The following is a 57,671-nucleotide window of genomic DNA, read 5'->3' on the forward strand; positions in this document are numbered from 1 at the left end:
GTTTTGTAGTCATAGGAACAAAGGATACTTTTCTATAAAACAAGAACCATTTTTCTTGTCGAGTAATGTAGGGTCTAAATCCGTTTCGATGAAACCCTTTTAAACTCGGAATGTTGTTTTCATCTACAAAAACTATGACTCTATTTATACCTTTATATTGATCTTGGATCAACGTCTTGTAAACAGCATTTGGCATTACACGTAACCCTCTGTAATCAGGATGTGTAAATACACCTTCAATAAGGGCTTCGTCTTCTTTTAGACTTGGAAATATATTACCAAAATAATTGGCAACTTGATTGTTTTGTTGGTGCTTAAATAACCATTGTCTGTATATGGTTGTATTGTCTTTTGTGACAGCCACATAACAGTCGGGAATATTTTCCTGTACAAGTCTGGCGTGGCGCATACCTTCATCAAGAGCATTAACATCTGAGTCTTCAAATAATCTAATAGATAAATCAACTTTTGAATCCACTGAGTTCAAATCTTTCAAATTGACCTCAAGGCCATAGGAATTTACTTTAGAATATAAGCGTGTTGAAATACCATCAAGAATGGGTTTGAAGTTTCCATCTTTAATGAGTATGAGGATTATTTTTAATCTGTCAACTAGGGCTTTCAGTATAACATTTATTATTATAGAGACAAACTCACATCTGCAACTATAAGTTTTTCAATAATAAGACACCATTTCTATCAGGAAGTCACAAATATTATTTGAACGAAATTACGTAGTTTTATAGGATAATTAAACATTATGAAACAAATCAACTTCTATGTTATGCTTTTTTGCTGCGTAACATTCTCATATTCACAGGTTTTAGACAAAAAGGACTTAAAAAAGCAAACTGGCTTTTTTGATTTTCATTATGATGAATCTAAAGATAAAATATATTTAGAAGTCAAAGATCTGAATAAAGATTTTCTATATGTAAATTCACTAGCTACAGGTATCGGTTCAAATGATATTGGTTTAGATAGAGGGCAATTAGGGCAAGAGCGTCTAGTGAAATTTGAAAAAGCGGGTAACAAGTTGTTATTGGTTCAACCCAATTTGAGCTATCGAGCAATTACCGATAATGAACTAGAGAAGAAAAGTATTGAACAAGCGTTTGCGAAGTCAGTGCTATACGGATTTAAAATTTTAGAACATAAGGAAGGCACTTATGTTATTGATTTAACACCTTTCTTGATGCTTGATGCACACGGTGTAGCCAACCGATTAAAATCTGAAGGTGCTTATAAAGTAGATCTTACAAAGAGCGCATTGTCATTAGATAGAACGAAAGCCTTTCCTAAAAATGTAGAATTTGAAGCCTTACTCACATTTAAAGGGCAGCCCAAAGGTCGAAATATTAGAAGTGTGACTCCAACGTCTTCCTTAGTGAGTGTGATCCAACACCATAGTTTTATCGAATTACCTGACGACGGTTATAAGATGAGAGCATTTGATGTACGCAGTGGTGCTATTTCTATGTCATATTTAGATTATGCAACACCAATCCAAGAGCCTATAAGAAAGCGCTATATTATTCGTCATCGTTTGGAGAAAAAGAATCCCAATGCAACAATGAGTGAAGCGAAAGACCCCATCATTTATTATCTAGATCCAGGAACACCAGAACCAGTACGTTCGGCATTGTTGGAAGGTGCACGTTGGTGGAATCAAGCTTATGAATCTATTGGGTTTAAAGATGCATTTCAAGTAAAAATGTTGCCTGCAGATGTCGATCCTATGGATTGCCGTTATAATGTCATTCAATGGGTACATCGCTCCACTCGTGGATGGAGTTATGGAGGCAGTGTTGTCGACCCGAGAACAGGAGAAATTATAAAAGGCCATGTAAGCTTAGGAAGTTTACGTATCAGGCAAGATTTTATGATAGCCCAAGCTTTGATGAATAAACCATTTGCTGAACGTGATGATAATTACCAACCTATGCTTGAAATGGCATTGGCAAGGATTCGTCAGTTAAGTGCGCACGAAGTTGGTCATACGATTGGTTTTGCACATAATTTTGCTGCGAGTACCAACGGAAGAGCCTCTGTGATGGATTATCCGCACCCAACGATTACCATAAAAAATGGAAGTATCGATTTTAGTGACGCTTATGCTGTTGGTATAGGTGAGTGGGATAAAGTTACTGTGGCTTATAGTTATTCTGAATTTGATACGAATACTGATGAAAAACAAGCATTGAATTCTGTTTTAGATGCTGCAAAAAATAAAGGTTTACGTTTTATAACCGACGCTGATGCCAGAGCGCAAGGGGGCGCTCATGCTTTAGCACATCTTTGGGATAATGGTAAAAGCGCTTCAGAAGAATTAGATAATGTATTGAAAGTAAGAGCCAAAGCAATATCAAATTTTTCAAAAGATAATATTCGTCAAGGAGAGCCTTATTCAGTATTAGAAGATGTATTTGTACCATTGTATTTTTTCCATCGTTATCAAACAGAAGCGGCGACAAAAGTGATTGGCGGTTTAGATTATAACTATGCAGTAAAAGGAGATGATCAGAATGTAGTAGAGCCAATTGATGCAAAGACGCAAGAAGACGCGCTGAAAACAATTTTAAACACAATTTCTGCGGAAGCTTTAGCGATTCCAAAGGAAAAATTAGAGCTTTTTCCACCTAGGGCATTTGCCTATGGTAGAGGTCGTGAGTCTTTTTCTGGAAAAGTAGGTGTTGCTTTTGATCCTATGAGTGCAGCAGTTACTGCTAGTGACATGACCTTGAAATTATTGTTGCATCCACAGCGTGTGAATAGAATGATTCAGCAGAAAAGCTTAGATGATAGTCAGCTAGGTTTTGATGAGCTATTGAAGCAGCTTTTAGATAATTCCTTCGGAAAGCAACATAAAGACAACTACATGAATGAGGTTCAACAATTAATAAATGAACGTGTTTTAGTGCATTTGATGAACCTAGCGGTAAATAATCAATCGTTTTTTCAAGTTAAGGCAAAAGTGAATGAGGCGATACTTAAATTACAACTTGAACTTACTATTAATAAAAAACTTCCAAAACATTGGGCTAAACATTCTAGCTATGTTGAGCAATATAAAATGATGATCAAAGAATTTAGAGAGCATCCAGAAAAATTTAAAATAGAGAATACTCCAAAAATACCAGATGGCTCTCCAATTGGAAGCGATTATTGTAATTACAACCAAAACTAACATATGATTATAGATTTAAGAAGCGATACGGTTACCAAGCCAACCAAGGGCATGTTAGACGCCATGATGACAGCTAATGTTGGTGATGATGTCTATAAAGAAGATCCTACAGTGAATGCTCTGGAGCGTCGTTTGGCCAATATGTTTGGAAAAGATCAAGCTTTGTTTTTTCCTACAGGAAGTATGGCCAACCAAACGGCTTTAAAATTGCACACCAATCCTGGCGAGCAAGTTATTTGCGATAAATACTCGCATATATACAATTATGAAGGTGGAGGCGCATCATTTAATAGTGGAATTTCTTGTAAACTGATAGATGGAAACAGAGGCATGTTTAATGCAGCACAGGTTGCAGAATCTATAAATCCGCCCGATTTTTATCACAGTCCGTTAACCACTCTGGTCGAAGTTGAAAACACGACTAATAAAGGAGGAGGAGCTTGTTGGGATTTTGAAGAATTAAAACGTATCAAAGCTGTTTGTGATCATCATAACTTAGGATATCACTTAGACGGTGCACGATTATGGAATGCATTAGCAAATACTAATGAAACGGCTCAAGATTATGGGCAATTATTCGATACAATTTCTGTTTGCTTAAGTAAAGGTCTGGGTTGTCCAATGGGATCTGTGCTTATTGGAAATAAAGATCTCATGCAAGGCGCTATACGAGTACGAAAAATATTAGGCGGAGGCATGCGTCAAGTAGGATACGTTGCTGCTGCTGGTTTGTATGCGCTTGATCACCATTTGGATCGGCTAGGAGAAGATCATAAAAAAGCCAAAGATATTGGAGAGGTTCTAGAAGACTTATCAATAATTAAAAAGGTTGAGACTATAGAAACGAATATTGTCATTTTTGAACTAGAATCTCATGTTGATGAAAGTGAGTTTTTAAAGCAATTGTCAGATCAAAATATTCACATTATTGGAATGGGAAGTAATAAATTGCGAATGGTCACACATTTGGATTATACCAATGCGATGCATGAGCGTCTTTTAGAAATTTTGAATAATTTTTAAAACCTACTTAAACATATCCATACCAGGAATATTTGGCATGCCTTCTTTTGCAACAGCAGCAACTTCAGTTTCATGAACTGTTGTAGCACGAGCAATTGCCTTATTAATTGTAAGAATGAGATAATCTTCTAGCATGTCCTTATCATGGAGTAATTCATCATCTATATCAATAGACTTAATTGTTCTATTTGCGGTAATAGTGACTTTCAACTTTTCGTCATGACTATTCATATCAATCAGAACAGTATGCAAGCGCTCTTTAGTCGCTTCAACTTTCTTTTGGGTTTCTTTAAGTTTACCCATCATTCCCATCATATCTCCAAACATATTGTTAAGTATTAAAATTATGAAAAGCAAAATTACTAAATTGCCACACTTTTAAAAAGAAAAAAGCAAAGCTTATTTCCGAAGAATACTATATGAAGACGACCATTGAAGCTCCTATTGCTAGAAAAATTCCTAAAGAATTAGAAAAACACAACGATATAAGAATTGATAACTACTTTTGGTTAAATCAACGTGACGACCAAAATGTATTGGATTATCTCAATGCTGAAAACGAATTTTATCAACAGGAAACGGCACATACTAAAGATTTTGAAAAATCGCTTTTTGAAGAAATGAAATCTAGAATTAAGGAAGATGATTCGTCTGTTCCTTATAAATACAATGGCTATTGGTATATTGTTCGTTATGAGAAAGGGAAGGATTATCCTATATATACTCGAAAAAAAGAAACCTTAGACGCCACAGAAGAATTGTTATTTGATGGTAATCTGATGGCTGAAGGTCATGGCTACTTTAGATTGGTTGGGTTGAGTGTGAGTCCAGATAATACAATGATGGCTTTTGGAGTTGATACTATTGGTAGACGACAGTATACATTGCAGATTAAAAACCTAATTACAAATGAGGTGTTTTCTGATACTATTGAAAATACAACTGGCTCCTCAACTTGGGCTAATGATAACTCGACCTTATTCTATACAAAGAAAGACGAACTAACGCTTAGGTCTAATAAAATTTACAAACACAAAATTGGAGACATTAAAGAGAAGGATACACTTATCTTTACCGAAGAGGATGATACCTTTGGCGCTGCTGTATTTAAGTCGAAATCAAGAAAATATATAATCATTGCATGTTACAGTACACTCACAAATGAGTTTCATATCTTAAATGCAAATACACCAGATGCTGACTTTACGTTATTTCAACCACGTATTCGCGGATTAGAGTACAGTATTTCGCACTTTGAAGATCATTTTTATATATTGACCAATCATAATAATGCGACCAATTTTAAACTCATGAAAACTCCTGAGCATCATACAAGATTAGAGCATTGGGTTGAGGTCATGGCGCATCGAGATAATGTACTATTGGAGGATATTGACATATTCAAGGGCTATTTAGTTATAAGTGAACGTACTAACGGGCTCAACCAAATTAGAATCAAACGCTGGGATGGTCAAGACGATTATTACTTACCATTTGATAACGAAACCTATACAGCCAATACGGGAAATAATGTAGATTTTGATACTGAAACTTTGCGCTACAGTTATAATTCTTTAACAAATCCGTCTTCTGTGATTGATTTCAATATGAAAACAAAACAAAAGGATATAAAAAAAGAGCAAGCCGTTTTAGATCCTAATTTCGATAAAATAAATTATACATCCGAACGTATTTGGGCTACTGCTCAGGATGGTACTAAGATTCCAATGTCTTTAGTAAGACGACGAGATACAAAATTAGACGGTAATGCTCCTGTTTTGCAATATGCTTACGGAAGTTATGGGTCTACCATTGATCCCTATTTTTCTACAATTAGATTAAGCCTGTTAGACCGTGGTTTTATCTATGTTATTACTCATGTAAGAGGAGGAGAGTACTTGGGAAGACAATGGTATGAAAATGGAAAATTACTGAATAAAAAACATAGTTTTACCGATTTTATTGATTGCTCGAAGCATTTAATTGCTGAAAATTATACATCGCCTAAGCATTTGTATGCTATGGGAGGAAGTGCAGGTGGTTTATTAATGGGTGTTATTGCCAATGAGGCACCAGAACTTTATAATGGCATCATCGCAGCAGTACCTTTTGTTGATGTCGTAACTACTATGTTAGATGATACTATTCCTTTAACAACAGGAGAATATGATGAATGGGGGAATCCTAACGATGAAACCTATTACAACTATATTAAAAGTTATTCGCCATATGATAATATTAAGGCACAATCGTATCCTAACCTAATGATAACAGCTGGTTTGCATGATTCTCAAGTACAATATTGGGAACCAGCAAAATGGGTTGCAAAACTCAGAACTTATAAACAAGATACCAACAAATTGTATTTAGTGACTAATATGGAAGCTGGTCATGGCGGAGCTTCTGGCCGATTTGAAGCTTTAAAAGAAGATGCTCAAGAATTTGCATTTTTACTAGACTTAGAGGGAATTACTTGCTAATTCTAAAAAAAATCTTAATTTTGCGAGGTTTTATGTTTCACATTGAATCAATAGGAAACTGATAAATAGCATTTATGAAAAAAGACATACAAGTGTTTGATAATGTTTTACAGTTAATAGGTAAAACCCCTCTTATCAGATTAAATAAAATGGCTCAGGACTTTGAAGGTGACTTCTTTGCTAAAGTTGAAGCGTTTAATCCTGGTCACTCGTCAAAAGATAGAATTGCACTTCACATCATAGAAGAGGCCGAGAGACAAGGCATCTTAAATCCAGGTGATACTATTATAGAAACAACATCAGGAAATACAGGTTTTAGTATTGCCATGGTGAGTATTATTAAAGGATATGAGTGTATTCTAGCAGTAAGTTCTAAATCTTCTGCGGATAAAATTGACATGTTAAAGTCGATGGGAGCTCATGTGTATGTGTGTCCTGCAAATGTTAGTGCAGACGATCCACGTTCATATTATCAAGTAGCAAAGCGACTGCACAACGAAATTAAAGGTTCTGTTTATATCAATCAGTACTTTAATGCGTTAAACCTTGATGCACATTACCATACTACTGGCCCTGAAATTTGGGAACAAACCGAAGGTCAAATCACGCATTTGGTTGCTTGCAGTGGAACGGGAGGAACTATTTCAGGAATTTCTAAATACTTAAAAGAGCAAAACCCAAATGTAAAGGTAATAGGTGTTGATGCTTATGGTTCTGTATTAAAAAAATATCACGAAACACGTGAGTTTGATGATAAAGAGATTTATCCTTACCGAATAGAAGGTTTAGGTAAAAACTTAATTCCAACAGCGACGGATTTTGATCTTATAGACAAGTTTGTTAAAGTTACCGATGAGGAAAGTGCTCACACCGCAAGAGAAATATCGAGAACTGAAGGTTTGTTTGTTGGCTACACTAGTGGTGCAGCGATGCAAGCCTTAAAACAACTTAATGAAGAAGGGGAGTTTAAAGTTGGAGATAAAGTTGTTGTTGTGTTTCCAGATCATGGATCACGCTATATGAGTAAAGTATATAGTGATAAATGGATGGGAGACCAAGGTTTCTTTGATAGTCAGAGAGAAGTTGCTGAGAAAATTCAGTATATAAAATAAAATAATAGTACAATGCATACAAAACTCCTATCACGTTTAATCGTGGTAGGTTTTTTATGTTTAGTGAGGATATAAACATTGGTTCATAAAAATATTATGCTGTGATAATATAATTACCTAATTTTGTCCCAACTAATAAGACTAAAAACTCGCTTTAATGAAGGATTTATTTGAGAAGATATACAAAGATAAAGGACCATTAGGAAAATGGGCTTCTCAGGCTGAAGGATATTTTGTATTTCCAAAGCTGGAAGGACAGATTTCTAATAGGATGAAGTTTCAAGGGAAAGAAGTGATTACCTGGAGTATCAATGACTATCTAGGTTTAGCTAATCACCCTGAAGTTCGAAAGGTAGATGCTGAGGCTGCTGCTCAATATGGTTCTGCTTACCCAATGGGAGCACGAATGATGTCTGGTCACACAGATCTTCATGAGAAATTACAGAATGAACTTGCTGAATTTGTAAGCAAAGAAGCTGCATATTTATTGAATTTTGGTTACCAAGGAATGGTGTCTACTGTAGATGCTTTGGTATCTAAAGATGATATTATTGTCTATGATGTTGATGCACACGCTTGTATTATTGATGGTGTACGTCTTCATATGGGAAAACGCTTTACCTATAAGCATAATGATGTTGAAAGTTTAGAAAAGAACTTAGAACGTGCCACTAAAATGGCAGAGCAAACAGGAGGAGGAATCTTAGTTATTTCTGAAGGTGTCTTTGGAATGCGAGGTGAACAGGGACGTTTAAAAGAAATAGTTGATTTAAAGAAAAAATTTAATTTTAGATTATTTGTTGATGATGCACATGGTTTTGGAACCTTAGGGAAAACAGGAGCAGGAGCAGGAGAAGAACAAGGTGTACAGGATGATATAGATGTATACTTTGCAACATTTGCCAAATCTATGGCTAGTACTGGTGCTTTTATTGCTGCAGACCAAGAAATCATTGATTATTTAAAATATAACTTACGTTCGCAAATGTTTGCAAAATCGTTGCAAATGCAGCTGGTAGTTGGTGCGTTAAAGCGTTTAGAAATGTTAAAGACCATGCCAGAACTTAAGCAGAATCTTTGGACTATCGTAGACGCCTTACAATCTGGATTGAAAGAGCGAGGCTTTGATATTGGTACTACACAAAGTTGTGTAACTCCAGTATATTTGAAAGGAAGCATTCCTGAAGCCATGGCTTTAGTGCGAGATTTACGTGAAAACTACGGTATTTTCTGCTCTATTGTTGTGTATCCAGTAATTCCTAAAGGCTTGATTTTATTAAGAATGATACCAACAGCAACCCATACTTTAAAAGATGTAGAAGAAACGTTAGACGCTTTTGATGCAATTAGAGATCGTTTGGAAAATGGAACATATAAGCGCTTATCTGCAGCTGTTATGGCAGCAATGGGTGAGTAGTAAATTGAGATATCAAATAAATAAAAATCCGATTCAATTTTGAATCGGATTTTTTCATACAATATCTTTCTTAAACGTACATCGGCGTTTATTAGTAACAGGCTTAAAATTCTTCCATAACTTATGGATTGCTTCATTATCATCCAACTCTGGGCCTCTTATGCACAACTTTATGTCCTTTTCAGAAAATGTCTTATGAAATTCGTGGAATAAGATAGCTGTTACGCCTTTATTTTGATATTCGGGTAAAACACCAATTAAATAGAAAGTAACAGTCTTAGCGTGCTTTTTTGCATGTAATAAATGACGAATTCCAAAAGGAAATAACTTGCCTTTCATTTTTTGAAGGGCTTTCGCATAGGATGGAGTTACAATTCCAAATCCAACGAGTTTATCATTTTTATCTAAAACGAACTTTACATATTCGGGATTCAGAAAGCCAATGAATTTTTTCTTGAAATATTCACGTTGCTCATCATTAATCTCAACAAAGGACGATAAAACAGCATGCGATTTGGTAAATACCTCAAACATTTCATCTGTATAAGGCATTATATCTTTATTCTTATTGAAATTTAAAGCACGAAGCTCATATCGTTTTTTTATTAACGTTTGAACTCTGGAGAAAAATTCAGGAAGAATATTTTTAAACTCCATCACATTTTCAGAATAGCGTTTAGCAACTTCATAGCCTAGTTCTTCAAAATGGGATGCATAATACGGAAGATTATGCCAAGTAATCATACTACCTATTTGATCAAAGCCTTCAGTAAGAATGCCAACTTTGTCTAAATTTGAAAACCCAACAGGACCTTCAACATACTTCAAGTTTTGAGCTTTACCTATCTCATGTACTTTTTCTAATAAGGCCTTAGTGACATTGATATCATCAATGACATCAAACCAGCCAAAGCGCATTTTCTTTTCATTTTTTCCTTTAATCTCGAGCCAATTAATAATAGCAGCAACACGACCAACAATTGTATCGTTTTTATAGGCCAAGAAAAAACGTGCTTCAGCATCATTAAATACTGGGTTTACATTTTTATCAAAGGTCCTAACTTCTTCTTTTATAATAGGAGGCACCCAAGATTTTGAGTCTTTGTTTAGTTTAAAAGGAAATTTGACAAATGCCTTTAAGTCTTTTTTAGAGTGAATTTCTTTTACAGTAATCATAGAGAGCAAGGCTTAAAGACTTCCGTCATCATCAAAATCATCATTTCTTTTCTTTTTCTTGTTCTTCTTTTTAGGTTTTCTATTATCAGCATCACTTCGAGAAGTTCCGTTGTCTATTTCTTTATCTTTATGGAAATCGAAACGGTAAGACATTCCAAAGTTCACACTAAAAACAGAAGGTGTATCTTTTGTGTTAAAGGTTAGTGCAGTATCTAATTGAAAATCTTTGCTCCATAAATAAGCACCTCCAAATCGAAATAGATTGTCGGCATAAAAATCACTCTGAATTCCTTGGGCTTCACCAAAAATAACCCATTGTGGACTGAATGAGTGCGTTAATGTGATGATGTACTGAAAATCTGAATAGTCTGTTCCAATACGATCTTTAATAAGGTTAAGTACTAAAACCCAGCCGCCAGAAAAATTATTTTGCGTTGCAACCATGATTTTAGGGCTAAAACCTTCAACTCCTGGTGCAGTGTAAGGATTGTTCTTAGAATCAAAATTTGCACCAGCATAGACAGCAACTGCAGGAATTAATGATTTCCATTTAAATGAGCGATTAGCATGATAACTGTACAAATTTGGTTTGTCTTCTTCTGCATTTTTATAAGGATCATATACCAAATATTTCGCACCAAAGGTAAAGTTCTTGAAATTTGAGCGTTTGTCTTCTGTAGCTATAGTAGAACGGTTATCTGTAAAGGTGTCGTTTTGATAAGTACCCTCTAAGTTTATTTCTAATTGTTCAAAAAGTAAACCGTAGCGTAATGAAAAATCAGCACCAAATCCAGATACTTCATATTGTAAAGGTGTATGTTCTTCCTTTAAAATGTAAGGGCCAACTTCAATTTGAGCTACATTTGTTCCTACAGAAAACGCACTACGAGAAACGCCTGGTCTGTTAGAATTAATTACTTCGGTGTATTGAGAAAATGTTAACTGGGTGATTAACAAAGTTGTAAATAAAAGCGCTTTTTTAGCAAGGTTCATAGGCTATCGATTTAAGTCAAATATAGAGATTTTATATTTTTTTTAAGTATTTATAACTGTTTTTCAATACAGATAATTGTATTTTTGAATAAATTTAATTTAATGTTACAAGAAGCATCATTATATGGTTTTGTAAGAACCATTCTTATTATACTTTTGGTGTACTACGGATTAAAAATCCTAACGCGCTTATTTGCACCTTATATGGTGCGATATATGTCGAAAAAAATGCAACAGAAATTTGAAGGTCAATTTCAGCAGCATCAACAAAAACAACAGCATAAAGAAGGCGAAACGGTTATTGATAAAATGCCAAACGATAAAGCATCTTCAAATAAAAAAGTAGGAGAGTACATAGATTACGAAGAAATTGACTAATTTTCGAGTCTATTGAAAGTCAATCATTCTATGCAATTTTCATTTAAAAATTTTTTGCCACACGTATTAGTTCTTATTGGTTTTGTGGTTATCTCATTAGCCTATTTTAGTCCTGTTTTACAAGGCAAACAAATCAAGCAAAGTGATATCATGCATTATATTGGTATGGCTCAGCAACAAAAAGATTTTAAAGCTGCTACAGGTGAAGAAACCTATTGGACTAATAGTGCATTTGGAGGAATGCCAACTTATCAATTGGGCGCCAGATATCCACATAATTATGTTAAAAAACTAGATTCAGTTTTGCGATTTCTGCCACGACCTGCAGATTACCTATTTATCTATTTTTTAGGATTTTACGCCTTATTATTGGTATTAAAAGTTGACTTCAAACTTGCTGCTTTGGGCGCATTAGCATTTGGGTTTTCCACTTACCTCATTATTATACTTGGTGTTGGACATAATAGTAAAGCCCACGCCATAGCTTATATGCCTTTAGTGCTAGCTGGAATTGTGCTCACGTTCAGGCAAAAATACATTTTTGGCTTTTTACTCACGGCTATAGCTTTAGCCTTAGAAATTGGTGCAAATCATTTTCAAATGACCTATTATTTAATGCTATTAGTATTCGTTTTAGGTGTTTGTTATCTCATTGACGCCTTTAAAAAGCAAATGTTGCCACATTTTTTTAAGTCTGTAGGAATGATGGTAGTAGCCCTTGTATTAGCCATAGGTCTTAATGCAACTAATATTCTAGCTACACAAGAATACGTTAAAGAAAGTACACGAGGAAAAAGTGAACTTACTATTAATCCTGATGGTTCACCTAAGGAGGCAAATTCTGGACTCAGCAGAGAATACATTACTCAATATAGCTATGGAAAAATGGAAACCTTCAATCTCTATGTTCCTAGGTTATATGGTGGTGGAAATAGAGAAGATGTAGGTAAGGACTCTGAAATTTATAAGTTTTTTAGAAACCTAGGAGCTTCGCCAGCTCAAGCTAGGCAAGAATCTGAAAATGCACCAACATATTGGGGAGATCAACCTATAGTAGAAGCACCTGCTTATGTTGGAGCAGTAGTGATTTTCTTGTTTATATTCGCGTTGTTTTTAGTGAGAGGTCGTCTTAAATGGTGGCTGGTTGGTGGTACAATCTTATCACTATTATTGTCTTATGGAAAGAATCTAGGATTTTTAACCGATTTCTTTATCGATTATGTGCCTTTATACAATAAATTTAGAGCTGTTAGTTCCATTCAAGTCATATTGGAGCTATGTATTCCTGTATTGGCAATTTTTGGTTTGGCACGCTTGTTTAATGATTTTGATAAGGACGAACGTAAACTTAAAGCGCTCAAGATTTCAGTAGCAATTGCTGGTGGATTGGCTTTGTTATTTTTAGTATTTAAAGGGTCTTTTGACTTTGTAGGTAGTAATGATGGTTACTATAGACAGCTTTATGGCGATTACGGTGAAGGTTATATCGATGCTTTGCGAGATGATCGAAGAGGCTTTTTTACCCAAGATATATTGAGAACACTCATTTTAGTGCTGTTATCTGCTGGAACGATCTTTATGTTCTTAAAAAAGAAACTATCAGAAACGCTAGTTGTTATCATTTTTGCAGGATTAATTTTATTTGATCTTGTTGGAGTTGATCGTCGTTATGTGAATACAGAGAACTTTATTTCTGCAGTTAAAGTGAATAAACCGTATCAAGCCAATGCTGCAGATAAGGAAATTATGCAGGATAAAGGGCATTTTAGAGTATTGGACGTGTCTAGTGAAGGCCAGAGTTTACCTGCACGAGCAGCTTATTTTCATAATTCCTTAAGCGGTTATCATGCAGCTAAACTTAAGCGATTTGATGAACTCTTCGATTTTCATATTGCCCGAAATAATATGAACGTGCTTAATATGCTTAACACGAAATATATTATTGCCGAAGAAGAAGGGCAAATATTCCCTTTTGTGAACGAAGATGCTAATGGTAATGCATGGTTTATCTCAGAATTAGAGAAAAAGCAAACTGCAAATGAAGAAATAAAAGCCCTTGATAGTTTGCAAACAGCTATAAAAGCTGTCACGACTGTGTCTAATTTGTCTTCACAGCGTTTTGTTGTAGATTCTCTAGCCAACATTACGTTAACCAAGCATCAACCAAATTATTTAGAATATAAATCGACTAATAACAATAATGGATTTGCAATCTTTTCTGAAATGTACTACGGTAGTGGCTGGCAAGCTACAATTGATGGAAACGAAGTTCCAATACAGTGCGTAAATTATGCTTTACGCGGACTTGAAGTACCAGCAGGAGAGCATGAGATTATTTTTAAATTTGAACCTCAAGTAGTGCAGACTGGAAGCATGATCTCTTTGGGAAGTTCTATTGTATTTGGCTTGTTATTGGTTGGCGGATTCTGGTTTGGATTGCGGCAGCGCAAAGATTAATTTTTAGTCATAAAATTTAATCGAATGAAAAAGCAAATTCTCATCATCACATATTATTGGCCACCGGCAGGAGGACCAGGTGTACAGCGATGGTTGAAATTTGTCAAGTATTTGCCAGAATTTGATATTGAACCTATTGTGTATTGCCCTGAAAACCCAAGTTATCCAATGATGGATGAAAGCTTATTACATGAGGTTTCGGCAGATCTAAAGATAATCAAACAGCCTATTAATGAACCCTACCGTTTTGCAAAAGTGCTTTCTAAAAAGGGTGTCAAGCAAATAAGTTCAGGAGTGATTCCAAAACAAAAAAAACAATCTTTCATTCAGAAATTGTTATTGTATGTACGTGGTAATTTCTTTATTCCTGATGCTCGTAAAAACTGGGTTAAACCTTCGGTTAGATTTCTTACAGAATATATTAAAACTCATCATATTGATACCATTGTAACTACTGGTCCGCCACATAGTCTACATTTGATAGGATTTCAGTTAAAAAAACAATTGAATGTAAAATGGTTGGCCGATTTTAGAGATCCGTGGACATCTATTGGATATCATAAAGAGTTAAAACTTACGAGACGTTCGCAAGAAAAGCACAAACAACTAGAAATCTCTGTCCTTAATTTTGCAGATGTAGTTATAGTCACCAGTGGTAACACAAAGCGAGAATTTGAGTCTGAAACAGATACACCTATATCAGTCATTACAAATGGTTATGATACGCATCATATTCAACGGCCACCAAAAGATGACAAGTTTACGTTAGCACATATAGGATCTTTACTATCAGAACGCAATCCAATACACTTATGGGAAGCCATTAGTGAGCTTATTCAAGAGCATGACGATTTTCAAAGCGCATTTCAGTTAAAACTTATTGGTGTTGTTAGCGAAGATGTATTACAAACGTTACATAATCACGGATTAGAAAGTTACATCAATAATTTAGGCTATGTAACTCATGAAGAAGCGTTGAGACAACAAATGGCGTCACGAGTATTATTATTGGTAGAAATTGATTCAGAAGATACTAAAGTGATCATTCCTGGAAAATTATTTGAATACATGGCATCTGGCACTCCTATTATTGCTGTTGGCCCAACAGACTCAGATGTTGAGACTATCTTAAAGACTTCAAATACAGGTCATTATTTCTATTACGATAAAAAGGAACACATGAAATCTCAAATTTTATCGTATTTTAATGCATACAAATCCGATTCATTAGTTGTAAGTGCTATAGGGTTGGAGCAGTATAGTAGAAAGTCGCTAACCAAACGTTTGTCTGAGATTATCTAATGGGAATTGTTATAAATCAATCCTTTAAAAACACTATAACGACGTATTTAGGTTTCGGTATTGGAGCCATAAATGCCCTTTTTCTGTACACCAACTTTATTACAGATGAGTATTATGGATTAGTTGCCTATATTCTTTCTGCAGCAAACATTATGATGCCACTTATGGCCTTTGGTGCTCATAACACCATCGTAAAGTTTTACTCCACATTTAAAACTAAAAATTCGCTTAATAGTTTTCTTACTCTCATGCTACTTTTGCCTTTGGTTTTATCTATTCCAGTAGCTATTGTAGGGTATTTGGCTTATGATGCAATCGCTGATATTCTGTCTCAAAAAAATGAGATTGTACGTAGTTATCTCTGGTATATTTTTATTACAGCGATATCGATGTCTTACTTTGAAGTGTTCTATGCCTGGATGAAAGTTCAAATGCAAACAGTATTTGGAAATTTTATGAAAGAGATATTTCATCGTGTTGGAGCCATGACGCTTTTGTTTTTGGTGTATTTTAATGTGATTACTATAGATCAATTTTTAATGGGAATTGTTGGTGTATATGTGTTAAGAGCATTTATCATGATGTTATATGCGTTTACAAAGCGCTTACCAGTATTTCGATTTAACAAAATCGACAAATTGAGTTCTATTTTAAAGTATTCGTCACTTATTATTATCGCTGGTTCAATAGCAACGCTTATTTTAGACTTGGATAAAGTGATGCTTAATAACTTTATAGAGCCAATTTCAGTAGTTGCTCATTATAGCGTTGCAGTTTTTATTGCTACAGTAATAGCTGTGCCGCAACGTGCTATGCATCAAATATTATTGCCTTTAACGGCGAAGTTCTTAAATGAAAACAATAAAACAGAGCTCAAAGATTTATATCAACGTAGTTCATTAACGCTTTATGTGATTAGCGGGTTTATTTTTTTGCTAATTGTTTTAAACATTAATGAACTCTATGACATAATTCCGCCCGAATTTAGCGGAGGTTTAATTGTCGTGTTTTTAATTAGTGTTGCTAAATTGTATGATAATCTTTTAGGGAATAATAATGCCATTTTGTTTAATAGCGACTATTATCGTATCGTATTATTATTTGGTGTTATTTTGGCTGTACTTGCCGTTGTATTGAACCTAATTCTAATACCACTTTATGGCATAAACGGTTCGGCTTTAGCTACGTTTATAGCTATTATCGTTTATAATACCATAAAGGTCTATTTTGTAAATCAAAAATTTGGAATGCTTCCTTTTACTTCGGAAACTTTAAAGATTTCGATAGTATTATTATGTATTGTACTAGGGTTTTACTTTTGGGATTTTCCTTTTAATCCTTTTGTAAATATTGCCCTAAAATCTATAATAATAGCAATTGTATATGGGATTTTAATTTTAAAGCTTAATGTTTCTGAAGATATCTCTTCAATGATGATGAAGTATTTAAGATTAAAAAAATAATATGCTCTATTTTTTGTTTTTTATGTACTCTAGAATTAGAGTGTTCTCATTTAACTTATTAATTTTATAATATCGCGTTCGAGTTGTATGTCTTGGGTATAGAATTAGAATACCGTCGTTTTTATTTAAAGCCCAGTCCGACTTTTTTTCTTTACTAGGAAGTTCATTTCCACACCATCTTTTGGGTTTTCTATGACGTTTAGGATATTCATAATTAAAGTCACCTACATTAGATATTTCTAACTTTGCAAAGTTTTTTTCTTCACCTTTAGATATATTTCTTGTATAGGTTATCGTGTTTGTATCTTGACTTACAACAAACCATGTTCCTATTAGTACATCAAAATCCTGTTGTTCTTTTTTGATGTTTTGTCCTAAAACGCTTGTGGTTGTGGCTACCATGAGAATGACAATACATAATTTATATTTCATAATTGAAGACTTTAATATTTTTTTAAACGAGAAAGTCCCATAAGGTGCTTTGAGGCATACGGCTTATGGGACATTCTACTAACCAACCAAAAAATTTATATTGTTACGATCGTGATCTTCCTCTTGATGTTCTTGAGTTTCTACTTTTAGAAGAACTTCTAGAACTTGATGTTCTTACCGAAGACTGTTTTCTACTTCTAGACTGCTTTACAGTTGAAGAAGATTTGTTGCTTCGTTTGTTACTAGATATACGAGTATTAGTTGTGTTTGGTTTTCTAACATTCGTATTTTTTCTAACGTTTCTAGTTGTCGTTTTATTATTAGACACAGACCTAGGTGATTTGGTCACATTTCTAGTTCCTGAATTTGATCTTGGAGAAGTTGTTCTTATCCTAGTATCTCTTTTCGTCTTTGTATTTGCTCTACTATTATCTCTAACAGTTCTCGTATCTCTTGTTCCAGAGTTCACTCTATTATCATCTCTTGTGATTCTAGTATTAGATCTCGTAGTTCCTCTATTTCCTCTTGTGCTAGAAGTACCTGATGATACATTTCTTGTTCCACGTCTCGTTGTGCTTGATACATTTCTATCACCTCCACGTCTCGTTGTAGTAGCTTCTTGTCTGTAGCGTTCATTTGCTCTACGTCCAGTAGTTGCAACAGTACCTCTTCGACTACCAACTCTTACGGTTTGTCTTACATTGTTTCTGTAAGGTCTGTAATATGTATGTCTTACAGGTGTGTAAAACTGTCTGTAAGGTCTTGCATATACAACACAGTAGTTTACAGGTGGAATTACATAATATGTATGCCATGGTCTAAACACATATGCTCTATTATAAACATTGATAAACCCAGTACAGTGTGTAAATGTTCTATATCTGTTATAATGAACGTATAATCCTCCTAAACGAGCAACACGACCATAACTATTATAGTTTATATTAATATTCCCTATTTGAGTAACACGTCCATAGTAATCGTAGTAGATAGGAGTGTTCTCAATTTGAATAATAGCACCATAATCGTCATATTGAACATAAGGATTATAGTCATAACCACTATTGAAACTAATCGAAACATTTCTAGTATTAATCCCTACATTAACGTTTGGTCCATAATTTTGCATATAGAAATCAAATTGACCATCAGGAAAAATAGAAAACTCTATTCCACCTTCAACAAATATGAAAGAATTACCATAACCTCTAACATAGTTGTACGACGTGTTTGACTCTACTGTGTTGGTGGTTGTTGCATTAGCTGTTGTTCCTACTAGGAGCAATACTGCAAAAAATGATAAAATGCGTTTACTCGTCATTTTCATTTTTCTTTCGAATTTGTTAATCTTTGATTTCATAATTGTAAGTGTTTTTTGATTACAAACTTTATAAAACAATTAGCGTGCCAAAAAACATTAATAAGTTTAAGTATTTGTTTTCGAGTTGTTTAAAAACAGGTAAATCTACCTATATGTATGAGAAGGAGGAAGTTTATTTTAGTACTGTTAATTTAAATTGATAGATATGATTGCAATCAAGGATTCTGAAGTGCTAAATGATCGTGTAAAATTACCGTTTCAATTTGATGCTAATAAAATGCTGAAAGAATACTTAGCGTTACAAGCTTCTGATTTTGAATATTATAATGTTATTCAATTAAGAGCGCCATCTCACATCGTAGACCCATCATTGCCAATACCACCTCCTGCGAAAGATTATGCTGATGGTTCTTGGACGGAATGGTCAGATGCAAAGGAATTAAATAGCTCACCATATCTCAAAGAGATTATCAATTCATTTAAAGAAATTACTACAGTAACTTTAGTAAGACTACTAAGGTTGGCACCTAAATCTGAAGTTAAGGAGCACACAGATCCAACATTGGGACTAGAGGTAGAGCGATCGGTAATTCGATTAACCATACCGATTGTAAAAAATGAAGGTGTTACATTTTATTTAAATGGTACACCTGTTGATATGAAACCAGGAGAATGCTGGTATCTGAGACTAACTGATGCGCATCGTGTTGTGAATTCTGGAGATATAGAACGTGTGAATTTGACCATTGATATGATTCCTAATGAGAATTTACGCTTGCTCATTGAAAGTATGTTTAGATCTTAAAAATCCCGAAGGCTTGGGGAAGCACATCGGGATTCTATATATGTTCACTTATAATGTGAACAACCAACTAAAAAAATCAAGACTTTTTAATCTTTGTATTTTTTATTCTTTTTTTGTTTAAACTTTTTATGTTTTTTGATTTTACCATTCTTTCTGTAGTAGTAGAAATCGTCATCAAAATCTCCATCATAACCATAGTCATCATATTGATTTCCTCCAATTCCAGACCCTACACCACAGTTTAGTGTTGCATTGTGATGGTTTACGATACCATTAATATGAACAATCTCTCCCCATCTGTTATAGTTAACTCTAAGTCCGCCTACTTGACGAAGAAATCCATTTCCTCTTTGGTAACTCATATATACAGATCCAGCACGTTTAATTCGGCCTCGTCTGTCGTAGTTAATAAATACATTACCAATTCTACGTACTTTACCATAGCTGTCATGTGTAATGATAACACCTCTTGGTCTTGGCGTAGAGTAGTGAACTCTGTTTACTGAACCTGGTGCACCATAAGTAGTGTTAACAGAACCTCTACGAGTTCTTGTGGTTCTGTAGTAGGTTTCTGAAACGTTGTTTCCGAATTCTGTATTGAAATCGAAACTTCCGTCAGGAAAGATTAAAAATTCTACACCACGCTCAATGAACACTATTGGTTCTGCAAAACGATAGCGTGAATTATTAAAATCAATTCCTTGTGTTGCAGTTATTGTTTCTGCTGCTGTTACAGTTGTTAATCCCATCAACAAACCTGTAAATAATAGTACTAATTTTTTCATAGTAAATAAGGTTTTAATTTTGCCTACTCATAATTGTAGCTTTTCGGCTTACGCTATATGCTTATGATAAACCAATATGCGTGCCAAAGTTTTAATTATTTGATATTTAAGTAGTTACATGTATTTTTGTAAAGGTTGGTAAATTCTGATGTATAAAAAGAAACTCCTGACTTCAATTTTTTTATTACTTTTATCTAACTAACCAATCCAACTTATGGAAGATCAAATATCTAAATGCCTAAACTGTGATTCCGAATTAAAAGAGCAGTTTGAATTTTGTCCAAACTGTGGTCAGAAAACGGAAGAAAATCTTACCATGGGTGTATTGTTTTACAATACGATAAGCAATTATTTTTCGTTTGATGCGCGGTTTTTAAAAGGCTTTATTCCATTGATGTTCAAGCCAGGTTTTTTACCTCAAAAGTTTATCGAAGGTAAGCGCTTGGTGTATTTGCATCCAGGGCAGATGTATTTATTTGTTGCTTTTATTTTCTTTTTTGTGTTTTCATTTACGGTTACTGAAAATACAGATGTACTAAATAAAAAACTGCAAAAAAACGACAATGTTACTCTTGGAGGTATACCGCTGGATAGTATGCAGCAACCTCAATTGGATTCTTTACAAATAGAGAGAATTACCAAACCCATAAAAGACAATAAGAATGCTTTAGGTATCAAAGATGAAGACGTTAAGGTACTTGATTCTATTATAAAAAGTGAAGCTAATAAAGATCCTCGAAATACTGCTCTCACTTTTGATTTTGATCAAAAAAAGGTGGACTCGTTAATTAAAATCGATGCTAAAGAGGATGACATCATTAGGGCCATGGGAATGCCCGAAGATGCTGGGTTTGTAAAGCGAAAGTTTTATACACAAATGCTAAAGCTCTATAAAGAAAAAGGTGTAGGTACCATTTTACTTACATTGTATAACAGTTTACCTATTGCCTTATTTTTCTTATTGCCAATTTTTGCACTCATTTTAAAAATCTTATATTTTAAAAAAGGACCTTATTCTCATCATTTGGTTTTTAGTTTATACTTCTTTTCCTTTTTATTTACGGCGTTTTGTGTTTTGTATTTAATAAACCTTATTGTAGATATTCCAGATTGGATTGATTGGTTATTGTTCTTTTCTACGTTCTTTTATTTGATGATAGCCGTCAAACGATTCTATAGGCAAGGATGGTTTTTGAGTTGGTTTAAAAGCGGTGTAGCGACGTTTTTATTTTTATTATTCGTAGCACCTTTAGCCTTGTTTGTAGTTGGAATGTTCTCGTTTATGTTTTATTAATATGCGTATTAAAGTGTTCTAGTCGAATTTGAAAATGGTGTTTTAAAATAACAGATGTACTGTGTGATACAAATTAAATCTTATCTTTTAAATACTCACCAGTAATAGACTTCTTATTCTTAACTATGTCTTCAGGAACTCCTTGTGCTATGAGCTGTCCGCCACGATTTCCGCCTTCAGGTCCTAAATCGATTACATAATCTGCACATTTTATAAGATCGAGATTGTGTTCAATTACAATAATCGAATGTCCTTTAGTAATCAATGCTTGAAATGATTTCAACAGTTTTTTAATATCATGAAAATGTAAACCAGTTGTAGGTTCATCAAAAATAAATAGCGCATTATCACTTTTAGATCCTTTTCCAAGGAATGATGCTAATTTAATTCGTTGTGCTTCTCCACCTGAAAGTGTAGAAGAACTTTGACCAAGAGCCACATAACCTAGACCAACATCTTGCAATGGTTGCAATTTGTTTTTAATTTTTGAAATATTATGTTGATCAAAAAAAGCAATAGCATCATCAATGGTCATAGTTAAAATATCGTCAATATTTTTACCTTCAAAGGTGACTTCTAAAACATCTTTTTTGAAACGCTTTCCATTACAGGTTTCACAAGTTAAATGCACATCGGCCATAAATTGCATTTCAATGGTCACTTCACCATCGCCTTTGCAAGTTTCACATCGACCACCATCAACATTAAAGCTAAAATGCTTAGCTTGATAATTACGAATCTTACTCAATTTTTGACTCGAAAATAATGCTCTTATGTCGTCATATGCTTTAATATAAGTTACAGGGTTAGAGCGAGATGAACGACCAATAGGATTTTGATCTACAAACTCAATATGTTTAATGTTTTTATAGTTTCCTTTTAATTCGGTAAACTGTCCAGGTTTATCCCCAAATCCTGTAAGTTGTTTTTGAATAGCCGGAAAAAGAATTTTCTTAACTAGTGTACTTTTTCCACTACCCGAAACGCCAGTAACAACGGTGAGCATTTCCAAAGGGAAAGTCACATCAATATTTTGTAAGTTATGTTCTCTGGCACCAACAATTTCGATTTGATATTTTGAGGTTCTTCTATTTTTAGGCAGTTCAATCTCTAGTGTTTCATTTAAGTATTGTGCTGTTAATGACTCCGAATTTAAAATATCTTGATAGGTTCCAGTAGCGACAACTTCGCCACCAAAAGTCCCGGCTTCTGGTCCAATATCAATAATTTCATCTGCGGCTTTCATAATATCTTCATCATGTTCAACAACAATAACAGTGTTACCTAAATCACGAAGTGCCTGTAGTACTTTAATTAGTTTCTCAGTGTCTTTAGGGTGAAGTCCAATACTTGGCTCATCTAGTATATACATTGATCCTACTAAGCTACTTCCAAGTGATGTAGCCAAATTAATACGTTGACTTTCACCACCAGATAAAGTATTCGATTTTCGATTTAAGGTTAAGTAGTCTAATCCAACATTACTTAAAAATGATAATCTGTTGTTGATTTCTTTAAGCAAACGCTTGGCAATACTTGTATCATAATCATCTAGTTCTAATTGCTTGAAAAAATTAGCTAGATTATCAAGAGGCATTTCTACTAAATCTGTAATGGTGATACCTGCAATTTTCACATAATTGGCTTCCTCTCGTAATCGTTTTCCTTTACAGACATTACATTTTGTTTTTCCACGATAGCGCGATAGCATCACGCGATTTTGAATTTTATAAGCTTTAGACTCTAATTCGGTAAAGAATGAGTTCAAGCCTTCAAAATAGTCATTGCCAGTCCAAATCAATTGTTTTTGTTCGTCTGATAATTCAAAAAATGGTTTGTGAATTGGGAAATCAAACTTATGAGAATTATTGACCAATTGATCGCGATACCAACTCATGCTTTCACCTCGCCAAGGAAAAATTGCATTTTCATATACCGATAGTCCAGTATTAGGTATCACCAGATCTTCATCAATACCAATAACATCGCCATAGCCTTCACATTTTGGACACGCACCATAAGGATTATTAAAACTAAAGAGATGTGGATTGGGCTCTAAGAAGGTCATTCCATCCAATTCAAAACGATTATTAAATTCTGTACGCTTTTGATCAGAAAGGGATTCAATAGTACAAGTCCCTTTCCCTTCAAAGAAAGCAGTTTCGATAGCATCTGCTAATCGATTATAAAAGTCTTCTTCATGTTTAACTACAATTCGGTCAACAACTAAGAACACATCTTTTTTTATACGTTTCTCGATAGCATCATCAATTCTTAAAACTTCTTCATTATACTGAACCCGAGCATATCCTTGTTGCTTTAAAACATTTAGCTTATCATCCATTGTACGTCCTTCTTCCAAAATAATAGGAGAGAGGAGCAATAATTTGTCACGATCATCAAAAGACTTTACTAAGTCTAAGACGTCTTTGGTACGATGCTTTTTGACCAACTCTCCGGAAATAGGTGAGTAAGTCTTCCCGATTCTAGCAAACAGTAATTTTAAGTAGTCATAGATTTCAGTTGTAGTTCCAACAGTAGAACGCGGATTGGTACTATTTACTTTTTGTTCAATAGCAATAGCTGGAGCAATACCTTTGATAAGATCAACTTTTGGTTTATTAAGCCTTCCTAAGAATTGACGCGCATAGCTAGATAAACTCTCTACATAACGACGTTGACCCTCAGCATATAGGGTGTCAAAAGCTAAACTTGATTTTCCAGAACCCGATAAACCAGTAATCACCACTAATTTATTCCTTGGAATAACGACATCAATATTTTTTAGGTTGTGCAATTTTGCACCTTTTATAATGATATTTTCTTTAGGGTTTAGGTCTAAAATGTTACTGTTCATAGGAGTTGTAGCGAATAAGAAAGTGCAAAGATACGTCTTTTGATCAAGCTTAGAAAATGAATTATTGTTCATTAAAATGTTAAAGTTTTATACTTTTTTTTGGAATTCCGGAATGATTGTTGTTATATTTGAGAACATAAACAGTTAAAACCGAGTTGCCTATATTATAATATTACTTTAAAAAATGTAACCCCAAGCTTAGATTAAATTCTTTGCCCTTAAAGTAATAATTATGAGACACGAACTTATCACGGACGCTGTTTTAGTAAAAAACTACATGAATGGAGACGAAAGTGCTCTATCAGTCCTTATCCACAGACACAAGCAGAAAATTTACAGTTTTATTTATTCAAAAGTCTTTGATAGAGATATCACTGAAGATATATTTCAGGATGCTTTTATTAAGGTTATTAAGAATCTAAAACTAGGGAAGTATAATGAAGAAGGTAAATTTTTGCCTTGGGTGATGCGTATATCTCATAATTTGGTTATTGATCATTTCAGAAAGAACAACAGAATGCCAAAATTTGATAATTCGGGTGATTTTAATATTTTTTCTGTGTTAAGTGATTCGGCTATGAATGCTGAAAAACGCTTGATTAAAGACCAGGTAGAATGTGATTTAAGACGTATTATAGAAGAACTTCCTGAAGATCAAAAAGAGGTGTTAATTATGCGTATGTATAAGGATATGAGCTTTAAGGAAATCTCAGACAGAACGGGTGTTAGCATTAATACTGCTTTAGGGAGAATGCGTTATGCACTCATTAATTTAAGAAAGGTCATCGATAAGAATAATATTATTTTAACAAATTGATACAATAAGTTAAGTTTTGTTGCGTTAATAAAAGTGATAACAAACTAAAAAACGTAAAATGGCAAAACTTTACTCAGAATGTCCCCAAAAACAAAACGACCTCAACCCAAAAGAAGAGACAGTGGATTTTCTTTTGAATTATTCTAAGGCTTTAAGTGTTATACATTATAATAATTTGAAGTTTGAAGCACTTCAAAACTAAATTTGAAAAAATCCTGAATCGTTAGTCTTCAGGATTTTTTTTTATACTACTACTAATAGCTTTTCGAAGCTATTTAACTCATGTGTTTCGGTATCTAATTCAATCATTAGTTTACCTTTTTTTAAAGTAACCAAATGCACATCTTTATTTTCTAAAAGAGAACTAAGAATTATTATTAAATCTGAAATGAGCTTAGAAGGCTTTTGGTCAGATATTAGTACATATTTACTATGTTTATTTAGTGTTGATGTACTTTTTTTGAAAGTATCTAGAATCGATTTCCTTCTAATGGTGAATTTCAAATTTGTGTCTAATTGTGTAGACCATTTTGTTCGAATTCTCAAGCTTTGTTTTTTAGATGATAGAAATATATTCCAATTATAAGTGAAAGTAGATTTTTCATACATCAGCGTCCAAGATCTTGGCTGGTCAATTTTTCCAGATATGAGATAAGACCAAGCATTATAAGTTCCTTTTACTTTTCCTTTCTTAGAAGCAATATAATTTTCAAATTCTTGACAAAATTCTTGATTCTTTTTATAGAAAGTGGACGATAATTCTGTTGAAGTTGCATCTGATTTGATTTTCATAAAATTAAAGTGCTTATCTATGTGTTCGAATTAATCATAAAATGTTACACTTTAAAGCGTAAATCTAATCTTCAATGTAATGTGTTTTGAATAGTACTTCGACATAATTACTCGTTGTCAAGTATTCCTGTTTTAAGCGTTTTAAATAATTGATAACCTCATCTCTGTCTTTATAATTTGGTTTTAGACAATTATTAGAATCATTGTCCCAAATAGTAATTGCTATATACCAATCCTCATGTCTGGATACATAAAAATCTGATAACTGCGAATCTATATTCTTACTTTCTAAGGCTAAATCTATAACGATAGGAGCAAAGTTGAGTGTTTTATTTGGAATTTCTGCTTCATAAAAAGATAGAAAATATTGTTTATTCTTTAGTTTGAATGGGACATCGTAATCTACATCGATATGATTTAACTGAAACTTAGTATTGATGTAATTGTAGAATTCATTAGCCTCTTTTGTGTCTTGAAAGATAAAGGCATATTCCTTTGGTAGTGTACGTCTAAACTTTTTAGCGACCATTATTTTTTGGTCTTTAATTTTTGGAGCTATTCTAATAGGTATACAGGATGTAACTAATATGATTAGTGTGAAATAGTAGATTGATTTCATAAAAAGAGTTTCCTCTCAATGCACAATTATTATACCAAATAGACGATTATTACCTATTTCAATTTTTTGTAATAATCATCTAGAACCGACTTTCTACCTATAGTCTTTGTGATGATATCTTTATCTAGATTCCAACCCCTAGCTGGTGAATATTCTCTTCCATACCAAATGATTTGTAAATGAAGATCATTCCATAATTCTTTTGGAAATAAGCGTTTTGCATCTTTTTCGGTCTGTACCACGTTTTTACCGTTAGTTAGATTCCAACGGTACATCAAACGATGGATGTGTGTGTCTACAGGAAAAGCAGGAATCCCAAAAGCTTGAGACAATACAACAGCAGCAGTTTTATGACCTACAGCTGGAAGTGCTTCAAGTTCCTCATAGGTTTGAGGTACTTTACCATCGTGCTTGTCGATCAAAATATGTGATAAACCATAAATGCCTTTACTTTTCATAGGAGACAGACCAACAGGTTTTATGATTTCTCTTATCTCTTCAACCGAAAGCTTAATCATATCATAAGGATTATCAGCTTTCTCAAACAAAAGTGGTGTAATTTGATTAACACGTACATCGGTACTCTGTGCAGACATTAATACTGCTATAAGTAAAGTATAAGGGTCTTTATGCTCTAAAGGAATTGGAATTGTTGGGTAAAGCTCGTTTAACGTTCTTATAACAAAATCTACTTTCTCTTGTTTGGTCATTGTTGTATATTTGATCACAAAAATAAGCAATATGAAGACATTAAAAGCAGGAGATAAAGTACCAAATTTTACAGTCAATGATCAAGATGGCAATGCGGTCTCTCTTTCTGACTACAAAGGGAAAAAATTAGTTGTTTTTTTCTATCCTAAAGCCAATACACCAACATGTACAGTAGAAGCTTGTAACTTGGGAGAAAATTATAAAGCTTTGCAAGATGCTGGTTATAATATTTTAGGTGTAAGTGCCGATTCTGAAAAGCGCCAATCTAATTTTAAAAATAAATTTAATTTTCCTTATCCGTTATTAGCAGATACAGAAAAGGAAGTGATTAATGCTTTTGGAGTTTGGGGACCTAAAAAATTTATGGGACGCGAATTTGATGGTATCCATCGTATCACGTTTATTGTTAATGAGGACGGTGTTGTTGATCGTGTTATTGATAAAGTAAAAGCCAAAATCCATACAGACCAGATTTTAGAAGCATAACCGAAATAGGATACTTAAATACTAAAAAAAGCCGCATATTAAATATGCAGCTTTTTTTTTTTGTGTCTTTTATTTAGATAACTTATTCTCCTAAGTGTACCTGCTCAGTTTCACAACCAAAAAGGCTTTTTTCTTTAATAAGATTTGAAACACCTTCAGGGAGCATGTTTTCCCAGCCATCTTCTCCTTCGGCAATCATTTTTAATACTGTTCTAGAGAACACATTTAATATTGATTCATCAAAATCTGTGATATCCACAACCTTACCATTATACTTAAAGAATTTGTATAATTCTTTCATTCTAGGATGCACTTTTAAGTTTTCACTATCTGTTAATGTATCATCATCATTTTGCATTGGATATAGATAAACACGTAAGTCTTTAAAGAATAGTTTTCCAAAGGCTTCTAAAATTCCACCACTCAAGTGACGATAATATTTCTCATCAAAGATATCTACTAAGTTATTAACTCCCATAGCTAATCCCATTCTACTCTTTGTATATTGAGAGAAGTATTCTACAAGTTTATAATACTCTTGAAAATTTGAAATTAAAACGGTTTGACCTAAAGAACATAATAGTCGTGCACGATCCATAAAATCTTGCTCATCGATTTCTCCTTCAGCTCTAAGATTTGATAAGGTAATTTCAAAAATCACCTGCGTTTTTTCGGGATCAACTTTATTTTCTTTAATAAACATGTCATAAGATTTCTTATACATGTCCATATTAACTTTAGTTACAGGTCTAAAACTACCACGTAAAGTCAAGATGTTTTTCTTGTAAAGTACTCTAGCTGGTAATACGTTATTTCCGTCAGGAGCAAACATGACCGCATCAGTCATTCCATTTTTAACAAGTTGTAAACTCATTAAACGGTTATCTACATCTTCAAACACAGGACCAGAGAAATTAATGGTATCTATTTCAACTTGATCTTTATCTAAGTGATCATAGAGGTAGCGCAATAACTTTCTTGGTTCATTGTACTTATAAAAAGCACCATAGATAAGGTTGGTTCCTAAAACACCTAATGTCTCTTGTTGTAGTCTGGCATCATTCTCTTTAAAACGAATGTGCAATACAATTTCATTATAGCCTTGATTTGGATCTACTTGATATTTAATACCAACCCAGCCGTGTCCTTTATATTTCTTTGCAAAATCAATAGTCGCTACTGTATTAGCATAGGCAAAGAACATTTTATTTGGATGCACATCCCTTTTAATTCGTTCTTCTACTAAATTTACTTCATGGTCTAACATTTTCCGAAGTCGAGCTTCGGTTACATAACGTCTATCATTTTCAATACCATAAATCGCATCACTGAAGGCTTTGTCGTATGCAGACATTGCTTTTGCGATGGTTCCGGAAGCACCTCCAGCTCTAAAGAACTGACGAACAGTTTCTTGACCAGCTCCAATTTCGGCAAACGTTCCGTAGATATTTTCATTTAAGTTGATGCGTAAACATTTCGTTTTTAGCGAAGGAATCTCATCAAACTCTTTGTCTCCTTTTAAGGTTATCTCCATCTTTTATTTTGGGTTTGTCAACAATACAAAGGTATTAAAATAGGTGTTCAAACTAAAAAAATAAGTTCTATTTTTACAGCAAATAAAATTAAAGTTGAAAGTTACATTTTTAGGAACAGGAACATCACAAGGCATCCCAGTAATTGGTAGTGATCATCCTGTATGCTTAAGTAATAATCCTAAGGACAAGCGTTTACGGGTTTCGGTGTTGATTGAATGGGACGATTATACCTATGTCATCGATTGTGGTCCAGACTTTAGACAACAAATGCTAAACACTAATTGTAGTAAGATTGATGGTGTCGTGTTTACGCATGAACATGCAGATCACACTGCAGGTCTAGATGATATTCGTCCGTTTTATTTTCGTCAAGGAGACATTCCGTTTTATGCGCATAAGCGTGTTTTGGGAGAATTGGCTAAGCGTTTCAATTATATTTTTACGACAGAAGATAAATATCCTGGAGTGCCAAGTGTAATTCAGCATGAAATTAAAAATGAACCCTTTTTACTTGGAAATTTAAACGTTGTACCTGTTAATGGGTATCATCATAAATTGCAGGTATTCGGATTCCGCTTTGGAGATTTTGCATATCTCACCGATATGAAGACCGTTGTTGAAGAAGAAATTGAAAAGATTATAGGAGTTAAGGTTTTAGTTGTTAATGCTTTACGTGAAAAGGAGCATATTTCTCATTTCAATCTTGATGAAGCTTTAGCTTTTATTGAAAAAGTAAGACCAGAAACAGCTTATTTAACTCATATTAGTCATTATTTAGGTTTTCATGATGACGTACAACAAAGATTGCCAGAAAACGTTTATTTAGCTTACGATAACTTACAAATAGAATTATAATTATTATGAAGAGTAGAATTTTTATGTACCTGTTTATTTTCACACTATTACTTGTGATTTTTCAATTTGTGAATTCAAAGAATATCATAGAAGAATATGACGGACAACTAACTAGTTATAAGGATGTGAATACACAACTTAGAGATTCTATTAGAACAATGGAGGATAATATTGTTGAAGATTTGTACACATTTAGATTTGATACAAATGACGATGCAATGACTTACTGGGAAAATAGAGGGTTTAGAATCTCAGAATTTGTTCCATCAATAAAAGACGGACTTATTAGTCTTAACGAATATGATACCGAAGATCATCCACTAGTGCCTTTTGCATCGATGTCTGGTGAAAAAATGCGTATCGATCAAATTAGAATGCTCAACCACAAATGGATCATTCTTAATTTTACCGATGGGAAATATTTTGGAGAAATGCTTTTAGGTTATGATTTAGATGACAATGGAAATGTCAAGTTTACAGAATTAGGGTCTTTATTATATCAACCTTAATTTTATTGCTGTTGTTTTAGCCATGTGCCTCTAGTAATACTAAAGACATTAAACTCATCTACTTTTTTCTCGAAAGTCATTCCGTTTTTCTTGGCTACAATTTCTGAACCTATATTGTCTAGATGCATCATCGACATTAGGTTATCTGTGAGTTCATGTTCAAAGCAAAAGTCTTTACATTTTATAGCAGCCTCTTGGGCATAACCTTTTCCCCAATATTCTGGTAGAATAGAATATCCAATTTCTAAACGTTCTTCGTCTTCAACGGTTTGAATAAGTAACCCACTTTGACCTATAAGCTTATCAGTGCGTTTGTCGATTAGAGCATTCATACCACCAAGATTATTGTTGTACCTATGAAACACTTTATTGAACCAAAACTCACATTGCTCCATTTGTGATAAGCCTTTAGGCATACCTAAAAACTCATCTATACGCTCTTCTTTAAATAGCGGCAGCCAACTGTCGAAGTCATCTTTAGTGACTAACCTAAAATATAAGCGTTCTGTTTCTTCGCCTGTAAGAAGGTAGTTCATAGATTTAAATTCGTTGTTCTAACCAGCTTCTAAATTCATAAAAATTTTGTGGTGCTACACCATGACCAACAGGAAATTCAGAATAACTATGTTTAATGTTTTGGTTGTCTAAAAATTTTGGTGCTTTTCTGGCCCAATCTACAGGGATAACTTGATCTACGCTACCATGAGAACAATAAAAATCAAGATGTGAGTAGTTATTGTTTTTAGTATTTGTTATCATATCTTCACTAATATAACCGCTTAAAGCCACAATATTTTTTACTTTTTCTGGATAGGTAAGAGCAACAGCATAACTTAAAATAGTGCCTTGGCTAAAACCCAATAAAGTAACATTCTCTTTATTAACAGGATACGTTGCACAAGCTTCATCGATAAAGTTTGAAATTTTATCTCGCGATTCTATAGCTTGTTCAACATCATTCCATTTGTTTTGTTGTGCATCAAAATTAATAGCATACCAAGCATTTCCAAAGGGTTGCATTGGATATGGTGCTCTTAAAGAAATGATAAACAACTCTTCAGGAAGCTCTTGTGCAAATGAAAATAAATCATTCTCGTCACTACCATAGCCATGGCACATGATAAGTAATGGAGCATTCTCTTTTAACGATGATGGTCTAGTGATATAATGTAATTTCATGTTGTTATTTACCTATGTTTGCAAACCATTTTTGGAAATAAGGCCCTAAAACAGGAATAGTTTGAAATTTTCCTAAAAATGCAATAATGAACCCATATAATACTAATGTACCAAAAAACACCCATAAGCACATACGCAACGTTGCAGAATCAAAGTTGCTAACACTTATGGCACATATCAAGTAAGCCAACCATAAACCTAATGCTTGTCGTATATGAAAACTAGTGAAAGGATTTTTTTTATCTGCATTTAAATAATAAGCAATTAGAGTTCCAAAAATTGGAAAGTAGCTCACGCAGGCCAAGGTCTTTCCTTGTTTTATGATATCTTCAGTCATTATATTTATTTGATTAGTAGTTGGTTATTCGCTACAATACCATATACAGTTCCGTTGAGTTCTTTTCCTTTGTATATAGCGTTTTTAGATGTAGATAAGATGTTGTTACCTGAAAAGGTATAACTTCCACTAGGATTGAAAAGTGATACATTAGCATCATTACCAACAGCAATAGGAGTCACTGTTAAACCAAACCGTTCTCTACCTTTAGTCAATAATTCTATGGTCTTTTTTACCGTGAATATAGAATTTAAAGCTCCAAAGGCACTTTCAAGACCAATAGTACCATATTTGGCATAATCAAATTCAATTTTTTTGTGCTCGATATCTAAAGGATTATGATCGCTAGTCACCATATCGATAGTGCCGTCCTTTAGTCCGTCAATAAGCGCATCAATATCATTTTGAGTTCTCAAAGGAGGTAATACTTTATAGTTGGTGTCAAAGGTGTTAAGTTGTTCATCTGTATATAGGACATTATGAATAGCAACACTACAAGTGACATCTAGTTTTTTCTGTTTCGCTGCTCTTATTAACGCGACAGATTTTGCAGTAGATACCGTTGGAATATGTAGCTTTCCTTCAGTGTATTCTAAAATAAACAAGTCTCTTGCTATTTGTAATTCTTCAGCTAAGGCAGGATTTCCTTTTAGGCCCAATGATGTACTTGTTACATTTTCATTCATAACTCCCAATCCACTAATTTTTGATTCTTGTGGAAACGAACAAACCAATCCATTAAAATTACTAGCGTATTGTAAAGCCAGTTTCATGAGATTCGGATTTGAAATTGGTTTTTGGTAATCATAAAAAGCCACGGCTCCTGCTGTTTTCATATCAAATAATTCAGCTAGCTCTATACCATCGCTATTTTTGGTTAAAGCACCAATAGGATAGAGGTCTACTGCATGTTTTGCAGCTTTTGATTTTAAAAATGAAATACCAGCATATGAATCGATGACAGGGTTTGTATTAGCATTTACGGCTACACTAGTAAAACCTGAGTGCGCAGCTGTTTGGAGTCCGTTATCTATAGTTTCACGCTCTTCAAAACCAGGTTCACCAAAACTCACACTACTATCAAACCAGCCTTGAGATACATGGAGGTTATCTAATCTTATTTCTTTGTAGTTTTTTGGATTTTGTATGCGTTTAGAGATTTGGGAGATTGTCCCTTTTTCTATTAAAATATCAACGGTTTGATTGTGAAAATCGCTTTTAGGATCAACTATAGTGGCGGATTTTACAAGTACGTTCATTTCAGAAATTTTAAGATAAGCATTTCGATAATTAAGAAAATCACTGCAAAAATAACAAACCATTTCCATAGTTCATTAACATTAGTTGCACTTTTGATATCACTTATAGCTGTAGCCACTGAATTATTCATGCTGGTATTCGCAATATTTTGAGTATCAAAGTAATTTAAATGACTTTCATTTCTATTAAAATTAAAGCTTAAATTTTTAAGAAAACTATCTTTATTTTTAACCGAGATAATGCCAGCTACGTCTGGATAAGTGTTTGTAATAAGCTCAACCTTATTGTCATAGGTTTGCTGCAAGGGAATTACAGAATTATCACCATTTACGAGTGTTAAAATATCGTCTTGTTGTAATTGCGTTGCAATATCTATATTATTTTCTTGCCCAATAGTGTAAAATAGATTGCCAGTTTTCAAGCTTTGTTTTCCAATATTATAGAGTACAGGAACAATTAGCGGAGAGTTTTTAAAATTTGAATTTATAGGATCTAAAGCTGCTGAAAATCTAAAGGCATTTCCTGATTGCGCCAAAAATGACATTCCGTCTTCAAAACTTAAAATAGAGTTGACAGAGCTTGTAGCATTGTTATAAAATGAATTGACCTTAGGGTATTGAAAATTGTTAACACGTTTATCAAATACATTGTTAAGTAACGGATGTGAAAAGTTAATTGTTGTAATCTTTTTTTCTACCGGGTTAATAGCACCAAAATTAGAAAGATTATATTGGTTAAATAATTGATTGTAAGTGTTTAATGTTGCTTTTTCTGAAGGGATTATTAATATACTTCCTCCATTGTCAGTAAATGATTTTAACGTCGTAATGAGAGCGTTTGGAATCGTGTTTAATTCGTTTAAAACAATTAAATTTTGGCGTTCGATTATATTGTAATTTAGCGCACTAAAATTTGATGATGTATACTCAAATTCATCACTTGTATATATTTTTTTAAGGAAGAGATCATCAGCTTCATTTATAGCTAAAACGTTTATTTTTTCACGTTTATCAATATTGAAATACAGGGTATTGTCATACTGAAGATTACTATCTTCTATAACAAGTTTACCATTAAATACAGTATTTACAGGAATTGTGAAATTAGTAGCCGCCTCATTACTAATGTTAACAGCCGTTTTTGCAATGAGTTTATCATCATTATATAGTGATACAGGTAAGGTTTCTATAGGATCACCTTGATTTTTTATACCTACGGTGAGTTCAATATTTTCTACTGTGGTTTTTGATATAAACACACTATCAATAACAATGTTACTTTGATTTGTAGGTTTTAGCTGCACTAATTTCAAGTTAATTAGACTATCACTTGTAGCAGTCATAGCCTCAGCCTTTTGCTGAAAATCGGATACTAGCACTAGATTTTTTATGCTGCTTTCATCATTTGAAAATAACTTTTTTCCCTTTAAAATTGCTGCATCATATGCAAGTTGATTTGCAGAGTGTTTTAATTGGATCAATTCATTTTTAATGGCTTTTATGCTCGTATTATTAAAGTTTACATCGTTAGTGAAAATTGAAAGTTGTTCATTCTCGTCAACGTTTTCTATAATGTCTTGTATAGCCGAGTTTAACAAACTGCCATTAGTACTTGGTGATTGCATACTAAATGAGTTGTCGAGATAAATAACGGTTTCACTTTTTGTATTGAAGCTTTCAGAATTTGAAATGTAAGGTTGAGCAAAAGCAATGATAGTAAAAGCTAAGAGTAATAAACGTGTAATTAATGTAAGCCATTTTTTTAATTGTGAGCTTTTACGTGTTTGAATGGTTAATTCCTTTAAAAATTGAACATTAGTAAAGGGGACACTCTTGAATTTTCTTAATTGAAATAAGTGAACAATAATTGGAATGATAAGCAGAAATAAAGCGTAAAGAAGTTCTGGGTGTTTAAACTGCATTCCTTTTTTTGGATTGTTTTAGTTTGGAATCAAATATAGAAAATGATAAGCGATTAGTTGCTTTAGCTTTTGAGAATTTTAACGTTTATCTAATGATTGAAGTTGAGCTATTGCTTTTTTTTCATTTCTCTAATAGGTGTCATGCTTCTAGCTTGAAGTTTCCACAACCCTTCATGTTTTGCGAATACACTCATATAGCGCATTTTAGGAATTGGATTTCCCATGATTTTTCCATCTAATTTCAATACACCAACAATAATTGCGCTATCTCCATTTAAGATAATTGTATTAGCTACAACATCAACACTTGAAACATTAAGATTCTTGATGCCTTTAATGGCCTGTGACTTGCTTTCTGTTATGCCAATTCCTGCTATTAAAATGAAATCATCTTTAACATGCTCATTAAAGAATGCTTCATTTTTATGAAGTGCATATTCTTTGTAAATATCCTCATTTAACTGAATGAGTTTCTCTTTTATGTCTTTTTCAGAGTTTTGACTAAACACTGAAAACGGTAAAATTAATAGTACAATTAGATATTTCATAATGACTTGTTTTATTAAGAGTAAATTACAATTTTTTGAAGGTTCAATCTAACAAAAGAAAAAATAATCAATCATTGATACCATTTTCTGTTCTTGAAAATAGGAGGTAATCTCTTTTTGAGACTCAGCATTGGCAACAGTAACAATACTTTGAGGGTTTTTAAGGTCTTCTAGATACTGGAAATTATGTAATAATTCATCATAGATATGTTTTCCTATCTTTTTAGGGTTGTCACAAATCCAAATAAAAGGAATGTGTTTGGTCTTTAAAAGTTGAGCAACTTTTTTTCCTTTTTGTCCTGCTCCCCAAATGGTAAGTGGTCTGAAATCATCATAATTAAGTTCTAAAAAATAATCGACCTTTAGTTCTAAGAAATGATTTTCGGCATAATGTTCATCTGTTCGCGAAGCTCTAGTGCTATAGTCCCTCCAATAGTGTAAAACTGTATTACTGGGAATACATTTGATATTGTTTTTATAAAACCGAAATGTGAGATCATAATCTTCAGGGTAACGTTCAGGAATAAAGCCTTGACAATTAAGGAGATCATCACGATGTAACATCCAACAAGGTGAAGGAATAACACATTCTTTATAAATTTCGGTGTAATTATGCCCATATTGGGTTAAATTGTTAAGCCATGATTCATATTTAGCATAGCCATCTCCAATTCCATTATCACTGAAGTATTTTACTAATCCCAATGCGATATGTTGCTTCCCATGAGTTTGCAAATCGTTGAGCATCATACTTAGCTTTTCAGAATGCATAATATCATCACTATCCATTCTAGTGATATAGTTTCCTGAACTTTCAGAAAAAGCGAGTCGCAATGCGTTAATAATCCCGTTACCTTTATTTTTATATAATTTAATACGCTTATCATGCGCTGCGAAAGTATTCACAAGCTCATAACTTTTATCGTTAGAATGATCATCAACAATAAGTAATTCCCAATTTTGATGACTTTGATTTTGAATAGATTCTATACATTCTGGAAGATATTGTTCCGTATTTTTAAAAGGCGTAAGAATACTAATTAAAGGATTTGACATGTTACAAAAGTACCATTTTAACAAAACCTTAGCTAAATTAGTGGTAACAGATTGTAGTTTTGTGCGTCAGATAAAAAATATCTGAAAAACAATTAACATTACGATGAAAAAAATCCTATCAATTTTTGCTACTAGTGCACTACTTGTAGCTTGTGGCTCTTCTAAGTCTTCGGTAAATGACTTAGCTACAGCAAATCCAATTTCAACATCTATCAACTTATCTGCAGTTACTGACGATAAAGCACCTGTGATTATAAACCCTGGACGATTCACCGAAGAGGTGGTGACGTACAGATTACCTAAGGTTGTCCAAGGAACGTATTCTGTGAGTGACTTCGGAAAATATGTTGACGATTTTAAAGCATTTGACTACAACGGTAACGAAATGACTGTCGTTAAAGAAAATACGAATACTTGGACCATTGCAAACGCAAAGGAACTTGATAAAATAGAGTATATGGTTAATGATACGTTCGATCAAGAAGTGAGTGGTGGTATTGGAGGAGATGTTCCTTTTTCACCAGCAGGAACAAATATTGAACCAGACAACTATGTATTAAATTTACACGGTTTTATAGGATATTTTGATTCTTTAAAAAATGCACAGTATACATTAGATGTTACAGCTCCTGCTAATTTTGAGCGTACATCTGCTTTAGAAACTAGAAATACAACTTCAAGTTCTGACGGAACACAAATCACGACTTCATATTTTGCGCCACGTTATTTTGACATCACTGATAATCCAATGATGTATGGTAAGTTAGATGTAGAAGAGTTCATGGTTGGCGATATTAAGATTGTATTGAGTGTATACTCTCCAAACAAAGTGCATAGTGCTGCGAGTATGAAAGAGACGGTTTACAAAATGATGGAGGCTCAAAAAGCATATTTAGGCGATGTCAACAGTACGCCACGTTATGATATTTATTTATACCTGTCTGATGGTACTGAAAAAGCCCCTAAAGGATTTGGTGCGTTAGAACATCATACATCAACTGTTGTTGTGCTAGGTGAAAACTCATCTAAAGAGCAATTAGCAGCATCAATGACTGATGTGGTTGCACATGAGTTCTTTCACATTGTAACGCCACTTTCTGTACATTCTGAAGATGTGCATTACTTTGATTATAATGATCCTACATTCTCAAAACATTTATGGATGTATGAAGGTGTGACCGAATATTTTGCACAGCATTTCCAGATTTATGAAGGTTTAGTAGATGCAGATACTTATTATGCTACAATGAATCAAAAAATCCAAGTATCTAAAAATATGGATGATTCGATGAGTTTTACTACAATGAGTGAAAACGTACTCGAAGAACCTTATGCAACTAATTATTACAATGTTTATATGAAAGGTGCTTTGATTGGTATGTGTATTGATATTTTAATGCGTGAAGAAAGTGATGGAAATAGGAGTATGTTGTCATTAATGAAAGAGCTATCTGCTAAGTATGGAAAAGAAAAACCTTTTGTTGATGATAATATCATTGCAGAAATTACTGAGATGACCTATCCTTCTGTGGGTGAGTTTTTAAATACTCACGTTGTAGGTGGAACACCAATAGATTATTCAAAGTTCTTTGAAAGAGTAGGATTAACATTTGGTGAAAAACGAGTGCCTACAAGTTACATTCAAAGTGGATCAGGTTTTATTTTTGGTGCAAATCAGGAAAAAGGAGAGATCTTCTTTTCTGAAGGTGTAAAAAACAATAGTTTTTGGGCAGATCAAGGTGTGATGCCAAATGATATCATTAAAACTGTAAATGGTGAAGCCTTAACAATGCAGAATGCACAAGCAATGCTTGGTGCTATGTACCAATGGAAAGAAGGCGATGATATCAAAGTTGTATTAGAACGTGATGGTGAGGAAGTTGTAGTCGAGGCTAAATTAGTCCCGTCATTTACGACATCTCGCAGCATTATAGAAGCTGAAAATGCGACAGATGCTCAGATAAATACAAGAAAGGCTTGGTTAAAAGGTTAAATCAAATAATCTTTATAATCATAAAAAAAGCTGATAAATAGTACTATTTATCAGCTTTTTTTATTAAACCGCTATCCAATTATAAAATTTTCAAATTTTCTGATAGAATCGAAAAACAATTTTTTATCAGAATTGGATTGGTATGTTAGTTCAAACGTAATTGAGTTATTCAGAAAATTATATGAGAAATTTATTGGTACAAGCTTGTCTTCTAATTCAATAAACATGAGCACAGTATTTATAGCGTTTTGCACATCATTTTTATTCTCAATAGTTAAATTTTTAAACCCCATTTTGTTAGAAAAAACAGACTTAAGTTGAGATTTCTTTAATTTAAAAGAATATTTCATTTTGGTTAATTTTAGATTAGCTAGGGGTATACAAATATAGAAAATTTAAAAGCCTTCAAAAACCCCTAACCCAAATAATGCAAAATCATACTTCACGGGATCATTGGAATCTAATTTCCTTAAGGCTGTATCAAGTTCAAGTAACGCTTTTCCATCGTTTTGTTTTCGCTTGAGAAGCTTTAATTTTCTAGCTACATTTCCTGAGTGTACGTCTAAAGGGCAAGAGAGTAATGCAGGAGATATGCTGTTCCAAATACCAAAGTCTACACCATTATTGTCCTGTCTTGCCATCCATCGTAAATACATATTGATACGTTTAGCTGCCGAGTTCTTTAGTGGGTCACTCACATGCTTTTTAGTACGCTCTAAATGTTTTATTTCGAAAAAGACGGATTTGAATCTATGGATTGCCAACTGAAGGTTGTTGTTTTCAATACTTGTTGAGAACACAGCTTCTAAGCCGTCATGATTGTTGTAGATATGCTTTAAGCTTTTTACAAACTGAACAAAATCTAAACCATTAAATGTGCGATGTACAAAACCACCTAATTTCTCCAAATCTGATTCACTATGATTCTTGATAAAATCGTAAGGCGCTTGGTCAAGTAATGCCATCATTCTATTAGCATTATTGATAATACTTTTACGGTTTCCCCAAGCTATAGTAGCTGTTAGAAATCCTGAAATTTCAATATCTTCTTTTTTTGAAAACTGATGAGGGACTTGAATAGGGTCGCTTTCAATGAATCGCGGATGATTGTATTGTTCAACTTTAGCGTCTAAAAATTCTTTAAGTTCTTTTTTATTCAAATGATTACGACTTTAATACATACAAATTTACATTACTTTAATAGTTGTTGCAATAGTTTAGAATTGCTAATTTTGTGGGTATAACCTAATATTATGAAAACATCAGTCTACTTAGCCTTATTATGTGTGTTCACATTAATCTCTTGCCAACGTGTAAAAGATAAAACTCAAGAAACCATTAATGCAGGAGGAGAAGCTGTAGGAAAATCGGCTACCGAATTTATTGAAGGAGTTTCGGAAGGAATAGATAAAACCTTAGAGGTAAAAATAGCTATGTCTTCAGATTTGAAGGCCAGTGGTTTAAGTACAGGTAAGTACTCAATATCTAATAACCCACAAGGAGGTAAAGACAACTTACTTACACTATATATTATTTTTGATCAGGATTTTAAGGACATTATTTACGTGAAGGCTTTTGACAAGAATGGACTTGAAACAGGACGTGCTAAACTAGAAGTAGAAGGTAAAAAAGGAGAAGCAAATTATTATGATTTTACTTTTGGGAAGCGTGTTGAAATCGAATATCGAAGTAAGATTGTTGTGGAGTAAAGTTATCTAACTATATTAGAGTTGGATAAAAACAGTAAGACTATAGTTACCCAACAATTTTCCCGTCAACCATGGTTAGTTTTCTATCTGCCATGTTTGCTAATTCCTCATTATGCGTTACAATAACAAAGGTTTGACCAAACTCATCACGAAGTTTAAAAAAGAGGTTGTGTAAATTTTCAGCAGATTCGCTATCTAGGTTACCAGATGGTTCATCGGCAAAAATCAAACTTGGATTATTTACCAATGCTCTGGCTACAGCTACACGTTGCTGTTCACCACCAGAAAGCTCATTGGGTTTGTGATCATAGCGATGGGATAACCCTAAAAAGTCCAATAATTCTTTTGCACGTGTTTCGGCTTCATGCTGAGATTTTCCGAAGATAAAAGCTGGAATACATACATTTTCTAAAGCTGTGAACTCTGGTAATAACTGATGAAACTGGAAGATAAAACCAATGTGCTCATTTCTAAATTTGGCCAGAGCCTTGTCTGCCAATTGCGGAATAGATACATTATTAATTACAAGCTCACTCGAGTTATTTGTACTTATCTGATCTAAAGTACCAATGATTTGGAGTAACGTTGTTTTTCCTGCGCCAGAAGCACCAACTATAGATACAACTTCTCCTTTATTAATATCAAGATCCACACCTTTTAAAACATGCAGATCTCCATAATATTTATGAATGTTTTTTGCTTTGATCATCCTATTGAAATGAACTTCGAAAATACCATTTTAAAATGAGAAATGATAATTATAGTACTTGTTGTGAAGTAGAATTTGAAGCTCGTGATAAACGACTTAACTTCTCTGCGTTTCTGTCTCTCTTTTTAAAGATTTGTTTGATACCACTATAATCAATAAAATATTGCAGTCTCAACGATAAGATATGTTGCATGTCTTGATCTAATAAATTATTAAGACTATCCACAAAACTATCATCAGAATTTGTATTGGAGTTGAATAATTGATTTCTGTAAAGCGCTGTTAAGAAGCTACCTGGCGCAAATTGCCATGAGTAACTCAAATCTATATTCCATGTGCTAAAGTTTACATTTGAATCGCCTAAGCCTAAGTCTTCAAAACTGTCATCAGACTGTAAGAGTCTACCATTGTCTTGTAAGAAAAATGGGTTAGCATCATAATGTACTGTGGTCCAATAATTTCTAAATGTCAGGTTTAGTGAATTAAATGGATTAAAATTATAACTTCCTGAAACACTATTGGTAATTGTTTTTTGGTCGCGTTCACCAAAAACAATTTCATTATCCAAATTATTAGAGTTATTAGCATAACCTCTATCATTTAATTCATTTTGATAATCAAAAGAGTAGGACACCAAGAACTTATCATTAAATTGAAATCTAGGACTTATACCAAACCATAGCGTTGAATAATCGGTTCTAACATCTTCAAACATTAAGGCTCCTCCAACATTAGCATCAATTGCAAACGGTTTATTATAATTAGTAGAGATCCAAACGTTTCCATTTACACGATCTTCATAAATAAAGAAACGCTTGTTTGCAAAATCACGGGGTTCGAAAAAATCAAATTGTTTACCCATTTGATAGTTGAGATTTCCACCAAAGGCCATTAGTGTCTTTTTCGTATTACCAAATACATTTATACCTGCATTCTGACCAGTAAATGTGCTAGGTCTGTATAAACGTCTATAGTTATACCAACCATTTATTCTAAATTGATTCAGTTTTTCTGTTGCTTCAAAAATCTGATAAGAAGCGTCGACACCAAAATTGTTAAGGTTATTTCTAAAATTAAGCCCTAAATCGTTAATATTAAATTCTTCATCAGAAAACCTATGATCAAAGCTATATCTTACTTTTCCATGTGACTTTCTTATGAGGAAAAAAGAGCTCAAGCCAGTTTCAGTACCAGTGGAAAGGTTACGATTACTCATCTTTACATCTGCTCTAATATTATAAGTGTTTCGTTTATTAAAAATATTACCAACTAAAGCCGTGACGTTAGCATCTCTAAAGCTACCTTCCCGTAGTACATTAGTATTTACGATTCCTATTGACGAGTTTCCATTGAATTGTTGATCAAGCACAACAATGTTATAATTCGTGAATGGTTCTACTGTTTCCTTTCTAATTTCACCAGTAACATTGTTTCTAATTGATGCATCGGTTTTTTCGGTAATAGCATTAAAGAAACCTATTCCTAATCCGTTTTTTGTACGTCCTGAAACTTTAACCGCATTTAAAACTTTAACTTCATTTGGATAATCTACAAGTTCTTCATCCTCTGCAAGGTCTACACTTCCAGTTGGTGCGCTTCCAACACGTCTGGAAAAAAACAGATTACCTTTACTAAATAGGTCAACACCCTCAGTGAAGAATTGTCTTTGCTCACTAAAAGTTTGTTCAAATGGTCCTAGGTTAAGGCTTAGATTATCAAAGCCAGCTTGACTAAAATCTGGTATAAGTGTAGCATCTAAAGTAATATTTTCGGTAATACCATATTTCACATCCATACCAAGATTGAATTGAGGTCTAGCCATATTATCAAAAACCGTTGAGGCAAAAGGGTATAAATTGAGTCGAACAGGAGGGTGGATGTCCTTTATTCCTTTGAGCTCACCATGATAAAGACCTATATTACCTTTGGTAACATCTAAGGGATTCCATGTGTACTGTTCATTGTTTCGTCTAAATCGTCTATGAAACTGAAGTCCCCATGTTTCAACATCAGTAGAAAAACGTAAAGCCCGATATGGTATTTTCATTTCTACAGACCATCCGTCATCATTTATTTTAACTGCGCTATCCCAAACAGCATTCCAACTAAAGTCTTCACCACTATTAGGGTTTGCCACAGCATCTGCTTGTGTTCCAGAGCTAAAAACGAAAAATTCGGTATCGTTTTGTGCGTCATTATTAGGATTGAGAACGATTAAGAAAAAATCGGATTGCCCAAAATTATCGCGACTAGTAAACTGTTTTGATATTAAACTTGGGTCATCGTACATATAAGCACTAACATAAATCCCTGTATCATCATAGGCCAACTTTACAATAGTTTTTATGTCTTCGGTTGCAGTTTTACCCATGTCTGGTCTAAACTGTATGAAATCGGTAGCTATATCGGCATCTTCCCATACTTTGTCATCTAAAACACCATCAATCTTTGGTGCAATGTTTGTTCGTTTAATCTGAAGTTGTTTTTTGGGTATTGTGTCTTGACTATGCGAATAACTAATGGAAAGTATTAATATGAGAAGCAGTAAGCGGATTTTCATTTTATATTGATTGATGATTAGTGGCTGATTAACATATAGACACTAGAATTTTTTATTTGTTACAGTTAGGGGTACAAATCTACCCATGCAAATCGCTCGATTTTCATAAGTAAACGTTAAAAAGGTTAGCTTACTGTTAATCTTTTGATAATAGAATATTAAAATTTTGTCTGATTTTTTTTACTTACATTTAATAAAATTTAATTCTGATATACGATGCCTTACCAAAAATTTGAGGAATATAATATTCAAGTTACTGATGATGTTAAACAGCGTTATGAGCAAATAATTGAAGAATTAGGTGAAGATACGAAGCGTGAAGGACTCTTAAAAACGCCTGAACGTGCTTCTAAAGCCATGCAGTTTTTAACGCAAGGTTATAATCAAGATGCTGCCGAAATATTAAAGAGTGCCATGTTTAAGGAATCTTATAATGAAATGGTGATTGTGAAAGATATTGAGTTGTATTCGCTATGTGAGCATCACATTTTACCTTTTTTTGGAAAAGCTCATATTGCCTATATTCCTAACGGACATATCGTTGGGTTGAGTAAATTGCCTAGAATTGTTGATGTATTTGCTAGACGTTTGCAAGTGCAAGAGCGTTTAACCGAACAGATCTTAGATTGTATTAACGATACATTGAAACCTGAAGGCGTTGCCGTCGTTATTGAGGCATCCCATATGTGTATGATGATGCGTGGTGTACAGAAACAAAATTCTACAACAACTACATCTGGATTTCGTGGTGCTTTTAAAAATATGGAAACTCGAACTGAGTTTTTAAAACTTATTAGTGAAAAACTGTCATAACTTGTGTTTTGGAACACTATTTGCTTTATTACAAGTGAATTACAAACATAATTATGACATTAGAAAACATTTCAAAACACAAAAAACTAGCGTTAAGTCTTCTCTTTGATGCCTTAGGCTATCTTTCATTTATATTTCTACCTTTTGATTTTATTTGGGCTCCAGCTTCGGCTTGGTTAATGACCAAATTGTATAAAGGCAAAAAAGGAAAAATTGCGGCTGTAATATCATTTGTAGAAGAAGCTTTACCTTTTATGGACGTTATTCCAACGTTTACTTTAATGTGGATTTACACGTATGTGTTTAGTAAAGAGAAAACAGCAATAATAGAAGCGTAAATAAAAATCCCTTTCAAACTAATGAAAGGGATTTTTTAATTTTTGCAAGTAGTGCTTATTGCACTGTAACAGGGAATGTCCCTTCAATATCTGTCTCTCCACCTGCATTAGTAATATCTCCATCACTTACACCTGCAGCATCTTTCATAGGCTCGTGACGTAATGTAATTGTAATATTTCCAGAACCAGCAGCACCTGTAGTTAAAGTGAATTCTAATCCTAAAGGATTACCATCTCCATCAAAATCTACATATGTAAATGTTGCAATACTGTTTGTCGCTTGGAAGAAAAATTGGTGTTCGTCATCTTCTCCTTGAATTTCTGGATTGACAGGCTCAGCTGGCGTTTCAGTTTCATTTAAAATTTCTAAACTACCATTATAAGTAGTTCCAGCAGCCAAGGGTCCTGAAACAGTTATAACAGGAGCATTAGGACCGTCACCATCTAAATCTCTTGTTTGTAAAGTAATTTCTGTTCCGCCTCCAACAGGCATTAAAGTTGCAGTTAGTGTTGTAATTACTTCTTCTTCATTTACAGGAGGAGGGTTGTCATCATCATTTGAGCATGAAGTAATTAATACTGCAGAGCATAAAACAAATGCTAATATTTTTATTGTTTTCATTGTTTCTAATTTTAAATTTTTGATAATCATTGTAATATGTTTTTGAATATTTTTTGTTAATAATTTAATTGTAATTGTAACATCACATTTCTTCCGAGGTCATCAGCAAAATATCTCAGTCTGTTTAAATATGATCTATAATTTGTGTCAAATATGTTATTGATAGATAGAGCTACATTTAGCTTGGTGTGTTTAGTAATGTCAAAATCGACACTACTATAAAGATGTAATAAATGATAAGCAGGAGGAGGCGTACTAATATCTACCAAAACAGTTTCATTTGTAGTGGCAATAAAGGTTTCAAAATTATAATCTGGAAACCTAGTTTGTTCAAACACCCACTCACTTTTTAAGCTTGTGGAAAAGTTATTCCATTTAGGGTTGACATATCTAATTTCATTCATTGTATTAAATGCAGGTATGTCAATTAATGCCGTATCATTTTTTAAATCGTCTCCTTTTATGAAAGACGATTTGTTTGTAAATCCTAAAGCCTTTGTAAATTTATAATTTAATGATAAGTCTATTCCATATAAAGCGGCATTGGTTTGTTGGTAACTCCAAACTGGAAAAGCACCTCTTATCGTTTGCTCAATTCCAGTAGGCTGCAAATACATGAAGTCTGTAATATTATTATAAAACACTTCAATTAATGCATTTAGGTCATTTTTTTCGTAAGAATAACTGGCTGATAAACGATTTGATAGTTCTTGATCAAGGCGTAAATCACCTAACTCTATTCTCGCGGCCGAATGATGTAAGCCATCACTAAACAATTCTGACGGATTTGGAGGTCTACTTGCTAAGGCATAATTTGCTGAAATAAAACTATTATCATTTAAATCATATTTTATACCACTTGCAAAGGAAAAATTATGGAAATTAAAAACAGGGTTAGTAAGGAGTTGAGTTCCTAAATCTTCAATAATAATTGAACCAAAATCTTCATCATAACCACGTTCTTCCCATCTACTAGTTTGATAGAATTTTTTAGCATCAATTCTATTAAAATCATATCGTATTCCTGCATCTAAAGTCAATCGATCGTTAATATCCCATTCTGAAGTGATATAAGTTCCAAAATCATAGCGTTGATAGTCTGGGATTAAACGTCTTACACCTGTATCTGGGTTAGCAAAATTATCTTGATAACGTCCCAGTACACCAAAATTTAATTTGTATATACTTTTTGCATCCAAAATAACATCTGCAGTCACTGTATGGGTTTGAAGTGTTAAATCTAAAGCTGGCTTATTTCTATCGTCACCTACACGAACATCAAATTCAAAACGTTGGTTATTTTGATAATCATATTGCAACGTAAGCTTTCCAAAGTTTTTAAACCTCTGATAATAAGACGCTTTTAGTAAATGATGAGTAACTTCCTGCTTAGGGAAATTGATATCATAACTAAAATCGTCAACAACTAATGGCTGTTGCGTGTTAATAGCAGATACTAAATCGCTAATATTTCCTATATGCGACGCTCGTAAAATACCAATTTCATTATTCACATAACTATAGAACAATTCAAAACCACTTTCAAACTTTTTCTTACCACCATGAAATGATACACCTTTTGATGCATTGCCTGTATTGGTTAAGATATAATCTGGAGCTTCAAAATCTCCATTTTTTCTCAAACTAGCTTGAACGTTAGCAAACCATCCTGAGCTAAAATTTGAATTAAAGTTTGTCGTAATACTGTAACCTCTACCATTGGTTTGCCCACCAAGGATTGTTTTTCCATATATGGTATCTTTAAGTCTAATATTTGAAGGATTAATCACAATTATTCCTCCAATAGCATCTCCTCCATAGGCTAGTGTTCCTGAGCCTTTTATAACCGAAATCTGTTCTGCAGAATTTATATCAATATTGGGAGCATGTTCAATACCCCATTCCTGATCTTGTAAGCGTACATTATTGTTTAAAATTAAAAGGCGACTACTGTGCATGCCATTTATCATAGGTTTAACTATACTGTTACCTGTATTGATAGATGAGACACCAGAGACTTCTTTTAAGGCATCACCCAAATTTAAAGAACTATACCTGTCTAATGTTTTTGCTTTGATTACAGTTTCTTGAGCCGTTTTCGTTTCCTTTTTTGTACTATTACCTTTAATAGAGACTTCATTTAGTTCTTCAATATGATGTTCTAAAACAATAGACTTATAGACGTCACTTACAATGTTATAAGTAACTGTTTTTGTTTCACAACCAACATGAGAAATAACTAATGTTAATTCTCCTTTGCAAAGGTTTTCTATTTTAAACTTACCGTCTAAATCAGAAACTATATAACGGTCAAAATTCTTGATATAGATGTTTGCTGAAGCTATAGGAGTATTGTCGTGAAAATCAGTAATTTCTCCTAATAACGTCAACGAACAATCTTGAGCATTGCTTATACCAAAAAGGGATACAACAATGCATAAAATATAATATTTCATTGAAAATTATTTAATGTAAAGATGCTATTCTTAAAATTACATTAAAGAAGGAGGACCTCTTAAATATGAGGGTAAGTGCTGATGACTTTTTAAGAAATTATGATAAGTAGTAATAGGTTTATATAACTTATCATTCGCTGTTAAGGAATAATTTTCTAGTTGAATATATAGACTATTACTTAGCTTAAACTTATAAAATTCGCAGTCAATATCAATATTATGAAAATGCGTTTGATTTTTAATAAAACAAACCTCATGTTCATGACTGCTTAAAGCATGGGAAAACTTGACAACAGAAGGCAACACCAATACAAATGCTAGCAATAATGATGCAAGTCTAATAGAGATATGTTGTTTTACGTTTGCCATTAATTAATAAATTTCCCTAAACCAAAGCGTTTGAGCATTTTCTTTTCAAATTCCCAGAAAAACTTAAATTGACCAAAGAGCCAACCAAAAGTCACTAGCAGAATTTGGTAGAAAATTAGGCCAATGATAATGAATAAAACCCAATAAACAAAAGGATTTAAATTTTCTTTAGTAATTCCTAAAAGATCCATTATTGGTCGTCCTACATATACCGAAGAGGAGCCAGTAATGGCAAATACAATGAAAATTCGAATCATTTCCCAACGATACTTAACGATCCACTTATTCTCCAATTTCTTAAAAATAAATAGTGTTAATTTGAGCAATAAAAAAAACAATACCACAGAAAGCACTATTGTTATTGAAATGTGATAAGACTTTGTAAATACAAATGATAACTTATAAGCACTGTATCCTAAACCTATTAGTCCTAATATAGGAAAAATAAGGTGCCAATTTTGTTGTATGTCCCAATTTGATTTGAAGTCTTTAAACATAGCTTGTTTTTGCTATGCAAAGATACTCTAAATTCTAGGAACAAATGTAGATAATTGCTGTTTGTATGTTAATTGGAAATAAATAAAATAATTATAAAGTTTATAGTTTACATCATAGCCATAATCAACATTAGCTCTGTAATCAATTGGTAATTCGTAAAGGCTAGGATCAAATCTGTTAACCTGCAAAACTCTAGTATTCCACTCCTGTACAAGGATTCTGTTTCTTGCTTCAAGAAATGATTGAGAGTAATAACCTTCAGGTCTGGCAATAGAAGCAAGCCACCCGTTAAAACCAGGTTCAATAATTATAATTTCATATTCAATATCATCGTTAGATATTCTAACAATATCTTCTTCAGGTACATCTGCAAGATCAGGTTCGTTTGTTGTTTGCGTTGCCCCACAATTAAATAACAAAAATGTTAATACAAAAAGGGTTAAAAAATGTTTCATTGTTTTTTCTTTTAAAGTTACAAAAATCATTCCGAAGCACTATGTACTTTTTAGATTTCAATTATTAGTTTTTTTGATATATCAAAAGTATGAGGCAAATGTCTCTTTGAAAAACAGCAATGAGTGAATACCGTATTTGAATGAGTGAATTGGATATAAAAAAAGCCAAACACAAGGTTTGGCTTAAATATATCAACGTGTAAGTTGTTTTATTTCCCGAAAAGTCCACCTAGCAAACCTCCAAGTCCGCCTTTTTTCTTAGAGTTCCCTAAAACCATTCCTGCAACATCATCAATAACACTTCCATCACCATCGGCATCTAAAATCTTCTCTAAGAAACCTTGTTCTTTTTGAGCGCTATTTCCTCCAAGTAAACCACCTAATAAACCACCTAAATCATTTGGTGAACTTACATTGTTTTGTCTTGTTTGTTTTCCTAAAACACCCATTAATATTGGTGCAGCAACTTTAAGAATATTGCCAACAGATCCAATATCTATACCAGATTTTTCACCGATAATTTTTTCAACACCTTGTCTTCTGTTGCCTAGAACATGTCCTAAAATTTTATCACCATCAGTTTTTACCTCTTCATTAACTCCGCCACCAAATAAGCCGCCAAGATTGTCTAAAATGCTTCCATCGTGTTTGCCTTTTAGTGCTCCCATTAACCCTTCAGCGCCTTGAGGTGTAGCTGCATTTCGCTCCATAGCTTTCATTAACACTGGTAGTGCCATAGTTAATACATCTTGGGTTTTGTTTTGTGGTTGTCTTGTTTCGTTCGATACACCACTAATTATTGTTTTACCGAGGTCACTGTTTAATAAGTCTAAAATTCCTGACATAATTTATTTGAATAAAGTTAATATAAATTGGACATTCAATTTACGAAAAAAAGTCCTAACATATATTAGGACTCCTTTTTTTTGTTTTGGTCACAATTTTGACCAATTAATTCAAAATACTAATGATTTGATCTGCTAATTCTGTTCCGATTCTATCTTGCGCTTCGTTTGTTGCAGCTCCAATATGAGGGGTTAAAGAAATGCGTCCATTCATCAAGACTTGAACAGCAGGAGTTGGTTCTTCTTCAAAAGTATCTAAACCGGCAAAAGCAACTTTGCCAGACTCTATAGCTTTGACCAAAGCAACTTCATCAATAACACCACCACGTGCAGCATTAACTATTCCAACACCATCTTTCATTAGATTGAATTGTTTATCTCCAATAACATATTCTTTCTGTGCTGGCACATGTAAAGTAATGAAGTCTGCATGTTGTAAAACATCTTTCATTGGTTCTGTCTCAATTTCCACGTTGATAAACTGTCCGTTATAAAATTCAACTTTCACATTCGCCTTACCTACAAATTTATCGCTAGCAATAACTTTCATTCCAATACCCAATGCAATCTTTGCAACTTCACGACCAATTCTTCCGAATCCAATAATACCAAGTGTTTTCCCTCGTAATTCTACACCTTTAGCGTAGTTTTTCTTTAGGGCTTTAAATTTTGTATCACCATCTAAGGGCATGTTCCTATTCGAATCGTGTAAAAAACGAACACCTCCAAATAAGTGGGCAAAAACTAGCTCTGCAACAGATTGAGAAGACGCTGCAGGAGTATTAATAACATGTTTCCCTTTACTGCGAGCATATTCAACATCAATATTATCCATGCCAACACCGCCACGACCAATTATTTTCAAATTAGCACAAGCGTCGATCAAGTCTTTTCTAACTTTAGTCGCACTTCTTACTAGAAGAACATCAATGTCATTCTCATTTATAAAATTGGTTAATTGTTCTTGGGCAACAGTTGTAGTTAGAACTTCAAAACCAGCATTTTCTAATGCTGTAATTCCGCTTTGCGAAACACCATCGTTTGCTAATACTTTCATTTAATTTTATTTATGCTTTTCTTTCTAATTCACTCATAACGTCTACAAGAATACCAACGCTTTCTAGCGACAAAGCATTATACATAGATGCTCGGTAGCCACCAACACTTCTATGACCATTAAGGCCATTTATTCCAGCTTCTTTAACCATAGTTTCAAAGGTTTCTTTTAAATGGTCATTAGCTAAAGTAAATGTAGCATTCATGGTTGATCGATCTGCCTTTGTAGAAAACCCTTTAAATAATGGGTTGAGATCAATTTCTGAATAAATTAACTGGGCTTTTTTATCATTTTCTTTTTCTATAGCAGCTATACCTCCAAGGTCCTTTAGCCATTGTAAGGTTAGCATAGATACGTACACCGAAAAAACAGGAGGTGTATTAAACATACTGCTTTTGCCTATGTGTACTTTATAATCCATCATAGAAGGAATTTTTCGTGACACTTTTCCTAAGACATCTTCTTTAACAACAACTAGAGTTGCTCCTGCAGGTCCCATGTTTTTTTGAGCTCCAGCATAGATCAAGTCGAATTGCGAAAAATCCAATTGGCGTGAAAAAATGTCGCTACTCATATCACAAACCATGGGAATAGGAGAGTTAGGGAATTCTTTCATCTGTGTTCCAAAAATGGTGTTATTGGATGTACAGTGAAAATAGTCATAATCTGTTGGGATATCATATCCTTTAGGGATATAATTATAATTAGCATCTTTAGACGAAGCTACTTCATAGATGTCGTCATATATTTTAGCTTCTTTTATAGCTTTGTCACTCCAAGTTCCAGTATTAAGATATCCTGCTCTTTTTTCGAGCATGTTGAGTGCTACCATTAAAAACTGTGTACTTGCACCTCCTTGTAAGAATAACGCTTTATAACCTTTACCTTCAAGTCCAAGTAATTCTAAAGCCAGCGCTCTTGCATTCTCCATCACGTCTACGAAGGGCTTGCTTCGATGTGATATTTCTAAGAGTGATAATCCATTGTCAAAATTTATCACTGCTTCAGAAGCTTTCTGTAGTACTTCACCAGGTAAAATACATGGACCCGCACTAAAATTATGTCTTTTCATTTATGTAGATTTTAATTCCGAATTAACGAAAAAATAAGTTGTATTTTCACTTCTCACAAAGGTGGTGATTTCTGCTAAAAAACGAGATATAATATCGATATTTTATTAACAGATTGTCAACGAAAACGTAATAGTGTCTATGGCATCGGCATATTCCCATAAGTTAGGCAATTGTGTTTGGCCAAATTTAATTTCATTGTCTAGTATGCCATTACCAACAACACATTGAATACGTTCTGCCTTCTCTTTCAAAATGTTTGTCAATTGTTTTTTTGACTTGTAATGTTCATAAAAAACTGTCGCGATAGGAGAAGAGAAATTGTCATCTTCTTTAACCATCAGAAACCCATTTTCTAACATTTCAAATTCGCTCATTAAATACACAGCCTTGTTATAATCATAATTGTTGGCATATTTTGCTTGGTTTATGATTGGATTCCAGTCATACATTCCTTTAAAGAAATTGTCAAAGTCATATCCTTCAGGAACAAACAATTTGGATACATTTCGGCACCCTAAACCATAATATCTAAAAATATCTTCAGAAAGTGCTTTCAGATCGTTTTCGGTTTCATTTCCAGTTAATACAGCTACTGAGTTTCGATTCTTTCTAATGATTGAAGGTTTGTTTTTAAAATAATATTCAAAGTAGCGCGCAGTATTATCACTTCCTGTAGCAATAACAGCATCGAAATTGTCTAGTTTGCCTTCGGTAAATGAAATTCGTCCTTTAAATTCAGGTTCTACATGCTCTAAATATTTGGCTAAATAGGGCAAAAGATGCTTGTCATTAGACGATTGTTTTACCAAAACATTTTGACCAGAAATTAATACAGACAAGAAATCATGAAAACCTACCAACGGAATATTTCCTGCCATAATAATAGCTATGTTCTTTAAGTTTTCGGTAGTAAACTTATACTTTGACAACCATTGTTTAATATTATTGTTAGTCAATTGGTTAGACCATCCGTCTAAAGCAAATAATATATTTTCTTTTGTAAACCAGCCGTTATGTTCTTGAGTTAATTTGATTTGATGTTTAAAGCCGTCAAAAAACAAATCATTATTGATAATGTCGTCTTTTTTTTTGATGCCTTCTGAAGAAAACTGACTTAAAAACTCGCCTAGTTTAGAAAAAGCGTTAATTCTTTGTTGTAAATCCATATTGCGTTTGGTTATACGATGTTTTGGCTTTATTTTTGCAACTGCAAATTTACGCAAGCTTATTTAAAAGAAAAATTACTATGGCAATTATAATAACAGATGAGTGTATCAACTGTGGCGCATGTGAACCTGAATGTCCTAATACTGCGATATATGAAGGTGCAGATGATTGGAGATACAAAGATGGTACGAGTTTAGGAGGACATGTCGTTTTACCAAACGGTAATGCTGTTAATGCAGATGAAGCGCAAGAGCCTATTAGCGATGAGATTTATTATATCGTTCCCGATAAATGTACAGAATGTAAAGGGTTTCATGAAGAGCCACAATGTGCAGCTGTATGCCCTGTAGATTGTTGTGTTCCTGATGATGACCATGTGGAAACAGAAGAGGTATTGCTTGGAAAGCAACGCTTTATGCATCCTGATGATTAAACAATACAAAACCATTTAATTATAAAATTGAATCCCAAGTTTATTGCTTGGGGTTTTTTGTTTAAATTGCCTTTATGGAACACAAAGACAAAGAAGAGTATAACGGATTTTGGAAGCACTTAGGTTGTACGCTTATGATTGTTACAGGTTGCGTATTTCTTTATGTGATCTATATCATACTGAAATTAATCTTTTTAAGATAATACTGAGCAAAAACATAAAGATCCTAAGCAATAAGCTTAGGATTTTTTTGTTTAATAATGCAATGAAATATATTACTTTAGTTTTATGTGTTTGTCTTTTCCTATCCTGTTCTAAAGACAAGAGGACGTCTTCAGATTCTTTAGAAAAGAAAACGTCTTTAAACCCTTTATTGGTTAACTACATAGATGATATACCACATTTGATGAGGGCTTCTGATGCAGGTTTGGTTTTTGAAATTCTTACTCATGGTAAAGTTGCTGGTTCTATAGTGGGCGATACCTTAAGCTATTTTGTTTTGCAAAAAAATAATATTGTCATGGAAAATAGAAGAGGCTTTATGTGTTGCACCAATCATTTTGAATTTGATTCTACGGGGTTGCTAAGTAAGAAGAATATATTTACTGATTACTCCGAATTATATACTTATGAACGAACGCGACATAATGATACTATTTTTGAAAGTGAGATGTCTAATTTTGGATGGGGAATTCACTATAAATATGTCGTTAAAAACGAAAAAATAATTTCAAGAGATGGTGAACTAGAAGAAGGGAAAATTATGAATTACCCAGAATTTTATGACCATATAGATTATTACTACAATGAAAAAGGACAACTCGTAAAGAAGACTATAAAGAAAAAGGATCATCCTAAAGCTGAATTTGGATTAAATCAAATTATGACTTATTCTTGGAACGAGACTATTTTAAAGCGAGTAACTGTGCAACAATTTAAAAAGGCAAATGATTCTCATTCTGTCTCCACTACAGTTATTCATATGGACAGTACTGGGTTTCCTATAGAAGAAACGATACTATCTCTACAAGACACGGTATATCGTGCTGTAATAATTAGAAAATAGAGACGTCTCTTAGTCTCTGTAATCTTACTTCTCGTTTTTATTTAAAACAATAAGATATTTAACTACATTTGCACTCGCAAAAACAAAACTTATGAAAGCTGGAATTGTAGGATTACCAAACGTAGGTAAATCGACCTTATTTAACTGTTTATCTAATGCTAAAGCGCAGAGCGCAAATTTTCCGTTTTGTACGATTGAACCCAATATTGGTGTGGTTAATGTGCCAGATCCAAGGCTTCAAAAATTAGAGTCTTTGGTAAACCCTGAGCGTGTTATGCCAGCTACTGTTGAAATCGTAGATATTGCAGGCTTGGTAAAAGGCGCAAGTAAAGGTGAAGGTTTAGGAAATCAGTTTTTGGGAAATATTCGTGAAACTGATGCCATTCTTCATGTGTTGCGTTGTTTTGATAATGATAATATTGTGCATGTAGATGGAAGCGTAGATCCTATTCGTGATAAGGAAACTATCGATATGGAATTGCAGCTTAAGGATCTTGAAACTGTAGAAAAGAAACTCGATAAAGTGAAGCGTGCAGCAAAAACTGGGAATAAAGAGGCACAAAAAGAGGAAGCAGTATTGCTAAAACTTAAAGATGGTCTCGAAGCTGGGAAATCGGTTAGAGCATTGGAGTTTAGCGATGATGAACAAGAGGAATTTGTTGGTCCTGCGCAATTGATTACTTCTAAGCCAGTGATGTATGTATGTAATGTCGATGAGGCAAGCGCTGTATCTGGAAATGCTTATGTAGAGCAAGTAAGAGCAGCTGTAAAAGATGAAAAAGCAGAAGTTTTGGTTTTAGCCGTTGGTACTGAAGCAGACATTAATGAACTTGATGACTACGAAGAACGTCAAATGTTTCTTCAAGATATTGGTTTAGACGAGCCAGGTTCTTCAAAACTTATAAGATCTGCTTACAAGTTATTAAATCAACAAACGTATTTTACTGCTGGTGTCAAGGAAGTTAGAGCATGGACAGTTGATATAGGCGCAACAGCACCTCAAGCTGCTGGTGTGATTCACACCGACTTTGAAAAAGGTTTCATTAGAGCAGAGGTTATTGCCTATGACGACTATGTGCAGTATGGTAGTGAGGCAAAAGTTAAAGAAGCCGGTAAAATGCGTGTTGAAGGTAAAAATTATATTGTCAAGGATGGTGATGTTATGCACTTCTTATTTAATGTATAATGCCTTTAATCGAAATCAAGACTTTTATTAAAGCAGACATTCAAGTCTGTTTTGATTTGTCTCGTGATATAGATTTTCATAAATCGTCCATGGTACATTCTGGCGAAAAAGCCGTTGCAGGTAAAATGTCAGGCTTGATCGCACTAGGAGAATGGGTAACATGGGAAGCTAAACACTTCGGAGTTACACAGAAGCTAACCTCTAAAATTACACAATTTGATCCTCCCTACTATTTTGTAGATGAAATGGTTTCTGGAGCTTTTAAATCGTTTAAGCATGAACATCGATTTCAAGTTGAAAATGACTATACTGTGATGATTGACACGTTTTATTTTCAATCGCCTTTTGGGATCTTAGGAAAAATCGCCAATGTTCTGTTTTTAAAGCGCTATATGACCAATTTATTAGTGACTCGAAATACGTTTTTGAAAGAAAAAGCTGAAGAATTATCTTATAATCAATAAAACAGTAACGTTCTCAACAATATTGGGCTTTTATTGTTAATTACTTTGTGGGATCCCTATTTCATTTTTTGTAACGTTATGTTATATTAGCGTTCTATCTTAATTTTTCATCCATTTATGTCTCAAGAAACCAAATATACCGAAGATAACATACGCTCGCTCGATTGGAAAGAACACATCAGAATGCGACCTGGTATGTATATTGGTAAATTAGGTGATGGCTCATCACCAGATGATGGTATATATATATTACTTAAAGAAGTTTTAGATAATTCCATTGACGAATATGTCATGGGAGCAGGTAAAACTATAGAAATTTCTATCCAAGGTAATAAAGTGATCGTAAGGGATTATGGACGAGGAATTCCATTAGGAAAAGTAGTTGATGTAGTTTCTAAAATGAACACTGGAGGAAAATATGATTCTAGAGCTTTTAAGAAATCTGTCGGATTAAATGGTGTTGGTACAAAAGCGGTAAATGCTTTATCTAATTATTTCCGAGTAGAATCAACACGTGATGGGAAGTCTGCTTCGGCCGAATTTGAACAAGGAAATCTTTCTAACCAAGAATTGCTTGATGACACATCTAGACGAAAAGGTACCAAAGTGTCATTTATTCCAGATGAGACCATTTTCAAAAATTATAAGTATCGTAATGAGTACGTCTCAAAGATGCTTAAAAATTATGTGTATCTCAATACAGGACTAACAATCGTTTTTAATGGAGAAAAGTATTTTAGTGAGAACGGAC

General features: G+C 33.6%; 58 protein-coding genes (2 of these 58 cut by a window edge). 26 read left to right on the forward strand and 32 right to left on the reverse strand.

Annotated elements, in window-relative coordinates; all coding sequences use genetic code 11:
- Positions 1 to 478, reverse strand: partial view of a GNAT family N-acetyltransferase gene (locus Q0783_RS13880; protein WP_298896093.1) — the 5' portion only. The gene continues 53 nt to the left of window position 1, outside the view; only the first 478 of its 531 coding nucleotides appear in the window; its start codon is at positions 476 to 478; its stop codon lies beyond the left edge, outside the window.
- A 282-nt stretch (positions 479 to 760) separates the two neighbouring features.
- On the opposite strand from Q0783_RS13880, the gene Q0783_RS13885 reads away from it, so the two are divergent.
- Entirely contained in the window at positions 761 to 3,187 is a 2,427-nt protein-coding gene (locus tag Q0783_RS13885) for a zinc-dependent metalloprotease (protein ID WP_298896096.1), read from the forward strand.
- A 3-nt stretch (positions 3,188 to 3,190) separates the two neighbouring features.
- The gene (locus Q0783_RS13890) at positions 3,191 to 4,210 is read left to right on the forward strand and encodes a GntG family PLP-dependent aldolase (protein WP_298896097.1); all 1,020 of its coding nucleotides are present in this window, start codon (positions 3,191 to 3,193) and stop codon (positions 4,208 to 4,210) included.
- Between the two features lie 3 nt (positions 4,211 to 4,213).
- Here the strand turns inward: Q0783_RS13890 and Q0783_RS13895 are convergent, their stop codons facing one another.
- Entirely contained in the window at positions 4,214 to 4,537 is a 324-nt protein-coding gene (locus Q0783_RS13895; protein ID WP_298896098.1) for a YbaB/EbfC family nucleoid-associated protein, read from the reverse strand.
- A 92-nt stretch (positions 4,538 to 4,629) separates the two neighbouring features.
- Between Q0783_RS13895 and Q0783_RS13900 the strand changes: the two genes are divergently transcribed.
- From Q0783_RS13900 to Q0783_RS13910, 3 genes are all read left to right on the forward strand, one after another.
- Positions 4,630 to 6,690 carry a S9 family peptidase gene (locus Q0783_RS13900; protein WP_298896099.1) on the forward strand — a complete coding sequence of 687 codons (2,061 nt, stop codon included), beginning with the start codon at positions 4,630 to 4,632 and terminating at the stop codon, positions 6,688 to 6,690.
- A gap of 74 nt (positions 6,691 to 6,764) precedes the next feature.
- Entirely contained in the window at positions 6,765 to 7,802 is a 1,038-nt protein-coding gene (locus Q0783_RS13905; RefSeq protein WP_298896101.1) for a pyridoxal-phosphate dependent enzyme, read from the forward strand.
- Positions 7,803 to 7,959: 157 nt separating this feature from the next.
- Entirely contained in the window at positions 7,960 to 9,219 is a 1,260-nt protein-coding gene (locus Q0783_RS13910; protein WP_298896103.1) for an aminotransferase class I/II-fold pyridoxal phosphate-dependent enzyme, read from the forward strand.
- A 54-nt stretch (positions 9,220 to 9,273) separates the two neighbouring features.
- Here Q0783_RS13910 and Q0783_RS13915 read toward each other — a convergent pair whose 3' ends face one another.
- Positions 9,274 to 10,395, reverse strand: coding sequence for a GTP cyclohydrolase (locus tag Q0783_RS13915; protein WP_298896105.1), 1,122 nt, complete (start codon positions 10,393 to 10,395; stop codon positions 9,274 to 9,276).
- A 12-nt stretch (positions 10,396 to 10,407) separates the two neighbouring features.
- Entirely contained in the window at positions 10,408 to 11,388 is a 981-nt protein-coding gene (locus Q0783_RS13920; RefSeq protein WP_298896107.1) for a transporter, read from the reverse strand.
- Between the two features lie 102 nt (positions 11,389 to 11,490).
- On the opposite strand from Q0783_RS13920, the gene Q0783_RS13925 reads away from it, so the two are divergent.
- From Q0783_RS13925 to Q0783_RS13940, 4 genes are read left to right on the forward strand one after another with little or no spacing between them, the layout of a single operon-like run.
- Positions 11,491 to 11,766: a DUF4834 family protein gene (locus Q0783_RS13925; RefSeq protein WP_298896109.1), complete on the forward strand. Its 276-nt coding sequence runs from the start codon at positions 11,491 to 11,493 to the stop codon at positions 11,764 to 11,766.
- 30 nt (positions 11,767 to 11,796) lie between these two features.
- A complete protein-coding gene (locus Q0783_RS13930; protein WP_298896112.1) occupies positions 11,797 to 14,223 on the forward strand; it encodes a YfhO family protein in 2,427 nt (808 codons plus the stop codon).
- Positions 14,224 to 14,247: 24 nt separating this feature from the next.
- Positions 14,248 to 15,525 (forward strand): glycosyltransferase, encoded by a 1,278-nt coding sequence (locus Q0783_RS13935; protein WP_298896114.1) that lies wholly within the window; start codon positions 14,248 to 14,250, stop codon positions 15,523 to 15,525.
- Entirely contained in the window at positions 15,525 to 16,988 is a 1,464-nt protein-coding gene (locus Q0783_RS13940) for a polysaccharide biosynthesis C-terminal domain-containing protein (protein WP_298896116.1), read from the forward strand. The genes Q0783_RS13935 and Q0783_RS13940 overlap by 1 nt, the downstream gene beginning before the upstream one ends.
- 6 nt (positions 16,989 to 16,994) lie before the next feature.
- On the opposite strand, the gene Q0783_RS13945 is transcribed toward Q0783_RS13940, so the two are convergent.
- Both Q0783_RS13945 and Q0783_RS13950 read right to left on the reverse strand, forming a co-directional pair.
- Positions 16,995 to 17,420, reverse strand: coding sequence for a hypothetical protein (locus tag Q0783_RS13945; RefSeq protein ID WP_298896118.1), 426 nt, complete (start codon positions 17,418 to 17,420; stop codon positions 16,995 to 16,997).
- 103 nt (positions 17,421 to 17,523) lie between these two features.
- A complete protein-coding gene (locus tag Q0783_RS13950; RefSeq protein WP_298896120.1) occupies positions 17,524 to 18,780 on the reverse strand; it encodes a hypothetical protein in 1,257 nt (418 codons plus the stop codon).
- A gap of 166 nt (positions 18,781 to 18,946) precedes the next feature.
- On the opposite strand from Q0783_RS13950, the gene Q0783_RS13955 reads away from it, so the two are divergent.
- Positions 18,947 to 19,546 carry an aspartyl/asparaginyl beta-hydroxylase domain-containing protein gene (locus Q0783_RS13955; protein ID WP_298896122.1) on the forward strand — a complete coding sequence of 200 codons (600 nt, stop codon included), beginning with the start codon at positions 18,947 to 18,949 and terminating at the stop codon, positions 19,544 to 19,546.
- 86 nt (positions 19,547 to 19,632) lie between these two features.
- Here the strand turns inward: Q0783_RS13955 and Q0783_RS13960 are convergent, their stop codons facing one another.
- A complete protein-coding gene (locus tag Q0783_RS13960; protein WP_298896123.1) occupies positions 19,633 to 20,331 on the reverse strand; it encodes a hypothetical protein in 699 nt (232 codons plus the stop codon).
- Between the two features lie 214 nt (positions 20,332 to 20,545).
- Here Q0783_RS13960 and Q0783_RS13965 point away from each other — a divergent pair, with 214 nt between their 5' ends.
- The gene (locus Q0783_RS13965) at positions 20,546 to 21,625 is read left to right on the forward strand and encodes a DUF3667 domain-containing protein (protein ID WP_298896124.1); all 1,080 of its coding nucleotides are present in this window, start codon (positions 20,546 to 20,548) and stop codon (positions 21,623 to 21,625) included.
- 73 nt (positions 21,626 to 21,698) lie between these two features.
- On the opposite strand, the gene uvrA is transcribed toward Q0783_RS13965, so the two are convergent.
- Positions 21,699 to 24,482 (reverse strand): excinuclease ABC subunit UvrA, encoded by a 2,784-nt coding sequence (gene uvrA, locus Q0783_RS13970; RefSeq protein ID WP_298896497.1) that lies wholly within the window; start codon positions 24,480 to 24,482, stop codon positions 21,699 to 21,701.
- A 232-nt stretch (positions 24,483 to 24,714) separates the two neighbouring features.
- On the opposite strand from uvrA, the gene Q0783_RS13975 reads away from it, so the two are divergent.
- Together Q0783_RS13975 and Q0783_RS13980 are read left to right on the forward strand one after the other, a co-directional pair.
- The gene (locus Q0783_RS13975; RefSeq protein WP_230935357.1) at positions 24,715 to 25,299 is read left to right on the forward strand and encodes a sigma-70 family RNA polymerase sigma factor; all 585 of its coding nucleotides are present in this window, start codon (positions 24,715 to 24,717) and stop codon (positions 25,297 to 25,299) included.
- Positions 25,300 to 25,357: 58 nt separating this feature from the next.
- Complete coding sequence (locus Q0783_RS13980; protein WP_230935356.1) at positions 25,358 to 25,501, forward strand: hypothetical protein; 144 nt, start codon at positions 25,358 to 25,360, stop codon at positions 25,499 to 25,501.
- 41 nt (positions 25,502 to 25,542) lie between these two features.
- On the opposite strand, the gene Q0783_RS13985 is transcribed toward Q0783_RS13980, so the two are convergent.
- From Q0783_RS13985 to nth, 3 genes are all read right to left on the reverse strand, one after another.
- Entirely contained in the window at positions 25,543 to 26,091 is a 549-nt protein-coding gene (locus Q0783_RS13985; RefSeq protein WP_298896125.1) for a hypothetical protein, read from the reverse strand.
- A 64-nt stretch (positions 26,092 to 26,155) separates the two neighbouring features.
- Complete coding sequence (locus Q0783_RS13990) at positions 26,156 to 26,710, reverse strand: hypothetical protein (RefSeq protein WP_298896126.1); 555 nt, start codon at positions 26,708 to 26,710, stop codon at positions 26,156 to 26,158.
- A 53-nt stretch (positions 26,711 to 26,763) separates the two neighbouring features.
- The gene (gene nth, locus Q0783_RS13995; RefSeq protein WP_230935354.1) at positions 26,764 to 27,420 is read right to left on the reverse strand and encodes an endonuclease III; all 657 of its coding nucleotides are present in this window, start codon (positions 27,418 to 27,420) and stop codon (positions 26,764 to 26,766) included.
- A gap of 31 nt (positions 27,421 to 27,451) precedes the next feature.
- Between nth and bcp the strand changes: the two genes are divergently transcribed.
- The gene (gene bcp / locus Q0783_RS14000) at positions 27,452 to 27,907 is read left to right on the forward strand and encodes a thioredoxin-dependent thiol peroxidase (RefSeq protein ID WP_298896128.1); all 456 of its coding nucleotides are present in this window, start codon (positions 27,452 to 27,454) and stop codon (positions 27,905 to 27,907) included.
- 82 nt (positions 27,908 to 27,989) lie between these two features.
- Here the strand turns inward: bcp and Q0783_RS14005 are convergent, their stop codons facing one another.
- Positions 27,990 to 29,441, reverse strand: coding sequence for a TonB-dependent receptor (locus tag Q0783_RS14005; protein ID WP_298757433.1), 1,452 nt, complete (start codon positions 29,439 to 29,441; stop codon positions 27,990 to 27,992).
- A gap of 94 nt (positions 29,442 to 29,535) precedes the next feature.
- On the opposite strand from Q0783_RS14005, the gene Q0783_RS14010 reads away from it, so the two are divergent.
- Both Q0783_RS14010 and Q0783_RS14015 read left to right on the forward strand, forming a co-directional pair.
- Positions 29,536 to 30,297, forward strand: coding sequence for an MBL fold metallo-hydrolase (locus tag Q0783_RS14010; RefSeq protein WP_298896130.1), 762 nt, complete (start codon positions 29,536 to 29,538; stop codon positions 30,295 to 30,297).
- Positions 30,298 to 30,302: 5 nt separating this feature from the next.
- Complete coding sequence (locus tag Q0783_RS14015) at positions 30,303 to 30,806, forward strand: hydrolase (protein ID WP_298896132.1); 504 nt, start codon at positions 30,303 to 30,305, stop codon at positions 30,804 to 30,806.
- Positions 30,807 to 30,808: 2 nt separating this feature from the next.
- On the opposite strand, the gene Q0783_RS14020 is transcribed toward Q0783_RS14015, so the two are convergent.
- From Q0783_RS14020 to Q0783_RS14050, 7 genes are all read right to left on the reverse strand, one after another.
- Positions 30,809 to 31,342 (reverse strand): GNAT family N-acetyltransferase, encoded by a 534-nt coding sequence (locus Q0783_RS14020; protein ID WP_298896134.1) that lies wholly within the window; start codon positions 31,340 to 31,342, stop codon positions 30,809 to 30,811.
- 4 nt (positions 31,343 to 31,346) lie between these two features.
- Complete coding sequence (locus tag Q0783_RS14025; protein ID WP_298896136.1) at positions 31,347 to 31,985, reverse strand: alpha/beta fold hydrolase; 639 nt, start codon at positions 31,983 to 31,985, stop codon at positions 31,347 to 31,349.
- A gap of 4 nt (positions 31,986 to 31,989) precedes the next feature.
- A complete protein-coding gene (locus Q0783_RS14030) occupies positions 31,990 to 32,322 on the reverse strand; it encodes a hypothetical protein (RefSeq protein WP_298896138.1) in 333 nt (110 codons plus the stop codon).
- 5 nt (positions 32,323 to 32,327) lie between these two features.
- Positions 32,328 to 33,581, reverse strand: a complete 1,254-nt coding sequence (locus tag Q0783_RS14035; RefSeq protein ID WP_298896140.1) for a dihydroorotase — start codon at positions 33,579 to 33,581, stop codon at positions 32,328 to 32,330.
- Positions 33,578 to 35,503, reverse strand: a complete 1,926-nt coding sequence (locus tag Q0783_RS14040) for a BatA domain-containing protein (RefSeq protein WP_298896142.1) — start codon at positions 35,501 to 35,503, stop codon at positions 33,578 to 33,580. The genes Q0783_RS14035 and Q0783_RS14040 overlap by 4 nt, the downstream gene beginning before the upstream one ends.
- A gap of 107 nt (positions 35,504 to 35,610) precedes the next feature.
- A complete protein-coding gene (locus Q0783_RS14045; protein ID WP_298896144.1) occupies positions 35,611 to 36,051 on the reverse strand; it encodes a nuclear transport factor 2 family protein in 441 nt (146 codons plus the stop codon).
- 48 nt (positions 36,052 to 36,099) lie between these two features.
- A complete protein-coding gene (locus tag Q0783_RS14050) occupies positions 36,100 to 37,107 on the reverse strand; it encodes a glycosyltransferase family 2 protein (protein ID WP_298896145.1) in 1,008 nt (335 codons plus the stop codon).
- 103 nt (positions 37,108 to 37,210) lie between these two features.
- Here Q0783_RS14050 and Q0783_RS14055 point away from each other — a divergent pair, with 103 nt between their 5' ends.
- The gene (locus Q0783_RS14055; RefSeq protein WP_298896147.1) at positions 37,211 to 39,100 is read left to right on the forward strand and encodes a peptidase M61; all 1,890 of its coding nucleotides are present in this window, start codon (positions 37,211 to 37,213) and stop codon (positions 39,098 to 39,100) included.
- Positions 39,101 to 39,171: 71 nt separating this feature from the next.
- Here the strand turns inward: Q0783_RS14055 and Q0783_RS14060 are convergent, their stop codons facing one another.
- Entirely contained in the window at positions 39,172 to 39,450 is a 279-nt protein-coding gene (locus tag Q0783_RS14060) for a hypothetical protein (protein WP_298896149.1), read from the reverse strand.
- Positions 39,451 to 39,495: 45 nt separating this feature from the next.
- Positions 39,496 to 40,260 carry a TIGR02757 family protein gene (locus Q0783_RS14065; protein WP_298896151.1) on the reverse strand — a complete coding sequence of 255 codons (765 nt, stop codon included), beginning with the start codon at positions 40,258 to 40,260 and terminating at the stop codon, positions 39,496 to 39,498.
- Positions 40,261 to 40,353: 93 nt separating this feature from the next.
- On the opposite strand from Q0783_RS14065, the gene Q0783_RS14070 reads away from it, so the two are divergent.
- Positions 40,354 to 40,809: a hypothetical protein gene (locus Q0783_RS14070; RefSeq protein WP_298757468.1), complete on the forward strand. Its 456-nt coding sequence runs from the start codon at positions 40,354 to 40,356 to the stop codon at positions 40,807 to 40,809.
- A gap of 46 nt (positions 40,810 to 40,855) precedes the next feature.
- Here Q0783_RS14070 and Q0783_RS14075 read toward each other — a convergent pair whose 3' ends face one another.
- Positions 40,856 to 41,518 carry an ABC transporter ATP-binding protein gene (locus Q0783_RS14075; RefSeq protein WP_230935338.1) on the reverse strand — a complete coding sequence of 221 codons (663 nt, stop codon included), beginning with the start codon at positions 41,516 to 41,518 and terminating at the stop codon, positions 40,856 to 40,858.
- Positions 41,519 to 41,567: 49 nt separating this feature from the next.
- A complete protein-coding gene (locus Q0783_RS14080; RefSeq protein ID WP_298896153.1) occupies positions 41,568 to 44,078 on the reverse strand; it encodes a DUF5916 domain-containing protein in 2,511 nt (836 codons plus the stop codon).
- 216 nt (positions 44,079 to 44,294) lie between these two features.
- Between Q0783_RS14080 and folE the strand changes: the two genes are divergently transcribed.
- Positions 44,295 to 44,891 carry a GTP cyclohydrolase I FolE gene (gene folE, locus Q0783_RS14085; protein ID WP_298757477.1) on the forward strand — a complete coding sequence of 199 codons (597 nt, stop codon included), beginning with the start codon at positions 44,295 to 44,297 and terminating at the stop codon, positions 44,889 to 44,891.
- Positions 44,892 to 44,944: 53 nt separating this feature from the next.
- The gene (locus tag Q0783_RS14090; protein WP_298757480.1) at positions 44,945 to 45,229 is read left to right on the forward strand and encodes a hypothetical protein; all 285 of its coding nucleotides are present in this window, start codon (positions 44,945 to 44,947) and stop codon (positions 45,227 to 45,229) included.
- A 55-nt stretch (positions 45,230 to 45,284) separates the two neighbouring features.
- Here Q0783_RS14090 and Q0783_RS14095 read toward each other — a convergent pair whose 3' ends face one another.
- From Q0783_RS14095 to Q0783_RS14135, 9 genes are all read right to left on the reverse strand, one after another.
- Positions 45,285 to 45,851: a type 1 periplasmic binding fold superfamily protein gene (locus Q0783_RS14095; RefSeq protein ID WP_298896155.1), complete on the reverse strand. Its 567-nt coding sequence runs from the start codon at positions 45,849 to 45,851 to the stop codon at positions 45,285 to 45,287.
- Positions 45,852 to 45,907: 56 nt separating this feature from the next.
- On the reverse strand, positions 45,908 to 48,307 hold the full coding sequence (locus tag Q0783_RS14100; protein ID WP_298896157.1) for a TonB-dependent receptor: 2,400 nt from the start codon (positions 48,305 to 48,307) through the stop codon (positions 45,908 to 45,910).
- Between the two features lie 36 nt (positions 48,308 to 48,343).
- The gene (locus tag Q0783_RS14105; RefSeq protein WP_298896159.1) at positions 48,344 to 48,676 is read right to left on the reverse strand and encodes a hypothetical protein; all 333 of its coding nucleotides are present in this window, start codon (positions 48,674 to 48,676) and stop codon (positions 48,344 to 48,346) included.
- On the reverse strand, positions 48,676 to 49,173 hold the full coding sequence (locus Q0783_RS14110; protein ID WP_298896162.1) for a DUF6787 family protein: 498 nt from the start codon (positions 49,171 to 49,173) through the stop codon (positions 48,676 to 48,678). The genes Q0783_RS14105 and Q0783_RS14110 overlap by 1 nt, the downstream gene beginning before the upstream one ends.
- Positions 49,174 to 49,200: 27 nt before the next feature.
- A complete protein-coding gene (locus tag Q0783_RS14115; RefSeq protein ID WP_298896164.1) occupies positions 49,201 to 49,629 on the reverse strand; it encodes a DUF6146 family protein in 429 nt (142 codons plus the stop codon).
- A 209-nt stretch (positions 49,630 to 49,838) separates the two neighbouring features.
- The gene (locus Q0783_RS14120) at positions 49,839 to 50,474 is read right to left on the reverse strand and encodes a DUF937 domain-containing protein (RefSeq protein WP_298896166.1); all 636 of its coding nucleotides are present in this window, start codon (positions 50,472 to 50,474) and stop codon (positions 49,839 to 49,841) included.
- Between the two features lie 106 nt (positions 50,475 to 50,580).
- A complete protein-coding gene (locus tag Q0783_RS14125; RefSeq protein WP_298896168.1) occupies positions 50,581 to 51,531 on the reverse strand; it encodes a D-2-hydroxyacid dehydrogenase in 951 nt (316 codons plus the stop codon).
- A gap of 10 nt (positions 51,532 to 51,541) precedes the next feature.
- The gene (serC, locus tag Q0783_RS14130; RefSeq protein ID WP_230935328.1) at positions 51,542 to 52,603 is read right to left on the reverse strand and encodes a 3-phosphoserine/phosphohydroxythreonine transaminase; all 1,062 of its coding nucleotides are present in this window, start codon (positions 52,601 to 52,603) and stop codon (positions 51,542 to 51,544) included.
- Between the two features lie 105 nt (positions 52,604 to 52,708).
- The gene (locus tag Q0783_RS14135) at positions 52,709 to 53,770 is read right to left on the reverse strand and encodes an acyl-CoA reductase (RefSeq protein WP_298896171.1); all 1,062 of its coding nucleotides are present in this window, start codon (positions 53,768 to 53,770) and stop codon (positions 52,709 to 52,711) included.
- A gap of 80 nt (positions 53,771 to 53,850) precedes the next feature.
- Here Q0783_RS14135 and Q0783_RS14140 point away from each other — a divergent pair, with 80 nt between their 5' ends.
- The 6 genes from Q0783_RS14140 to Q0783_RS14165 form a co-directional block, all read left to right on the forward strand.
- Positions 53,851 to 54,204 carry a 4Fe-4S dicluster domain-containing protein gene (locus Q0783_RS14140; protein ID WP_230935326.1) on the forward strand — a complete coding sequence of 118 codons (354 nt, stop codon included), beginning with the start codon at positions 53,851 to 53,853 and terminating at the stop codon, positions 54,202 to 54,204.
- A gap of 74 nt (positions 54,205 to 54,278) precedes the next feature.
- Positions 54,279 to 54,407, forward strand: a complete 129-nt coding sequence (locus Q0783_RS14145) for a hypothetical protein (protein WP_298896173.1) — start codon at positions 54,279 to 54,281, stop codon at positions 54,405 to 54,407.
- Positions 54,408 to 54,469: 62 nt separating this feature from the next.
- The gene (locus Q0783_RS14150; protein WP_298896175.1) at positions 54,470 to 55,270 is read left to right on the forward strand and encodes a hypothetical protein; all 801 of its coding nucleotides are present in this window, start codon (positions 54,470 to 54,472) and stop codon (positions 55,268 to 55,270) included.
- 91 nt (positions 55,271 to 55,361) lie between these two features.
- The gene (gene ychF, locus Q0783_RS14155) at positions 55,362 to 56,456 is read left to right on the forward strand and encodes a redox-regulated ATPase YchF (protein ID WP_298896177.1); all 1,095 of its coding nucleotides are present in this window, start codon (positions 55,362 to 55,364) and stop codon (positions 56,454 to 56,456) included.
- Positions 56,456 to 56,920 (forward strand): SRPBCC family protein, encoded by a 465-nt coding sequence (locus tag Q0783_RS14160; protein ID WP_298896179.1) that lies wholly within the window; start codon positions 56,456 to 56,458, stop codon positions 56,918 to 56,920. The genes ychF and Q0783_RS14160 overlap by 1 nt, the downstream gene beginning before the upstream one ends.
- A 117-nt stretch (positions 56,921 to 57,037) precedes the next feature.
- Positions 57,038 to 57,671 carry the start of a DNA topoisomerase IV subunit B gene (locus tag Q0783_RS14165; RefSeq protein ID WP_298896180.1) on the forward strand. Its footprint extends 1,226 nt past the window's final position, so the window shows 634 of its 1,860 coding nt (coding positions 1-634); the start codon lies at positions 57,038 to 57,040; its stop codon lies beyond the right edge, outside the window.

Source organism: uncultured Psychroserpens sp. (genome assembly GCF_947500255.1).
Classification (GTDB): domain Bacteria; phylum Bacteroidota; class Bacteroidia; order Flavobacteriales; family Flavobacteriaceae; genus Psychroserpens.

What these genes read in the sequence shown, in the direction of transcription:
- Q0783_RS14050 (WP_298896145.1), bottom strand. Translation starts at nt 37,107, where the DNA reads ATGTCAAATCCTTTAATTAGTATTCTTACGCCTTTTAAAAATACGGAA.
- Q0783_RS14095 (WP_298896155.1), bottom strand. Translation starts at nt 45,851, where the DNA reads ATGAAAACAATAAAAATATTAGCATTTGTTTTATGCTCTGCAGTATTA.
- Q0783_RS14100 (WP_298896157.1), bottom strand. Translation starts at nt 48,307, where the DNA reads ATGAAATATTATATTTTATGCATTGTTGTATCCCTTTTTGGTATAAGC.
- bcp (WP_298896128.1), top strand. Translation starts at nt 27,452, where the DNA reads ATGAAGACATTAAAAGCAGGAGATAAAGTACCAAATTTTACAGTCAAT.
- Q0783_RS13985 (WP_298896125.1), bottom strand. Translation starts at nt 26,091, where the DNA reads ATGAAAATCAAATCAGATGCAACTTCAACAGAATTATCGTCCACTTTC.
- Q0783_RS14120 (WP_298896166.1), bottom strand. Translation starts at nt 50,474, where the DNA reads ATGTCAGGAATTTTAGACTTATTAAACAGTGACCTCGGTAAAACAATA.
- Q0783_RS14160 (WP_298896179.1), top strand. Translation starts at nt 56,456, where the DNA reads ATGCCTTTAATCGAAATCAAGACTTTTATTAAAGCAGACATTCAAGTC.
- Q0783_RS14135 (WP_298896171.1), bottom strand. Translation starts at nt 53,770, where the DNA reads ATGGATTTACAACAAAGAATTAACGCTTTTTCTAAACTAGGCGAGTTT.
- Q0783_RS13980 (WP_230935356.1), top strand. Translation starts at nt 25,358, where the DNA reads ATGGCAAAACTTTACTCAGAATGTCCCCAAAAACAAAACGACCTCAAC.
- Q0783_RS13930 (WP_298896112.1), top strand. Translation starts at nt 11,797, where the DNA reads ATGCAATTTTCATTTAAAAATTTTTTGCCACACGTATTAGTTCTTATT.
- Q0783_RS13965 (WP_298896124.1), top strand. Translation starts at nt 20,546, where the DNA reads ATGGAAGATCAAATATCTAAATGCCTAAACTGTGATTCCGAATTAAAA.
- Q0783_RS13935 (WP_298896114.1), top strand. Translation starts at nt 14,248, where the DNA reads ATGAAAAAGCAAATTCTCATCATCACATATTATTGGCCACCGGCAGGA.
- serC (WP_230935328.1), bottom strand. Translation starts at nt 52,603, where the DNA reads ATGAAAAGACATAATTTTAGTGCGGGTCCATGTATTTTACCTGGTGAA.
- Q0783_RS14030 (WP_298896138.1), bottom strand. Translation starts at nt 32,322, where the DNA reads ATGACTGAAGATATCATAAAACAAGGAAAGACCTTGGCCTGCGTGAGC.
- Q0783_RS13910 (WP_298896103.1), top strand. Translation starts at nt 7,960, where the DNA reads ATGAAGGATTTATTTGAGAAGATATACAAAGATAAAGGACCATTAGGA.
- Q0783_RS13900 (WP_298896099.1), top strand. Translation starts at nt 4,630, where the DNA reads ATGAAGACGACCATTGAAGCTCCTATTGCTAGAAAAATTCCTAAAGAA.
- Q0783_RS13915 (WP_298896105.1), bottom strand. Translation starts at nt 10,395, where the DNA reads ATGATTACTGTAAAAGAAATTCACTCTAAAAAAGACTTAAAGGCATTT.
- Q0783_RS14035 (WP_298896140.1), bottom strand. Translation starts at nt 33,581, where the DNA reads ATGAACGTACTTGTAAAATCCGCCACTATAGTTGATCCTAAAAGCGAT.
- Q0783_RS14150 (WP_298896175.1), top strand. Translation starts at nt 54,470, where the DNA reads ATGAAATATATTACTTTAGTTTTATGTGTTTGTCTTTTCCTATCCTGT.
- Q0783_RS14080 (WP_298896153.1), bottom strand. Translation starts at nt 44,078, where the DNA reads ATGAAAATCCGCTTACTGCTTCTCATATTAATACTTTCCATTAGTTAT.
- Q0783_RS13920 (WP_298896107.1), bottom strand. Translation starts at nt 11,388, where the DNA reads ATGAACCTTGCTAAAAAAGCGCTTTTATTTACAACTTTGTTAATCACC.
- uvrA (WP_298896497.1), bottom strand. Translation starts at nt 24,482, where the DNA reads ATGAACAGTAACATTTTAGACCTAAACCCTAAAGAAAATATCATTATA.
- Q0783_RS14125 (WP_298896168.1), bottom strand. Translation starts at nt 51,531, where the DNA reads ATGAAAGTATTAGCAAACGATGGTGTTTCGCAAAGCGGAATTACAGCA.
- Q0783_RS13890 (WP_298896097.1), top strand. Translation starts at nt 3,191, where the DNA reads ATGATTATAGATTTAAGAAGCGATACGGTTACCAAGCCAACCAAGGGC.
- Q0783_RS14075 (WP_230935338.1), bottom strand. Translation starts at nt 41,518, where the DNA reads ATGATCAAAGCAAAAAACATTCATAAATATTATGGAGATCTGCATGTT.
- Q0783_RS13955 (WP_298896122.1), top strand. Translation starts at nt 18,947, where the DNA reads ATGATTGCAATCAAGGATTCTGAAGTGCTAAATGATCGTGTAAAATTA.
- nth (WP_230935354.1), bottom strand. Translation starts at nt 27,420, where the DNA reads ATGACCAAACAAGAGAAAGTAGATTTTGTTATAAGAACGTTAAACGAG.
- Q0783_RS14145 (WP_298896173.1), top strand. Translation starts at nt 54,279, where the DNA reads ATGGAACACAAAGACAAAGAAGAGTATAACGGATTTTGGAAGCACTTA.
- Q0783_RS14090 (WP_298757480.1), top strand. Translation starts at nt 44,945, where the DNA reads ATGACATTAGAAAACATTTCAAAACACAAAAAACTAGCGTTAAGTCTT.
- Q0783_RS13885 (WP_298896096.1), top strand. Translation starts at nt 761, where the DNA reads ATGAAACAAATCAACTTCTATGTTATGCTTTTTTGCTGCGTAACATTC.
- Q0783_RS14015 (WP_298896132.1), top strand. Translation starts at nt 30,303, where the DNA reads ATGAAGAGTAGAATTTTTATGTACCTGTTTATTTTCACACTATTACTT.
- Q0783_RS14070 (WP_298757468.1), top strand. Translation starts at nt 40,354, where the DNA reads ATGAAAACATCAGTCTACTTAGCCTTATTATGTGTGTTCACATTAATC.
- Q0783_RS13925 (WP_298896109.1), top strand. Translation starts at nt 11,491, where the DNA reads ATGTTACAAGAAGCATCATTATATGGTTTTGTAAGAACCATTCTTATT.
- ychF (WP_298896177.1), top strand. Translation starts at nt 55,362, where the DNA reads ATGAAAGCTGGAATTGTAGGATTACCAAACGTAGGTAAATCGACCTTA.
- Q0783_RS13940 (WP_298896116.1), top strand. Translation starts at nt 15,525, where the DNA reads ATGGGAATTGTTATAAATCAATCCTTTAAAAACACTATAACGACGTAT.
- Q0783_RS13905 (WP_298896101.1), top strand. Translation starts at nt 6,765, where the DNA reads ATGAAAAAAGACATACAAGTGTTTGATAATGTTTTACAGTTAATAGGT.
- Q0783_RS14060 (WP_298896149.1), bottom strand. Translation starts at nt 39,450, where the DNA reads ATGAAATATTCTTTTAAATTAAAGAAATCTCAACTTAAGTCTGTTTTT.
- Q0783_RS14045 (WP_298896144.1), bottom strand. Translation starts at nt 36,051, where the DNA reads ATGAAATATCTAATTGTACTATTAATTTTACCGTTTTCAGTGTTTAGT.
- Q0783_RS13960 (WP_298896123.1), bottom strand. Translation starts at nt 20,331, where the DNA reads ATGAAAAAATTAGTACTATTATTTACAGGTTTGTTGATGGGATTAACA.
- Q0783_RS14055 (WP_298896147.1), top strand. Translation starts at nt 37,211, where the DNA reads ATGAAAAAAATCCTATCAATTTTTGCTACTAGTGCACTACTTGTAGCT.
- folE (WP_298757477.1), top strand. Translation starts at nt 44,295, where the DNA reads ATGCCTTACCAAAAATTTGAGGAATATAATATTCAAGTTACTGATGAT.
- Q0783_RS14020 (WP_298896134.1), bottom strand. Translation starts at nt 31,342, where the DNA reads ATGAACTACCTTCTTACAGGCGAAGAAACAGAACGCTTATATTTTAGG.
- Q0783_RS14005 (WP_298757433.1), bottom strand. Translation starts at nt 29,441, where the DNA reads ATGGAGATAACCTTAAAAGGAGACAAAGAGTTTGATGAGATTCCTTCG.
- Q0783_RS14040 (WP_298896142.1), bottom strand. Translation starts at nt 35,503, where the DNA reads ATGCAGTTTAAACACCCAGAACTTCTTTACGCTTTATTTCTGCTTATC.
- Q0783_RS14110 (WP_298896162.1), bottom strand. Translation starts at nt 49,173, where the DNA reads ATGTTTAAAGACTTCAAATCAAATTGGGACATACAACAAAATTGGCAC.
- Q0783_RS14025 (WP_298896136.1), bottom strand. Translation starts at nt 31,985, where the DNA reads ATGAAATTACATTATATCACTAGACCATCATCGTTAAAAGAGAATGCT.
- Q0783_RS14105 (WP_298896159.1), bottom strand. Translation starts at nt 48,676, where the DNA reads ATGGCAAACGTAAAACAACATATCTCTATTAGACTTGCATCATTATTG.
- Q0783_RS13895 (WP_298896098.1), bottom strand. Translation starts at nt 4,537, where the DNA reads ATGTTTGGAGATATGATGGGAATGATGGGTAAACTTAAAGAAACCCAA.
- Q0783_RS13975 (WP_230935357.1), top strand. Translation starts at nt 24,715, where the DNA reads ATGAGACACGAACTTATCACGGACGCTGTTTTAGTAAAAAACTACATG.
- Q0783_RS13945 (WP_298896118.1), bottom strand. Translation starts at nt 17,420, where the DNA reads ATGAAATATAAATTATGTATTGTCATTCTCATGGTAGCCACAACCACA.
- Q0783_RS14115 (WP_298896164.1), bottom strand. Translation starts at nt 49,629, where the DNA reads ATGAAACATTTTTTAACCCTTTTTGTATTAACATTTTTGTTATTTAAT.
- Q0783_RS13950 (WP_298896120.1), bottom strand. Translation starts at nt 18,780, where the DNA reads ATGAAATCAAAGATTAACAAATTCGAAAGAAAAATGAAAATGACGAGT.
- Q0783_RS14140 (WP_230935326.1), top strand. Translation starts at nt 53,851, where the DNA reads ATGGCAATTATAATAACAGATGAGTGTATCAACTGTGGCGCATGTGAA.
- Q0783_RS13990 (WP_298896126.1), bottom strand. Translation starts at nt 26,710, where the DNA reads ATGAAATCAATCTACTATTTCACACTAATCATATTAGTTACATCCTGT.